This window comes from Kitasatospora sp. NPDC056076 (assembly GCF_042266305.1).
Lineage (GTDB): Bacteria > Actinomycetota > Actinomycetes > Streptomycetales > Streptomycetaceae > Kitasatospora.
This window is the reverse complement of the sequence record NZ_JBHJWG010000002.1, coordinates 166,616-223,177: the sequence shown is the minus strand read 5'-3', so window position 1 is coordinate 223,177 and position 56,562 is coordinate 166,616. Positions and strand designations below refer to the sequence as shown.

The 56,562-nt window shown below is 73.6% G+C and carries 48 protein-coding genes and 2 tRNA genes (1 of these 50 running past the window's edge); 27 read left to right on the top strand and 23 right to left on the bottom strand.

What is annotated here, in order from left to right; genetic code table 11:
* Positions 1-43 precede the first annotated feature (43 nt).
* The 4 genes from ACFC1T_RS03170 (at position 44) to ACFC1T_RS03155 (ending at position 5,296) form a co-directional block, all read left to right on the top strand.
* A complete protein-coding gene (locus ACFC1T_RS03170; RefSeq protein ID WP_375882847.1) occupies positions 44-829 on the top strand; it encodes a hypothetical protein in 786 nt (261 codons plus the stop codon).
* Positions 830-1,112: 283 nt separating this feature from the next.
* Positions 1,113-1,727: a bacterial proteasome activator family protein gene (locus tag ACFC1T_RS03165; protein WP_375882844.1), complete on the top strand. Its 615-nt coding sequence runs from the start codon at positions 1,113-1,115 to the stop codon at positions 1,725-1,727.
* 312 nt (positions 1,728-2,039) lie between these two features.
* Positions 2,040-3,470, top strand: coding sequence for a protein kinase (locus ACFC1T_RS03160; protein ID WP_375882841.1), 1,431 nt, complete (start codon positions 2,040-2,042; stop codon positions 3,468-3,470).
* Between the two features lie 266 nt (positions 3,471-3,736).
* Positions 3,737-5,296 (top strand): protein kinase, encoded by a 1,560-nt coding sequence (locus tag ACFC1T_RS03155; RefSeq protein WP_375882930.1) that lies wholly within the window; start codon positions 3,737-3,739, stop codon positions 5,294-5,296.
* Between the two features lie 4 nt (positions 5,297-5,300).
* Here the strand turns inward: ACFC1T_RS03155 and ACFC1T_RS03150 are convergent, their stop codons facing one another.
* Together ACFC1T_RS03150 and ACFC1T_RS03145 are read right to left on the bottom strand one after the other, a co-directional pair.
* Positions 5,301-6,404 (bottom strand): phosphotransferase enzyme family protein, encoded by a 1,104-nt coding sequence (locus ACFC1T_RS03150; RefSeq protein WP_375882838.1) that lies wholly within the window; start codon positions 6,402-6,404, stop codon positions 5,301-5,303.
* 64 nt (positions 6,405-6,468) lie between these two features.
* Positions 6,469-7,128, bottom strand: a complete 660-nt coding sequence (locus ACFC1T_RS03145; protein ID WP_350506572.1) for a response regulator transcription factor — start codon at positions 7,126-7,128, stop codon at positions 6,469-6,471.
* A gap of 426 nt (positions 7,129-7,554) precedes the next feature.
* On the opposite strand from ACFC1T_RS03145, the gene pdhA reads away from it, so the two are divergent.
* From pdhA to ACFC1T_RS03115, 6 genes are all read left to right on the top strand, one after another.
* Positions 7,555-8,709 (top strand): pyruvate dehydrogenase (acetyl-transferring) E1 component subunit alpha, encoded by a 1,155-nt coding sequence (gene pdhA / locus ACFC1T_RS03140; protein WP_375882834.1) that lies wholly within the window; start codon positions 7,555-7,557, stop codon positions 8,707-8,709.
* Positions 8,709-9,680, top strand: coding sequence for an alpha-ketoacid dehydrogenase subunit beta (locus ACFC1T_RS03135; protein ID WP_375882831.1), 972 nt, complete (start codon positions 8,709-8,711; stop codon positions 9,678-9,680). Before pdhA ends, ACFC1T_RS03135 begins: the two co-directional genes overlap by 1 nt.
* A 15-nt stretch (positions 9,681-9,695) precedes the next feature.
* Entirely contained in the window at positions 9,696-11,129 is a 1,434-nt protein-coding gene (locus ACFC1T_RS03130; protein ID WP_375882828.1) for a dihydrolipoamide acetyltransferase family protein, read from the top strand.
* A 363-nt stretch (positions 11,130-11,492) separates the two neighbouring features.
* Positions 11,493-12,722: a benzoate/H(+) symporter BenE family transporter gene (locus ACFC1T_RS03125; protein ID WP_375882825.1), complete on the top strand. Its 1,230-nt coding sequence runs from the start codon at positions 11,493-11,495 to the stop codon at positions 12,720-12,722.
* 246 nt (positions 12,723-12,968) lie between these two features.
* On the top strand, positions 12,969-14,147 hold the full coding sequence (locus ACFC1T_RS03120) for a M64 family metallopeptidase (RefSeq protein WP_375882822.1): 1,179 nt from the start codon (positions 12,969-12,971) through the stop codon (positions 14,145-14,147).
* Positions 14,148-14,234: 87 nt separating this feature from the next.
* Positions 14,235-15,596 (top strand): nitrate/nitrite transporter, encoded by a 1,362-nt coding sequence (locus tag ACFC1T_RS03115; protein WP_375882819.1) that lies wholly within the window; start codon positions 14,235-14,237, stop codon positions 15,594-15,596.
* 107 nt (positions 15,597-15,703) lie between these two features.
* On the opposite strand, the gene ACFC1T_RS03110 is transcribed toward ACFC1T_RS03115, so the two are convergent.
* Positions 15,704-16,402 carry a Bro-N domain-containing protein gene (locus tag ACFC1T_RS03110; RefSeq protein ID WP_375882817.1) on the bottom strand — a complete coding sequence of 233 codons (699 nt, stop codon included), beginning with the start codon at positions 16,400-16,402 and terminating at the stop codon, positions 15,704-15,706.
* A gap of 296 nt (positions 16,403-16,698) precedes the next feature.
* A complete protein-coding gene (locus ACFC1T_RS03105) occupies positions 16,699-17,520 on the bottom strand; it encodes a maleylpyruvate isomerase family mycothiol-dependent enzyme (RefSeq protein ID WP_375882815.1) in 822 nt (273 codons plus the stop codon).
* Positions 17,521-17,693: 173 nt separating this feature from the next.
* Between ACFC1T_RS03105 and ACFC1T_RS03100 the strand changes: the two genes are divergently transcribed.
* From ACFC1T_RS03100 to ACFC1T_RS03090, 3 genes are all read left to right on the top strand, one after another.
* Positions 17,694-18,491 (top strand): carbon-nitrogen family hydrolase, encoded by a 798-nt coding sequence (locus ACFC1T_RS03100; RefSeq protein ID WP_375882812.1) that lies wholly within the window; start codon positions 17,694-17,696, stop codon positions 18,489-18,491.
* A gap of 147 nt (positions 18,492-18,638) precedes the next feature.
* On the top strand, positions 18,639-19,700 hold the full coding sequence (locus tag ACFC1T_RS03095) for a GntR family transcriptional regulator (protein WP_375882809.1): 1,062 nt from the start codon (positions 18,639-18,641) through the stop codon (positions 19,698-19,700).
* Positions 19,701-19,813: 113 nt separating this feature from the next.
* Entirely contained in the window at positions 19,814-20,461 is a 648-nt protein-coding gene (locus ACFC1T_RS03090) for a hypothetical protein (protein WP_375882807.1), read from the top strand.
* Positions 20,462-20,535: 74 nt separating this feature from the next.
* Here ACFC1T_RS03090 and ACFC1T_RS03085 read toward each other — a convergent pair whose 3' ends face one another.
* Positions 20,536-21,321: an SLATT domain-containing protein gene (locus ACFC1T_RS03085; RefSeq protein ID WP_375882804.1), complete on the bottom strand. Its 786-nt coding sequence runs from the start codon at positions 21,319-21,321 to the stop codon at positions 20,536-20,538.
* Between the two features lie 366 nt (positions 21,322-21,687).
* Between ACFC1T_RS03085 and purD the strand changes: the two genes are divergently transcribed.
* From purD to ACFC1T_RS03065, 4 genes are all read left to right on the top strand, one after another.
* On the top strand, positions 21,688-22,935 hold the full coding sequence (purD, locus tag ACFC1T_RS03080) for a phosphoribosylamine--glycine ligase (protein ID WP_375882802.1): 1,248 nt from the start codon (positions 21,688-21,690) through the stop codon (positions 22,933-22,935).
* Positions 22,936-23,560: 625 nt separating this feature from the next.
* Entirely contained in the window at positions 23,561-25,141 is a 1,581-nt protein-coding gene (locus ACFC1T_RS03075) for a hypothetical protein (protein WP_375882799.1), read from the top strand.
* A gap of 357 nt (positions 25,142-25,498) precedes the next feature.
* Entirely contained in the window at positions 25,499-27,037 is a 1,539-nt protein-coding gene (locus tag ACFC1T_RS03070) for a N,N-dimethylformamidase beta subunit family domain-containing protein (protein WP_375882796.1), read from the top strand.
* A 133-nt stretch (positions 27,038-27,170) separates the two neighbouring features.
* Positions 27,171-28,070: a phosphoribosylaminoimidazolesuccinocarboxamide synthase gene (locus ACFC1T_RS03065; protein ID WP_375882793.1), complete on the top strand. Its 900-nt coding sequence runs from the start codon at positions 27,171-27,173 to the stop codon at positions 28,068-28,070.
* 31 nt (positions 28,071-28,101) lie between these two features.
* Here ACFC1T_RS03065 and ACFC1T_RS03060 read toward each other — a convergent pair whose 3' ends face one another.
* The 7 genes from ACFC1T_RS03060 to ACFC1T_RS03030 all read right to left on the bottom strand — a co-directional run bounded on the left by ACFC1T_RS03060 (position 28,102) and on the right by ACFC1T_RS03030 (position 32,819).
* Complete coding sequence (locus ACFC1T_RS03060; RefSeq protein ID WP_375882790.1) at positions 28,102-28,722, bottom strand: response regulator; 621 nt, start codon at positions 28,720-28,722, stop codon at positions 28,102-28,104.
* Between the two features lie 93 nt (positions 28,723-28,815).
* The gene (locus ACFC1T_RS03055) at positions 28,816-30,042 is read right to left on the bottom strand and encodes a sensor histidine kinase (protein ID WP_375882787.1); all 1,227 of its coding nucleotides are present in this window, start codon (positions 30,040-30,042) and stop codon (positions 28,816-28,818) included.
* A gap of 104 nt (positions 30,043-30,146) precedes the next feature.
* Positions 30,147-30,974: an ABC transporter permease gene (locus ACFC1T_RS03050; protein WP_375882784.1), complete on the bottom strand. Its 828-nt coding sequence runs from the start codon at positions 30,972-30,974 to the stop codon at positions 30,147-30,149.
* Positions 30,971-32,011 (bottom strand): ABC transporter ATP-binding protein, encoded by a 1,041-nt coding sequence (locus ACFC1T_RS03045; protein ID WP_375882781.1) that lies wholly within the window; start codon positions 32,009-32,011, stop codon positions 30,971-30,973. Before ACFC1T_RS03045 ends, ACFC1T_RS03050 begins: the two co-directional genes overlap by 4 nt.
* A gap of 161 nt (positions 32,012-32,172) precedes the next feature.
* Positions 32,173-32,248, bottom strand: a tRNA-Gly gene (locus ACFC1T_RS03040).
* A gap of 40 nt (positions 32,249-32,288) precedes the next feature.
* Positions 32,289-32,361, bottom strand: a tRNA-Gly gene (locus ACFC1T_RS03035).
* 140 nt (positions 32,362-32,501) lie between these two features.
* Complete coding sequence (locus tag ACFC1T_RS03030; protein ID WP_030056585.1) at positions 32,502-32,819, bottom strand: Lsr2 family protein; 318 nt, start codon at positions 32,817-32,819, stop codon at positions 32,502-32,504.
* A 468-nt stretch (positions 32,820-33,287) separates the two neighbouring features.
* On the opposite strand from ACFC1T_RS03030, the gene purS reads away from it, so the two are divergent.
* From purS to ACFC1T_RS03010, 4 genes are all read left to right on the top strand, one after another.
* On the top strand, positions 33,288-33,542 hold the full coding sequence (gene purS, locus ACFC1T_RS03025; protein WP_030278336.1) for a phosphoribosylformylglycinamidine synthase subunit PurS: 255 nt from the start codon (positions 33,288-33,290) through the stop codon (positions 33,540-33,542).
* On the top strand, positions 33,539-34,216 hold the full coding sequence (gene purQ, locus ACFC1T_RS03020; protein ID WP_375882778.1) for a phosphoribosylformylglycinamidine synthase subunit PurQ: 678 nt from the start codon (positions 33,539-33,541) through the stop codon (positions 34,214-34,216). The genes purS and purQ overlap by 4 nt, the downstream gene beginning before the upstream one ends.
* Positions 34,216-36,471 (top strand): phosphoribosylformylglycinamidine synthase subunit PurL, encoded by a 2,256-nt coding sequence (purL, locus tag ACFC1T_RS03015; protein WP_375882775.1) that lies wholly within the window; start codon positions 34,216-34,218, stop codon positions 36,469-36,471. The genes purQ and purL overlap by 1 nt, the downstream gene beginning before the upstream one ends.
* A 227-nt stretch (positions 36,472-36,698) precedes the next feature.
* Positions 36,699-37,511 carry a sterol carrier family protein gene (locus ACFC1T_RS03010; RefSeq protein WP_375882772.1) on the top strand — a complete coding sequence of 271 codons (813 nt, stop codon included), beginning with the start codon at positions 36,699-36,701 and terminating at the stop codon, positions 37,509-37,511.
* 20 nt (positions 37,512-37,531) lie between these two features.
* On the opposite strand, the gene ACFC1T_RS03005 is transcribed toward ACFC1T_RS03010, so the two are convergent.
* Entirely contained in the window at positions 37,532-38,236 is a 705-nt protein-coding gene (locus ACFC1T_RS03005; RefSeq protein WP_375882769.1) for a hypothetical protein, read from the bottom strand.
* Positions 38,237-38,318: 82 nt separating this feature from the next.
* Positions 38,319-39,101, bottom strand: coding sequence for a DUF3152 domain-containing protein (locus ACFC1T_RS03000; protein ID WP_375882766.1), 783 nt, complete (start codon positions 39,099-39,101; stop codon positions 38,319-38,321).
* Between the two features lie 251 nt (positions 39,102-39,352).
* Here ACFC1T_RS03000 and ACFC1T_RS02995 point away from each other — a divergent pair, with 251 nt between their 5' ends.
* A complete protein-coding gene (locus tag ACFC1T_RS02995; protein WP_375882763.1) occupies positions 39,353-39,784 on the top strand; it encodes a DUF3151 domain-containing protein in 432 nt (143 codons plus the stop codon).
* A gap of 85 nt (positions 39,785-39,869) precedes the next feature.
* On the opposite strand, the gene fbaA is transcribed toward ACFC1T_RS02995, so the two are convergent.
* Positions 39,870-40,892 carry a class II fructose-bisphosphate aldolase gene (fbaA, locus tag ACFC1T_RS02990; protein ID WP_375882760.1) on the bottom strand — a complete coding sequence of 341 codons (1,023 nt, stop codon included), beginning with the start codon at positions 40,890-40,892 and terminating at the stop codon, positions 39,870-39,872.
* Between the two features lie 387 nt (positions 40,893-41,279).
* On the opposite strand from fbaA, the gene ACFC1T_RS02985 reads away from it, so the two are divergent.
* Positions 41,280-41,999, top strand: coding sequence for a DedA family protein (locus ACFC1T_RS02985; protein ID WP_375882757.1), 720 nt, complete (start codon positions 41,280-41,282; stop codon positions 41,997-41,999).
* 138 nt (positions 42,000-42,137) lie between these two features.
* Here ACFC1T_RS02985 and pyrE read toward each other — a convergent pair whose 3' ends face one another.
* From pyrE to ACFC1T_RS02955, 6 genes are all read right to left on the bottom strand, one after another.
* Positions 42,138-42,674 carry an orotate phosphoribosyltransferase gene (gene pyrE, locus ACFC1T_RS02980; protein ID WP_375882755.1) on the bottom strand — a complete coding sequence of 179 codons (537 nt, stop codon included), beginning with the start codon at positions 42,672-42,674 and terminating at the stop codon, positions 42,138-42,140.
* 43 nt (positions 42,675-42,717) lie between these two features.
* Positions 42,718-43,803 carry a hypothetical protein gene (locus ACFC1T_RS02975; protein ID WP_375882752.1) on the bottom strand — a complete coding sequence of 362 codons (1,086 nt, stop codon included), beginning with the start codon at positions 43,801-43,803 and terminating at the stop codon, positions 42,718-42,720.
* A 222-nt stretch (positions 43,804-44,025) separates the two neighbouring features.
* Positions 44,026-45,669, bottom strand: coding sequence for a polyamine aminopropyltransferase (locus ACFC1T_RS02970; RefSeq protein ID WP_375882749.1), 1,644 nt, complete (start codon positions 45,667-45,669; stop codon positions 44,026-44,028).
* 169 nt (positions 45,670-45,838) lie between these two features.
* Complete coding sequence (locus tag ACFC1T_RS02965; protein WP_375882747.1) at positions 45,839-46,366, bottom strand: DUF2617 family protein; 528 nt, start codon at positions 46,364-46,366, stop codon at positions 45,839-45,841.
* Positions 46,367-47,207: 841 nt separating this feature from the next.
* Positions 47,208-48,368, bottom strand: a complete 1,161-nt coding sequence (locus ACFC1T_RS02960; protein WP_375882744.1) for a pyridoxal phosphate-dependent aminotransferase — start codon at positions 48,366-48,368, stop codon at positions 47,208-47,210.
* 160 nt (positions 48,369-48,528) lie between these two features.
* Complete coding sequence (locus tag ACFC1T_RS02955; protein ID WP_375882741.1) at positions 48,529-49,083, bottom strand: YbjN domain-containing protein; 555 nt, start codon at positions 49,081-49,083, stop codon at positions 48,529-48,531.
* 336 nt (positions 49,084-49,419) lie between these two features.
* Here ACFC1T_RS02955 and ACFC1T_RS02950 point away from each other — a divergent pair, with 336 nt between their 5' ends.
* Positions 49,420-49,719: a helix-turn-helix domain-containing protein gene (locus tag ACFC1T_RS02950; RefSeq protein WP_375882738.1), complete on the top strand. Its 300-nt coding sequence runs from the start codon at positions 49,420-49,422 to the stop codon at positions 49,717-49,719.
* Positions 49,720-49,842: 123 nt separating this feature from the next.
* Here ACFC1T_RS02950 and clpB read toward each other — a convergent pair whose 3' ends face one another.
* Together clpB and ACFC1T_RS02940 are read right to left on the bottom strand one after the other, a co-directional pair.
* A complete protein-coding gene (gene clpB, locus ACFC1T_RS02945; RefSeq protein WP_375882735.1) occupies positions 49,843-52,449 on the bottom strand; it encodes an ATP-dependent chaperone ClpB in 2,607 nt (868 codons plus the stop codon).
* Positions 52,450-52,589: 140 nt separating this feature from the next.
* Positions 52,590-53,522, bottom strand: a complete 933-nt coding sequence (locus ACFC1T_RS02940) for a LysR family transcriptional regulator (protein WP_375882733.1) — start codon at positions 53,520-53,522, stop codon at positions 52,590-52,592.
* A 70-nt stretch (positions 53,523-53,592) separates the two neighbouring features.
* On the opposite strand from ACFC1T_RS02940, the gene ACFC1T_RS02935 reads away from it, so the two are divergent.
* From ACFC1T_RS02935 to ACFC1T_RS02925, 3 genes are all read left to right on the top strand, one after another.
* On the top strand, positions 53,593-54,801 hold the full coding sequence (locus tag ACFC1T_RS02935) for a TDT family transporter (RefSeq protein WP_375882732.1): 1,209 nt from the start codon (positions 53,593-53,595) through the stop codon (positions 54,799-54,801).
* Positions 54,802-55,522: 721 nt separating this feature from the next.
* Positions 55,523-56,518: a LuxR family transcriptional regulator gene (locus ACFC1T_RS02930; RefSeq protein ID WP_375882730.1), complete on the top strand. Its 996-nt coding sequence runs from the start codon at positions 55,523-55,525 to the stop codon at positions 56,516-56,518.
* Positions 56,508-56,562, top strand: partial view of a LuxR family transcriptional regulator gene (locus ACFC1T_RS02925; RefSeq protein WP_375882727.1) — the 5' end (the start) only. It continues 950 nt past the right edge of the window; 55 of the gene's 1,005 nt are visible here — the first part of the coding sequence; its start codon is at positions 56,508-56,510; its stop codon lies beyond the right edge, outside the window. Before ACFC1T_RS02930 ends, ACFC1T_RS02925 begins: the two co-directional genes overlap by 11 nt.

The window sequence follows — 56,562 nt, the reverse complement described above, 5'->3', positions numbered from 1 at the left end:
AACCCGCCTCCGGGCGCGGTCGGCCGTCGGAAGGACTCCGACCGTGGCCGCACCCCCGCACACCGCCCTCGGGCCGTTGCCCGCCGCGCTCCACCACCGCCCCGACCGCCGTGCCCGCCGGCTCCGCCGGGCCCGTCCGACCGGTCGTGCCCGGCGGCTGGTCGCGGCGGCCGTGCTGGGGCTGACGCTCCCGCTGGCCGCCGCGACCGCCGCGGTGGCGCTCCCCGCGCCGGGTGCCTCGGCGCCGGGGCACGCGCGGGCGGACGCTCCGGTGCCGGCCGGCGGGGAGCAGCGGGCGGACCGGTCCGATCCGGCAGCGCAGCCCGACCGGGCGGACGGGACGGATACGGCGGACGGGACGGACGGGGCGGACCAGGCCTGGTCCGCGCCGAAGGCCGCACCGCCGCAGTACGGGGTGCCCGACCGGTCGCGCCCGGACCTCGCCGAGCTCAGGGCGCACCGCCACCACCCGGCCGCCGCCCTGGAACGGCCCGACCAGGCCGTCGAGCAGGCGCCGGACCAGGCCCCCGAGCAGGCTCCCGACCAGGCTCCCGACCTGGCCGTCGAGCAGTCGCCCGAGCAGGCCCCGGACCAGGGCGCCCAGGCCGACCGGCCGGACCCGGCCGCGGACACCCCGGATGCCCAGGACCCCGCCGCCGACCAGGACACCGTCACGACGGCCGCCCAGCCGGTGGCGGCCACGGCGGTCACCGGGGTCCTCCCCGCCCGCTGGCAGGACCCCTCCACCCTCCAGCTGCCGCTGGGCGTGGGCCTGGGGCTGATCGGCTGCGGCCTGGGGCTGGTGGGCCTGCGGCTGCGGAAGGGCTGAGCGGGCGGGCCGGTGGCGTGGAGGTTCGGTGCGGGTTCCCGGGGGACACGGCCGCGGCGAGGGGTGGGTTTCGCGGGGTGGTCGGGGAGGTGCTGTGTGCGACCGGAGTGGCGCGGGGGACGGCGCACGCGCGGGCGCGGACGGTCGGGTCGGGGCGGGAACTGAGTATCCGTACGGATTCCCGGGCGGGCCGCGGGGGCGTACCGTCGTCACGGTTGGCGCCGGACGGCGGGACGCACGGGGGCTTCCGCCCGACCAACCCCAGTGAGAGAGAATGTTGTTCATGACGAATCCGATGAACGAGCGCTCGTCGCAGGAGCCCTTCCGGGCCGCCGGCGGGCAGTCGCAGGACGGCCAGAAGGTGCTGATCGTCGGACCGGACGGGCTGCCCGTGGGCCAGGGGTTCGCCGCGGTACCGATCGGGGGGGACGAGGACGCGGACATGCCGCGCGAGCTCCCGGTGACCGAGATGGTCGAGCAGCCCGCCAAGGTCATGCGCATCGGCAGCATGATCAAGCAGCTGCTGGAGGAGGTCCGGGCGGCGCCCCTCGACGAGGCCAGCCGGGTCCGGTTGAAGGACATCCACGCCAGCTCGATCAAGGAGCTGGAGCTCGGGCTGGCCCCGGAGCTGGTCGCCGAGCTGGAGCGGCTCTCGCTGCCGTTCACCGACGACACCATCCCGACCGAGGCCGAGCTGCGGATCGCCCAGGCCCAGCTGGTGGGCTGGCTGGAGGGCCTGTTCCACGGCATCCAGACCGCCCTGTTCGCGCAGCAGATGGCCGCGCGGGCGCAGCTGGAGCAGATGCGGCGCGCGCTGCCGCCCGGTCTGCACGGCGGCGAGCCGGACGAGGAGGACCCGGGCCAGGGCCGCGGGATCCGCTCCGGTCCGTACCTGTAGGCCCGTACCTCCAGGCCCGTACCCGTGGGCCCGCCGGGCCCGGACCCGCCCGCCGGGCCCGCCCCGGGGCCGGACGTACCGCGACGATCCGCCCCGGACCGGCGTGCGGGGAGCGGGCGCCGACGGTCCGGGGGCGGGACCGGCCCTGGGCCGATCACCGTCGGCGGGAGCCGATACCCTGACCCCTGTCGCAGGCCGGTGGAGCCGCCGCGACAGGGGTTCGCCGGGCCAGTGGGCCGGGCCACCACGCACGGACGAGACCGAACGTCACGGTTGCGGCAGGACCACCGCGCCGAGGGGGAGCAGGGGACCATGAGCGAGCACGGCAACGCGGCGGCCGGGGGCTTCTCCCTGGGCAACGGCCGCTATGTGCTGCAGCGGCTGCTGGGCGAGGGCGGCATGGCCTCCGTGCACCTCGCGTACGACAGCGTGCTGGACCGGCAGGTCGCGTTGAAGAGCATGCACAGCGAGCTGGGCCGGGACGACTCGTTCAAGGAGCGGTTCCGCCGTGAGGCCCAGGCGGTGGCCCGGCTGGAGCACCCGAACATCGTCACGGTCTACGACAGCGGCGAGGACGTCGCCCCGGACGGCTCCAGCACGCCGTACATCGTCATGCAGCTGATCGACGGCAAGGGCCTGCGCGAGGCGATCAACGAGGCGGTCGCCCAGTACGGCGCGATGCCGGCCGACGAGGCCCTGAAGGTCATCGTCGGCGTGCTGAACGCGCTGGAGGCCTCGCACGACATGGGCCTGGTGCACCGCGACATCAAGCCCGGCAACGTCATGTTCGACCGCAAGGGCAACGTCAAGGTCATGGACTTCGGCATCGCCCGGGCGCTGGAGTCCGGCGTCACGTCGATGACCCAGACCGGCATGGTGGTCGGCACCCCGCAGTACCTGTCGCCCGAGCAGGCCCTCGGCAAGCCGGTGGACGCCCGCTCCGACCTGTACTCGGTCGGCGTGATGCTCTTCGAGATGCTCACCGGCCAGCTGGTCTTCGACGGCGACTCGGCCTTCTCGATCGCCTACAAGCACGTCCAGGAGGAGCCGCCGGCGGCCTCCAGCCTCAACCGGTCGATCGTCCCGGTGGTGGACGCCTTCGTGGCGCAGGCGCTGCGCAAGGACCCGGCCCACCGGTTCCAGAGCGCGGCCGCGATGCGGGACGAGGCGGAGCGGCTGATCGCCGAGTTGAAGGGCGGCGGCGCCGGGCACGCGCTGCAGGCCAGCTCCCCGCTGGTGATCAAGGAGGGGCCGCGCTCGGTGCACGCCACTCCGCAGGCGCCGCAGACCCCGCACCCGCAGTACCTCCAGCAGGGCGGGCCGCAGGCCCAGCCGCAGCAGCCGCCGCAGTACCGGACGCCGCCGCCGGCCTACCAGACGCCGCACCCGCAGTACCTCCAGCAGGGCGGGCCGCAGGCCCAGCCGCAGTACCGGACCCCGCCGCCCGCGTACCAGACCCCGGGCCCGCAGGCCCCGCACACGCCGCAGCCCTTCCAGCGGCCGATGCACACCCCGGGCCCGCAGCCGATGCCGCCGTACCAGCAGCCGAAGCCCAGCGGCGGCGGCTGCTCCACGGCCTTCGTGGTGATCGCGATCATCGTCGGCGTGCTGGTGCTGGCCGGCATCATCATCGCGATCGTGGTCAACAAGGCGCAGAACACCACCAACGGCAAGTTCCACTCCGAGCGCCCGGCCGCGGTCGTGGTGGTGGACCCGCAGGCCGACCGGGGCGGTCTGCTCTGACGGATTTCCGCCCCTCCGCGCGTGTCACGGGTGCGCGCCGGAAGCGGTAGCGTTCGGGGATACGTAAGCGACAGGGCACCGCGAATCCGAGCGAACGCCCGGGGCGAGGAGCGATGGCACAGACGCAGCAGCCGGACGACGAGACGGGTGCCCGAGCGAACGGCCGGACCGGCGGCACGCCGGGGATCCCCGGGCCGGGCAGCGAATCCGCGACCTCCGCGCTGCCGCCGTTCGGCGGTTCGCAGACACCGGGCCGCGGGGTGCCGATGGGCACGGTCGGCGACGGCCGCTACCGGCTGACCCACCGGCTCGGCCGCGGCGGCATGGCCGAGGTCTTCGCCGCCGAGGACGTGCGGCTGGGCCGCACCGTCGCGGTCAAGCTGCTGCGCGGCGAACTGGCGCAGGACGACATCGCCCGGGTGCGCTTCACCCGCGAGGCGCACGCCGTCGCGGCGCTCAACCACCACTCGATCGTCGCGGTCTACGACACCGGCGAGGAGTACGTCGGGGACGAGTCCACGCCGTACATCGTGATGGAGCTGGTCGAGGGCCGGACCGTCCGCGAGCTGCTGGCGGACGAGGAGGCGCCGCCGGTCGACCAGGCGCTGATCATCATCGCCGGGGTGCTGGAGGCGCTGGCCTACAGCCACCGCAACGGCATCGTGCACCGCGACATCAAGCCCGCCAACGTGATCATCACCAACGCCGGCGCGGTCAAGGTGATGGACTTCGGCATCGCCCGCGCGCTGACCGGCGGGGCCACCACGATGACCCAGACCGGCATGGTCATGGGCACCCCGCAGTACCTGTCGCCCGAGCAGGCGCTCGGCAAGCCGGTCGACCACCGCTCCGACCTGTACGCGGCCGGCTGCATGCTCTTCGAACTGCTCACGCTGCGCCCGCCGTTCACCGGCGACACCCCGCTCTCGGTGGTCTACCAGCACGTCCAGGACCCGCCGATGCCGCCCTCGCAGGCCAACGGCCGGGTGCCGGTCGGCCTGGACCCGCTGGTGCTGCGCTCGCTCGCCAAGAACCCGGACGACCGCTTCCAGGACGCCGACGAGTTCCGCGCCCACCTGCAGCACGCGCTGCGCGAGATGCACGGCGCGGGCGGGGCCGGCTGGGTCGGCGCGGGCACCGGGCTGCCCGGGGACACCGGGGCCACCCAGGTGCTCCGGCCGGACCAGGCGGCCGCCACCCAGGCCTTCGGCGCGGTCGGCGCCGGCGACCAGACCTCGGTGATGCCGTACTCCACGGGCGGCCCGCACACCCCCTCCCCGTACCAGGGCGGCGGCTCGTACGGCGGCGGTGGCGGCGAGGACGACCACGGCGACCACGGCGGCCGGCGGCGCGGGCCCTGGGGCTGGCTGGCCGGCGGGATCGCCGTGCTGGTCGCGGCCGGGGCCGGGATCGCCTTCGCGCTCAGCGGCACCGACGTGAAGACGCCCGTCGTGCCCAGCACGCCCGAGCCGGCGGTCAGCACCGTCGAGTCGACCACGCCGACCCAGAGCGGCCAGCTCACCCCGCCGCCGTCGACCTCCGGCAGCCGGCGGCCGCAGCAGCCGAGCGACCCCGGGACGTACGGCGGCAGCGGTGGCGGGGGCGGCACCAACATGTCGCCGTCGCCGACGGGGAAGCACACCCCGACCCCGACGCCGACGGCCACCCACACGCCGAGCGCCTCCGCGACGGCGACGGGCGGGGCGAGCGCCTCGGCGTCGGTGCCGCCCGGCGGCGACGGGGGCAGCACTGGCAGCTCGAAGCCGCTGCCGTCGCAGACCCCGGTCAAGCCGCCGGTGACACCGCCGGTCGGCGGCGGAAACTGACGGATCAGTTGGCGAAGGCGTCCAGGACCTGCTCGTACTCCTGGCACCACCACGCCAACTGGCCCGCCGAGGCGGGGTAGAGCGGGTCGGCCCGGTGGTCGGCCCGCTGGTAGCGCCACTGCAGCATCCAGAAGTCGTTCAGCCGCTCCCACCAGACCCGGTGGACGGCGGCGGCCAGGTGCTCGGCGGTGGCGGCGCCGGAGGCCCGGTAGGCCTGGGAGTAGCGGCGGACCCGGACCAGGTCGAGGGCGCCGCTGGTGCGGTCGTTGAAGAGCAGGGTGGCGGCCCGGACGGCCTCCTCGGCGCGCGGCTGCGGGCCGAGCTTGTCCCAGTCGAGCACCGCGGTGACCCGCTCGCCGCCGTCCGGGCCCGCGGTGTGGATCAGGTTGAGGCCGTGGAAGTCGCCGTGGGTCCAGCCGGTGGGCGGGGCGGCGAGCGGGTCGGGCCGTCGCTGGGCGTGCTCGGCGAGCAGTTCCAGCCGTTCGTCGAGCCGTCGGACGACGAGGGCGTCCAGGTCGCCGTTCGGGCGGTGCGCGCGGGCGCGGCGCCGCAGGTCGCGGGCCAGTTCGGCGCTGTCGAGGGGGTCGGCGCTGCGGTAGCCGTCGGGCTGGTCGAGGGGGGCGCAGACGTCGTCGAGCGCGCCGTGCAGTCGGCCGAGCAGCGCGCCGAGGGCGTCGCACTGCGGCGGTTCGAGCTCCGTACCGTGCCGGTGTCGGCCATCGGTCCAGGGGAACAGGGCGAACAGGCGGCCGTTCAGGCCGGCCACCGTCGCGCCGCGGTCGGAGCAGTTCAGCGGGGGTGCCACCGGCAGGCCGAGGGCGTGCAGGTCGGTCATGGCGCGGTGGTGGGCGAGGATCTTCGGGCGGTTGGCCGTGGCGGCGTCGACGTAGCACTTCAGGAAGTACGCGCCGGCCTCGGTGGTGACCCGGTAACCGCGGTTGAGCAGGCCTTCCGCGACCGGTTCGGCGGTGAGCAGCCGCCCCACCCGGAACCGGGCCAGGACCTCGGCGAGTGCGCTGCGCGGTACCGGTGGGCTGAGGGTCCCTATCGGCGGTGCGGAGAGGTCGGGGCGGGCCGGGGCGCAGGCGAGGGTCTGGCTGAAAGTCACGTGCAGAGGTTATGGCCCCCTGGTGGGGGCCCTTGACAAACCGTCACATGTGTGAAGGACCGTATCAGTACTGATGATCGGCCTGGTGCCGCGCCACGTACGCCGCCGCCTGGGTGCGTCGCTCCATGCCCATCTTGGCGAGCAGACTGGAGACGTAGTTCTTCACCGTCTTCTCGGCGAGGTGCAACTCGTTGCCGATCTGACGATTGGTCATCCCCTCGCCGATCAGATCGAGGATCCGCCGCTCCTGCTTGGTGAGTTGGGCCAGCCGCTCGTCCTCCTTCTCGCCGCCGTCGCGCAGTCGGGCGAGCACCCGGCTGGTGGCGACCGGGTCGAGCAGGGAGCGGCCGGCCGCGACGTCCCGGACGGCGGTGATCAGGTCGGTGCCGCGGATCGCCTTCAGGACGTAGCCTGAGGCGCCGGCCATGATCGAGTCGAACAGCGCCTCGTCGTCGGAGAACGAGGTCAGCATCAGGCACTTGATCTCGGGCAGCCGGGAGCGGATCTCGCGGCAGACCTCGACCCCGTTGCCGTCCGGCAGTCGGACGTCGAGCACCGCGACGTCGGGGTGGACCGCGGGGATCCGGGTGAGCGCCTCGGCGGCGGTGCCGGCCTCGCCGACGATCTCGATGTCGTCCTCGACCGACAGCAGGTCGTGCACGCCCCGTCGGACGACCTCGTGGTCGTCGAGCAGGAACACCCTGATTTGTCCGTTATCAGTCACGCCCAAAGCCTCCCATACCACCGTACAAAAGGCCTATCGTCCCCAGTGCCGTAAAGGCGGGATCCAGCCACACCCGACCGAAACCGATACCGAGAACCCCCTTACGTACGGGCTTCCGCCCGGATAACGTGCGCTGGTGTCCTGAAGGCGCTCGAATTGAGAGCTGCGTCACGCCGACCGTCACCCCCACCCTTCCGACGGCGAGCCGGGCGCGGCACCCTCGGGGTCGTAGGCCCTGAACAAGTAGGACGTCCTAGCGCAAGCGCGCCAAGGGCGGACGCTGGGTAACGTTCTCGTGAGGGACGCCGTCGGAACAGGATCACCACCTGCCACGCAGTAGGTGCGCACACCCACGCGCGCCCCGCGAGGCGGTGACCGGACCGGTCACCGGCGACCCCGGGCGGCCGGACAGACCGAGGAGTGAACGTGACCGTCAAAAGCACGGCGAGGACCCGCAAGAAGGCGGCCCCCGCTGTTCCTGACACCCTCCGCGCCACGGGAACGGACGTCCAGCCGGAGCTCGTCCAACTGCTCACGCCGGAAGGCGAGCGGGTCGAGCACCCGGACTACCCCCTCACCACCACTCCCGAGGAGCTGCGCTCCCTCTACCGCGACCTGGTGCTGGTGCGCCGGTTCGACGGCGAGGCGACCTCGCTCCAGCGCCAGGGCGAGCTGGGCCTGTGGGCCTCGCTGCTCGGCCAGGAGGCGGCCCAGGTCGGTTCCGGCCGGGCCATGCGCACCGGCGACTACGCCTTCCCGACCTACCGCGAGCACGGCGTCGCCTGGTGCCGCGACGTGGACCCGCTGAACCTGCTCGGCATGTTCCGCGGCGTGAACCACGGCGGCTGGGACCCGAACGAGAAGAACTTCCACCTCTACACCATCGTGATCGGCGCGCAGGCCCTGCACGCCACCGGCTACGCGATGGGCATCACCAAGGACGGCACCGACGACGCGGTGATCGCGTACTTCGGCGACGGCGCGTCCAGCCAGGGCGACGTCAACGAGGCCTTCACCTTCGCCTCGGTCTACAACTCGCCGGTGGTGTTCTTCTGCCAGAACAACCAGTGGGCGATCTCCGAGCCCACCACCACCCAGACCAGGATCCCGCTGTACCGCCGCGCCTCCGGCTTCGGCTTCCCCGGCGTCAGGGTCGACGGCAACGACGTGCTGGCCTGCCTCGCGGTCACCCGCTGGGCGCTCGACCACGCCCGCAGCGGCAACGGCCCGGTGCTGATCGAGGCCTTCACCTACCGGATGGGCGCGCACACCACCTCCGACGACCCCACCCGCTACCGGGCCACCGAGGAGACCGAGGCCTGGAAGGCCAAGGACCCGATCCTGCGGCTGCGCACCCTCCTGGAGAAGGAGGGCCTGGCGGACGAGGAGTTCTTCGCCTCCGTCGACGCCGAGAGCGAGCAGCTGGGGCTGCGGGTGCGTGAGGGCGTGCGCAGTATGCCGGACCCGGACCCGACGCTGATCTTCGACCACGTGTACAGCGAGCCGCACGCGCTGGTCGACCAGGAACGGGCCGAATTCGTCGAGTACGCGGCCTCCTTCGAGGCGGGGGAGAACCACTGATGGCCGGTCAGAGCATCGCCAAGGCGCTCAACGACGCGCTGCGCAAGTCGCTGGAGAACGACCCGAAGACCGTCCTGATGGGCGAGGACATCGGCAAGCTCGGCGGCGTCTTCCGGATCACCGACGGCCTGCAGAAGGACTTCGGCGAGGACCGGGTGATCGACACCCCGCTGGCCGAGTCCGGCATCATGGGCACCGCGATCGGCCTCGCGCTGCGCGGCTACCGCCCGGTCGTGGAGATCCAGTTCGACGGTTTCGTCTACCCGGCCTTCGACCAGATCGTCTCCCAGCTGGCGAAGATGCACGCCCGCGCGCTCGGGCACGTCAAGATGCCGGTCACCGTCCGCATCCCCTACGCGGGTGGTATCGGCGCGGTCGAGCACCACAGCGAGTCGCACGAGGCGTACTTCGCGCACACCGCCGGTCTGCGGGTGGTCACGCCGTCCAACGCGCACGACGCGCACTGGATGCTGCGGCAGGCCATCGAGTCCGACGACCCGGTCATCTTCCTGGAGCCCAAGCGGCGTTACTGGGACAAGGGCGAGGTCGGCGCCGCCGCCGACCTGGGGCTGCACGAGGCCCGGATCGTCCGCCCCGGCACCGACCTGACGCTGATCGCGTACGGCCCGATGGTCAAGGTCTGCCAGGAGGCCGCCGCGGCCGCCGAGGAGGACGGCCGCCGGCTGGAGGTCGTCGACCTGCGCTCGCTCTCCCCGGTGGACTTCGCCGCGCTGGAGGAGTCGGTCAAGCGCACCGGGCGGGCCGTCGTGGTGCACGAGGCCCCGGTATTCCTGGGCATGGGCGCCGAGTTGGCCGCCCGGCTCACCGAGCGGTGCTTCTACCACCTGGAGGCACCGGTCCTGCGGGTCGGCGGCTACTTCGCGCCGTACCCGCCGTCCCGCGTCGAGGAGGCCTTCCTCCCCGACCTGGACCGCGTGCTCGACGCCGTCGACCGCGCGCTCGCGTACTGATACCGGGGAGCGAAGATGACCACCGAAGTTCGCTCGCTCCGCGAGTTCAAGATGCCGGATGTGGGCGAGGGCCTCACCGAGGCCGAGATCCTCAGCTGGTACGTCAAGCCGGGTGACACCGTCACCGACGGGCAGGTCGTGTGCGAGGTGGAGACCGCCAAGGCGGCGGTGGAGCTGCCGATCCCGTTCAACGGGGTCGTCGAGCAGCTCTTCTTCCCCGAGGGCGCGACGGTCGACGTCGGCACCGCGATCATCTCGGTGGCGGTCGCCGGGGAGGCGGGGGCCGCTCCGGCCGCCGCACCCGCCCCGGCGCCCGCTGTCGCCGCGGCCGCGGCGCCGGCCGTCGAGGCCGAGCCGGAGCGGCGGGAGGTGCTGGTCGGGTACGGCCCGCGCACCGGCACCGCCCAGCGCCGGGCCCGGCGGACCACCACGGCCACGGCCACCGCTACGGCGAAGGCCGCGGCTCCGGCCGCTCCGGTCGCCGCCCCGGCTCCGGCCGCGCCCGTCTCGCCGGTCGAACTGCCCGCCGGTGAGCGGCCGTTGGCGAAGCCGCCGGTGCGCAAGCTGGCCAAGGACCTGGGCATCGACCTGCGGTCCGTCACCCCGACCGGTGCGGGCGGGGTGATCACCCGCGAGGACCTGCACGCCCACGCGGCGGCCCAGGCCGCTCCGGCCGCCGAGCCGGTCGTGGCCGAGGCCGTCGAGGCCGTCGGGACCGTGGCGGCCCCGGCGCCAGTGTCCGGTTCGGGCGACGTCCGGGTGCCGATCAAGGGTGTCCGCAAGGCGACCGCGCAGGCGATGGTGGCCTCGGCCTTCACCGCCCCGCACGTCACCGAGTTCGTCCAGGTCGACGTGACCCGCACGATGAAGTTCGTCCGCAAGCTCAAGGAGAGCGGCGAACTGGGCCGGGACGTCCGGGTCAGCCCGTTGCTGCTGGTCGCCAAGGCGCTGCTGGTGGCGATCAAGCGGCACCCGGAGATCAACGCCCAGTGGGACGAGGCGGCCCAGGAGATCGTGGTCAAGGGCCAGGTGAACCTCGGCATCGCCGCGGCCACCCCGCGCGGCCTGATCGTCCCGAACATCAAGGACGCCGGGTCCAAGACCCTTTCGGGCCTGGCCACTTCGCTCGGCGAGCTGGTCGAGACCGCCCGCCAGGGCAAGACCTCGCCGGCCGACATGCAGGGCGGCACGGTCACCATCACCAACGTCGGCGTCTTCGGCGTCGACACCGGCACCCCGATCCTCAACCCCGGCGAGGCGGCCATCCTCGCCTTCGGCGCGGTCCGGGAACTGCCGTGGGTGCACAAGGGCAAGGTGGTCCCGCGCCAGGTCACCACGCTCGCGCTCTCCTTCGACCACCGCCTGGTGGACGGGGAGTTGGGCTCCCGGGTGCTGGCCGACGTGGCCGGGCTGCTGGAGTTCCCGAAGCGCCTGATCACCTGGGGCTGACGCCCCCGGGGAGACGTGACGAAGGGGCCCTGATCCGCACCGCCGTGCGGATCAGGGCCCCTTCCGGCATCCGTCGGTCGACCGACGGACACGACTAGGCCCAGCCGGTGTCGGTGCCGGTGTCGGCGGCGAGGGCGGCGGTACCGGCATTCTTCGTACAACGGGTGATAACGGACATGCGCATGACGTGACTCCCCAGGGCCGGGTGACTGGTGGTGCGGCGGGCGAGGACGACCGCCCCCCGGCTCCGCCGGTCCCGCTCGCCGCGCCTTCCTTCGTACAGACGCGCATCCCCCGCGGGGGTTGCAGGGGAGTTGGCAGGTTTTCCGGGAGTCTCCGGCCGGGCTTCGGGATACTGCCGGAATGACGGATGAACTGACGATCAGCCCGGAAACGGTGACGAGTGGGGCCGGGGAACGTCGGTCGCTGCGGCGGGACGTGTCGGTGCCGGCCTTGTTGGCGGGGCTGGTCTGCGTCGCGGTGTCGTTCTCCGGGCCGCTGGTGGTCGTGCTCGCGGCGGCCGCCGCCGGGCGGCTGGACCCGGCGCACACCTCCTCCTGGATCTGGGCGGTGGCGATCGGCAGCGGGGTGAGCGGCTTCGCGCTCAGCTGGTGGACCAGGACGCCGGTGATCACCGCCTGGTCCACGCCGGGGGCGGCGCTGCTGGTGACCAGCCTGGGCCACTACCCGTACCGGGAGGCGATCGGGGCGTTCCTGGTGAGTGCGGCCGTGGTGGCGCTGTTCGGGGTGACCGGGTGGTTCGGCCGGCTGATCGCGGCCGTGCCGGTGGGGATCGTGAACGCGATGCTCGCGGGCATCCTGTTCTCCTTCGGCGCCGGGATCTTCGGTGCCGTGCACGGCGCGCCGGTGCTGGTGGTGGGCAGCTTCGCGGCCTTCCTGCTGGCCAAGCGGTTCTCGCCGCGGTACGCCGTGCTGATCGCGCTGGTGGTCGGCGGGGCGCTGGCGGCCCTCACCGTCGGGCTGCCGCTGCACCTGGGCTCGGGCGGGCCGACCGTACCGGTGCTGACCGTGCCGGCCTTCTCCTGGCCGGCCCTGGTGGGGCTGGCGCTGCCGCTCACCATCGTCGCCCTGGCCTCGCAGAACGCGCCCGGGCTCGGGGTGATGCGGGCCTTCGGCTACCGGGCCGACGACCGGCTGCTGATCGGTGCGACCGGGGCGGTGTCGGTGCTGGTGGCGCCGTTCGGCTCGCCCGGGGTGAACCTGGCGGCGATCACGGCGGCGATCTGCTCCGGCCCGGAGGCCCACCCGGACCCGCGCCGCCGCTACGTCGCGGGGATGTCCTCGGGCGTGCTGTACGTGCTGGTGGGCAGCTTCGGCGGGGTGCTGGTGAGCCTGTTCACCGGGCTGCCGAAGGAGCTGATCGCGGTGATCGCCGGGGTCGCGCTGCTGGCCTCGCTGCAGGGCAGCCTGGCGGCGGCGGTCGCGGCGGAGCGCGGGCGGGACGCGGCGGTGGTGACCTTCCTGGCGAGCGCCTCGGGGATGAGCCTGTTCGGCATCGGCTCGGCCTTCTGGGGACTGCTCTTCGGCCTCGGGACGCACCTGCTGCTGGACGTGGGCAAGCGCTCCCGGTGAGCCGCGGGGGAGCCCTCCCGGGATGGGCGGAGGCCCTCCCGAGATTGATTGGTATGACAGGTACAACGGGAATCGTTCGGCCAGGTCGGTGACATTTTCTGCGGCCGGTGGGGGCGACACGCCGGTACGGGTACGTCTCCGCTCCACCACCCGGGCGACACCGGGTGACCGGAGCCCCGAGGACGCACCCGTATGCCTGCTGGCAACCCTGGCCGTCTCGTCCGGAGTCTGGCCGCCCTCGTACTGGTGTCCACCGCCGTACTCCCGGCCGCCCTGGAACTCGTCGGCCCCTCGCCGTTCGGCGTGATCGGGGCGGGCGCCCCCGTGGACCGGGCGGTGCCCCCGCACACCGCCCTCCGCGCCGACCGGCGGATGCTCACGGCCGCCCCGACCTTCGACATACGCCGCACCGGGGACCCGACCAACCGGATCACCCTGGTCCTGCTCGGCGACGGCTACACCGCGGACGAGCAGGAGGCGTTCCGGCAGCAGGCCGACAAGGCCTGGCACGCGCTGATGGACATCGAGCCGTTCCGCACCTACCAGGGGTTCTTCAACATACGGCGGGTCGAGGTGGTCTCCCCGATCTCCGGGATAGCCGAGACCGAGAGCCGCGGCCGCCACCCCGCCACCCCGCTGGGCATGCACTTCTGGTGCGAGGGCACCGCCCGGCTGCTCTGCGCCGACGAGGGCGCCACCGCCCGCTACGCCGGGGACAGCACCGGCCCGCAGTACCTGATCGCGCTGGCCAACTCGGTCGAGTACGGCGGCGCCGGGGGCACCGGGGTGACCACCCTGGCCGGGGGCAGTCCGGACGCCGGACGGATCATCCAGCACGAGATCGGCCACACCGTGGGGGACCTCGGCGACGAGTACGACAGCGCCCCGGACGACGCCGACTACCCGAACCTCTCCACCCTCAATGCCGAGGACATGCTCAAGAAGCAGACCAAGTGGTGGCGCTGGCTGGGCGCCGTCTCGCCGGACGGCGCCGGCACCGTCGGGGCGTACCGCAGCGCCAACGGCCTCTACCGGCCCACCCCCGACTCCGTGATGCGCACCCTGGGCAGTGCCTACAACCTGCCCTCCCGCGAGGCGATCGTCCAGGAGCTGTACCGCAAGGTCCGGCCGACCGACGCCCCGTCGCCGCCGCCCGGCGAGGTCGCCGGGCTCCCCCGGCTGGACGTCCGGCCGCTGCCGCTGACCGGCGCCCGGCAGCTGACGGTGGACTGGAAGGTGGACGGCGCCCCGGCCGCCCCGCAGGCCGTCGACGGGGGCCGTCTGGACACCGCGCAGCTGGACCTCGCCCCGGGCCGGACGGCGACCGTGACGGCGACCGTCCGGGACACCACGGACTGGGTGCGGGACGAGGCCTTCCGGGACCGCTACATGACCCGGTCGGTGTCCTGGACGGTCACCGGCTGAGAGCCGGACGGTCGCCGGCGGGGGTTCGCGAGCTCACACCGCGGGGACCTGGGCGTCCAATCATGGGATGACTAGTCTGGACGGACTATGACCGTGGAGCCCGCTCGTCCAGCCGCGTCCCTGTCCGTCCCCGCTCCTCGGTCCGCCGTCGGGCCGCCGACGGCCGGGGCCCCCGTACCGCCCGGCGGCCGGGCAGCCTGGCTGGCCTGGTCCGTCGGCGTCAGCGTCTACGTCCTGGCCGTCATCCACCGCACCAGCCTCGGCGTGGCCGGACTGGACGCCGCCGAGCGCTTCGGCATCGGCGCCTCGGCGCTCTCCACCTTCTCGATCCTCCAGGTGCTGGTCTACGCGGCCATGCAGGTCCCGGTCGGCCTGCTGGTCGACCGGGTCGGGCCGCGCCGGGTGCTGCTGCTCGGCGTACTGCTGCTGAGCACCGGCCAGCTGGCCTTCGCGTTCAGCTCCTCCTTCGCCCCGGCGCTGGCCTCCCGGGCCGTGCTCGGCTGCGGCGACGCGATGACCTTCATCAGCGTGCTGCGGATCGCCGCCCGGTGGTTCCCGGCGGCGAAGAACCCCTTCGTCGCCCAGCTGACCGGTCTCGCCGGGATGGGCGGCAACCTGGTCACCACCGTGGTGCTCGCCCAGGCGCTGCACAGCGAGGGCTGGACGCCCACCTTCACCGCGATCGCGCTGCTCGGCGTGGCGGTGTTCGCCCTGGTCGCGCTCTTCCTCAAGGAGGCCCCGGCGGCCGTACGACCGGTCGACCCGCCGCTCGGCACGCCGGTCGGCACGCCGGTCGCCCGCCCGAAGGTCCGACGGCAGATCCAGGACTGCTGGCGGGAGCCGGGCACCCGGCTGGGCCTGTGGATCCACTTCACCACCCAGTTCCCCGGCAACGCCTTCGGCCTGCTCTGGGGCATGCCCTACCTGATCGAGGCCCAGGGGATGACCCGGGGCGAGGCCGGCGGGCTGCTGACCCTGCTGGTGCTCGCCAACATGGCCTGCGGGTTCCTCTTCGGCCGACTGCTCTCCCGCACCGCCCGGACCCGGATGCCCATCGTGCTCACCGTCATCGCCACCACCGCGCTCGGCTGGGCACTCGTGCTCGCCTGGCCCGGCGGGCACCCGCCGATGTGGCTGCTGGTCGGGATCATCCTGGTGATGGGCAGCAACGGCCCCGCCTCACTGGTCGGCCTGGACTACGCCCGCACCCGCAACCCGGCCGAACGGCTCGGCACCGCCTCCGGGATCGTCAACATGGGCGGCTTCATCGGCACGATGATCACCCTGTTCGGCATCGGCGTCCTGCTCGACGCCCTCTCCCCGTCCGGCGCCGGGTCCTACTCCGCCGACGCCTTCCGCTGGGCGTTCTGCTGGCAGTACGTGCCGCTCGCGGTGGGGACGGCGATGATCCTGCGGCTCCGGCGGAGGGTTGCGGCGGCGGATGCGTAGGGTTTCTGACCTGCGGGAATGTCGAATGGACCCATCTGATGGAGGGTTCGGCCCCGCTATGAGTGAGTTCAACTCACTCATAGCGGGGGCATAGGGGGTGAGGCGGGTCAGCCGCCGTACTCGCGCATCAGCTCGGCGATCTGTGGCGCGGTTCCGTAGATCCGGGCGCCGTGCATCTCCACGGTCAAGCTTCCTTGCCTGGGCACTCGGTCGGGCTGGGGTTTCGCCGCTTTCCGCAGGCGGATCAGGTCCACCAGCTTCAACTTCGGGCACCCGGGGACGATCCGGCTGCCCCGAATTCCGACCCGCTCTCCGCCCGGGCAGGCGAAGTACGCTCCGAACGGCGGCCCGCTGTCCTCCTGCCTGGTCGGCAGGTGAAGGACCATCTCGCCGTGTCGGCAGTGGACCGTCCCGTCCGAGTGAACGGTCAGGCCGGGCCAGTCCTCGTGGTCGATCTCCGCGACGATCCGCACCTGCTGGCCGATCGCCTCGGCCAGGGTCTCCGCCATGCGGCGCTGCTGGGTGGGGACGTCGGTGTCCCCTCGGCGGATGGAGGGGAGAAGGTCGCGGGTGACCCACTCCTGGAACGGGCGGGCATTGGGTTTCCGCGACCGCAGGATCAGCGTGTAGACGCCGGCCTCACTGATCACGTTGAGGTTTGGGTTACCGCGTTCGTAGGGTTTCTCACCTGCGGAAACGCCATTAACCTTCCTAGTAGGAAGGTTAATCGAGCGTGAGTTGACGACCCTCACCTGGCTGTCGCCGACTACTTGGCGGACACGGCTCGGGTTGATTCGGCCGAGCACGGTTCACACGTCCGCCGTGACGAACCACGGCTCCCCGTCGATCATTACGACGCGGATCGGCTCCCCGTGACGGGGAAGCTCGACCGCACCAGCACCATCTGTTCCTGTGGTTCCTGTTCGTCGTCCATGCGGACGCCCCTCCTTCTTCCGGGTGATGGCAGTGCTGCCCGGTGAAACGAGGCCAAACAGGTGAGTTTTCTGGTGCTGGATTGACGTATGGGTGCACGAGTGGTGCCGACCCGGCGCGCGGTCGTGCGTGTACGCCGGGTGGTGTGCGCGGGGCTCGCCGTAGCGGCTCAGATGGTGACGGAGAAGGTGGCCAGGACCCGTTCGGCCAGTTCCTTGTCGCCCTCGACGCTGACCGGGCCGGGTCGGCCGCGGCCGCAGGCGAGGCGGACGTAGGTCTCCCAGTCCATGGTGAGCTGGACGTCGGGGGCCAGGCTGATCGACTCGTCGACGCTGCCGCGCCCGGTGGCGTCCACCCGGACGGTGCGCAGGAACTCCACCGGGCCGGTCACGTCCAGGACGAGGGCCGTCCCGGCCGGGGCGCCGGCGGTGTGGGCGACGGCCTTGGGCAGCAGCTCCAGCAGGACGTCCCGGGCGATCAGGGCGCCGGGGGAGTCCAGGTTGCCGGGGGCGTCGAGGGCCCGGCGCAGGTCCTGCTCGTGCACCCAGACGTCGAAGGCCCGCATCCGCAGCAGCTGGTGGTACGGCACGTCCGTGGCCAGCGGACCGGCGGGCCAGCGGGCCGGCTCCCCGGGCGTCTGCTTGGCGTTCCGCAGCGCGCGGGAGCGGCGGATGATCGTGTACTCCAGCTCGCTGGTCATCTCCAGCGCGGTGTGGCAGCGGCGCTTGTCGACCGGCAGCTCGACGTAGCGGGCGAAATCGGTGGTCACGTGGCGAAGGTCACGCGGCAGCGAGTGGATCGGGCGGGGGTCGCCGAGCAGCTCGGACTCGACCGCGATCACGTGCGAGACGACGTCGCGGACCGACCAGCCGGGGCACTCGGTGGCCCGGTTCCAGGAGCCTTCGGGGAGGGGGGCCACCAGCTCCGATATGGACTCGATGCTCTGGGTCCACGCCTCCGTGTAAGCCTGCACGGTCTGGTTGTCCGTCACGGGAATCTCCGGCCCTCCGTCAGCTTTCCTACGCTCGGCGCCCGGCCGTCGCGGTCGGCCGGGATGGTCCGGCTTCCGGGCGCACACGCTAACCGCACGTTACGCTGCCGGGAGACAGCTGGGCAGCGCTTTCGGGTGACGATCGTAGGTCTCTTGCCGTGGACGGTGGTACTGTGCGCGCTTCATTGATCCAACTCGCGGTCTCCGACGCCGAGCCGGCCGCCGAACGGCGGGCCCGGGCCGCGTCGCTGGTACGGGCCCAGCAGGGTGCCGACCTGGTGGTCCTGCCGGAGCTGTGGCCGCTCGGCGGCTTCGCCCACGACCTCTGGTCGGACGGCGCGGAGACGCTCGACGGGCCCACCTCGGACGCGATGGCGGCCGCCGCGCGGGCCGCCGGGGTGTGGCTGCACGCCGGTTCGATCGTCGAACGCGATCCGGACGGTCCGATCTACAACACCTCGATGGTGTTCGCCCCGGACGGCGAACTGGTGCACACCTACCGCAAGATCCACCGCTTCGGCTTCGACAGCGGTGAGGCGGTGGTGATGGGCGCCGGGCAGGAGATCGTCACCGCGCCCACCGAGTTCGGCACCCTGGGCCTGGCCACCTGCTACGACCTGCGCTTCCCGGAGCTGTTCCGGGCGCTGCTGGACGCCGGGGCCCAGTTGCTGGTGGTCCCGGCGGCCTGGCCGGCCAAGCGGCGCGAGCACTGGACGCTGCTGGCCCGGGCCCGGGCGCTGGAGGAGCAGGCCTTCGTGCTGGCCTGCAACACCGCCGGGACGCACGCCGGGGTCGAGCAGGCCGGGCACAGCATCGTGGTGGATCCGTGGGGCCGGGTGCTGGCCGAGGCCGGGCCGGCCGAGGAGGTGCTGACCGTCGAGTTCGACCCGGCCGAGGTGGGTCGGGCGCGCGAGGAGTTCCCGGTGCTGCGGGACCGTCTGCTCGGCATTCCGGCGCCGGTCCAGCGGTAGGCACGGGCGGGGGCACGGGGTCCGGGAGGGTTGGTTCGTACCTGCTCCGGGTCCGTTTGAGAAGATGAGCACTCGTCGTGTTCCCCGCCGCCGGTCGGCCGGTCCGTCGCGGGTCGGTACGGTGGCCCGCCCCAGGAGGTCGCGCGCATGTCCGGCACCGGCGCCGGCGACACCCCCCGCCCCGTCGTCATCCAGCGCAACAGCCTGCGCGAGCAGATCGCCGGCGCGCTCCGCGAGGAGATGATGGCCGGCCGGCTGGAGGCCGGCCGCAACTTCACCGTCAAGGAGATCGCCGAGCTGTACGGCGTCTCCGCGACCCCGGCCCGCGAGGCGCTGGTCGACCTCGGTGCCCAGGGGCTGCTGCGGGCCGAGCACCACCGCGGCTTCACGGTGCCGGAGCTGGGCTGGGAGGACTTCCTGGAGATCTTCGAGGCCAGGGTGCTGCTCACCGACAGCTTCCACCGCCAGTTCGCCACCCGCCGGGCCCTGCCCGACCTCACCCGGCTGCCCTCGCTGAGCCGCCGGGCCGACGCGGCGGTGCGGGCCGCCCGGGCCGGGAACCTGGACGTGATGGTGGGCTGCGACCGCCGGTTCTGGCAGGAGGTCTCCGCCCTGCTCGGCAACCGCCGGATCGCGGAGTACCTGGACTGGCTGCGGGTGCAGTCCTGGATGTTCGCCGCGCGGTACCTGCGGGCGATGCCCACCCTGGGCGGGGTCTGCTGGGACCGCCACCCGGACCTGGTCGAGGCGATCGGGGCCCGCGACCTGCACGGCGCGCACCGGATCATCTGCGAGTACAACCTCTTCACCGTCCGGCTGCTGGCCGGGCTGGCCGGGCGGCCGCTGGAGTCCGTGACGGTGCTCGGGCTGCTCACCGAGGTCGCGGACGGCGAACCGCTGCCCGTCCCGGTGGAGCCGCCCGCGCCGCAGCCGGGGTGGCACCGGCCCCGTCAGCTCCCGGCGGACCGGCCGGCGCCGGACGCCGCGGAGGAGTACGGGGCCGCGCCGGAGCCCGGGACGGCCCGGGGCGGGCGGTCCCGGCGGGGTGACGAGGTCGGCCGCGAACTGGGCCGCGAGCTGGGACTCGGCCTCGGTCTGGTGCCGCAGCCGCGCTGGGTGCCGCACACCAGGTTCGGCCGACGGCTGCCCGAGCCGCCCCCCGAGGCTCCGCAGGGACGGCCCGATCCGCGTCCGGCCCCGGGCCGGTAGGGTGGGCGGGCGTCGGACCGGCCGCCCGCACGGGCCGTCCGGGTACCGACCCCGCCCCCCGTCGTCGCCCCGCCCCGCGGGCGATCCCGCCGTCCGGAGAGGAACTGCCGGCCATGGCCTGCGACCTCTGGCTCGTCCCGTTGGTGGACGTGCTGAGCCACAGCCCCGACAACCCCTTCCGGGACGACCTCGCGCTCTACAACGCGGTGCTCACCTCGCGCGGCCTGCCCGAGGTGCCGGTGTACCAGTTCGTCCCGGGTCTGAGCGGGGCGGTCGAGCCGATAGCCGCCTTCGACTACGACTCGCTGCACTTCCTGCGCCGCGCCTACCTGTTGGGCCTCACCGGCCTGGACATCACCCCGGTCGACGCGCTCGGCAGCGACTACGAGCAGCTGCTGGAGATGTTCGAGAGCAGTGCCGAACAGTCGCACCTGGTCTGGCACTTCGACCACGCCGGCGCCTACGTGCCGATCGAGTTCCCGGCCCCGCTGGTGGACGAGACGCTGCTCGCCGCCGGCGGCCCGCTCGGCTCCAGCCACGGGCTGCTGCGCGAACTGCAGGCCGTGGCACCGGCCCTGGGCATCGACCCGCTCAATCCGCCGAGCCCGACCCGACCGCTCGGCCCGACCGGCCTGGAGCAGCCGTTCGGACCGCCGATCGACGACCTGCACCCCTTCGCCCGGGAGCGGCACGCGTGGTCGGGCCTGTACGCGGCGGCGACCCGGAGCCTCGGCCAGGGCTCGATGATCGTCTTCGCCTGACGCCCCGGCATCGCCTCCGGCTCCGCTCCGCGCCGACCCCAGGCCCCCGATCCCCGGGTGCCAGGCCCGTCCGGCTAGCGCAGCGGGCCCTCCGGCGGCCGCTGACGCGGCATGGTGGGCCTCGTCCCCGGCGGCGGCAGCACCCGCACCTGGGCGCCCACCCCGGGTTCGGTGCGGCCGCCCCAGGTCCCCGCGGACTGGGTGGGCAGCTGGGTCATCGAGGCGCGGAACTCCAGCATCCACTCCGAGGTCTCGGTGCGGACCATGTCCGAGACGTCCTCGCAGAACCGGCGCAGCACGCCCAGGCAGCGCTCGGCGGCCTCGCCCGCGGTGCCCTCGGTCGGGCCGAGCACCTCGCGCACGCACTCCGACGCCCAGTCGAACTGGAAGGCCTCCAGACGGCGTTGGAGCGCCTGCGCGGTGGAGACGTCCCGCATCCAGCCGGAGGTGAGGCCGAAGACCCGGTCGGTGCCGTAGCAGGCGGCGGAGAGCGCGAAGCCCACGTAGCCCCAGGCGGTGCCGTGGGCGAGCGTGCCGGTGAGGCCGACCAGCGGGGCGGTCACCCCGCTCGCCGCGAAGCCGGCCGACCCGAAGCGCAGCAGGCGCGCCCAGCGGCGCTTCCAGATCCGGTCCCGGCGGTACCACTCGATCGCCTCGACCGCCCGCTCCTCGGACCAGCGGTAGAGCTCCTCCAGCCGCTCCGCGGGCTCGCCCCAGTCCCCGAGCGGGAACTGGCGGGCGCTCAGATCGGTCCGGTACCGGGTGGAGGCCCGCCGGGCCACGGCTGCGGCGGGCTGGTCCTCCTCGCCGATCTCCTTGCCCCAGGCACTCTCCTCGGGCTGCATTTCCGGCTGGCTCACCTGTGGGGCTCCCTGTGGCGGGCGGGCGGCATGGTCTGTCGGCGCATCGGCTGACGCGACGTCCGCCGGTGGTTGTCCAACAGCACTTCTTACCGCCAAATGGCTGACCGCGGGGAGCTTCCCCGGTGATCGTTACCGGTTTCGGCCACCGGAACACGAGGTGGGGCGGTTGCGGGGCCCGGCGAGATTTCACCCGTCCGAGCGAGGCGCCGGTGACCCGCCGTCCTGACCCGGACACCCGGCGCGCATCCGACCCGGCCCGGCTTGGAGGATCCTCCTAGTTCATCGGTGTACGGACCGCTTCTCCTGGAGGATCCGACGGGACCGGAGAGCGGCCGGAACAGGCCACCGACTACGCTGCCAGGCGTGAAGGTCCTCGTCATCGGCGGCGGCGCCCGCGAACACGCCCTGTGCCGCTCCCTGTCCCAAGATCCCTCCGTGACCGAGCTGCACTGTGCCCCGGGCAACGCCGGGATCGCCCAGGTGGCGACGGTCCACCCCATCGACCAGTCGGACGGCGCCTCGGTCGCCCGACTCGCCGCGGAACTCGGCGCCGACCTCGTGGTGGTCGGCCCCGAGGCCCCGCTGGTGGCCGGCGTCGCCGACGCCGTCCGCGCGGCCGGCATCCCGGTCTTCGGCCCCTCCGGCGCGGCCGCGCAGCTGGAGGGCTCCAAGGCCTTCGCCAAGGACGTGATGGCCGGCGCCGGCGTGCCCACCGCCCGTTCGTACGTCTGCACCACCGCCGAGGAGGCCGCCGAGGCGCTGGACGCCTTCGGCGCCCCCTACGTGGTCAAGGACGACGGCCTGGCGGCCGGCAAGGGCGTCGTGGTCACCTCCGACCGCGCGGCCGCGCTGGCGCACGCCGCCTCCTGCGAGCGCGTGGTCATCGAGGAGTACCTCGACGGCCCCGAGGTCTCGCTCTTCGCCGTCACCGACGGCACCACCGTGCTGCCGCTGCAGCCCGCGCAGGACTTCAAGCGCGCGCTGGACGGCGACGAGGGCCCCAACACCGGCGGCATGGGTGCCTACTCGCCGCTGCCCTGGGCGCCCGCCGGGCTGGTCCAGGAGGTCCTGGACACCGTCCTGCAGCCGACCGTGGACGAGCTGCGCCGCCGCGGCACCGAGTTCTCCGGCCTGCTGTACGCGGGCCTGGCGCTCACCTCGCGCGGCACCCGGGTGATCGAGTTCAACGCCCGCTTCGGCGACCCGGAGACCCAGGTCGTGCTGGCCCGGCTGCGCACCCCGCTGGCCGGCGTCCTGTTCGCCTCCGCCACCGGCACCCTGGACCAGCTGGAGCCGCTGCGCTGGGACGAGGGGGCGGCCGTCACCGTGGTCGTCGCCTCCGAGGGCTACCCGGCCGCGCCGCGCACCGGCGACCCGATCGAGGGCCTCGCCGAGGCCGAGGCGGACGGCACCGCGTACGTGCTGCACGCCGGGACGAGGGCGGACGGGGACGGCCGGGTGCTCAGCGCCGGCGGCCGCGTCCTGTCGGTCACCGCGACCGGCACCGACCTGGCCGAGGCGCGCGAGCGCGCGTACGCGGCGGTGGAGCGGATCTCCCTCAAGGGCGGCCAGCACCGCACCGACATCGCGCTCAAGGCGGCCAACGGCTGACGCCACCGCGACCCCGGCGGCCCCCGTGCGAACCCTTCGCACGGGGGCCGCGGCCGTGCCGGGCCCGCGGGCGGGCGGGCGCCGAAGCGGGGCCGAAGCGGGGCCGAACAACCCGCAGGGCGCAGCGCCCGGGGCGTTTCCGGGGTCGGAGCGGTTCCGGGGTCCGACGCACCGATCGGCGGGCGGATTCCAGCCCATCGGGTGACAGCACCCGCATCCGGCTGACGTAACCCGGCGCCCGGCCTTATGGTGCGCTGGATCGCCGTGCGACGGTGCCGTGCGCCGGGGTCGCCGCCGGGTAGCGGCGCGCCCGCGGGGGGATGCTGGACGGCGATCGGCCGGGTGGTCGCCCGGTGCTTCGCACCGGACCGGTAGCGGCCCCCGGGCGGCGTCGCCGGACCGACCGCGGCGTCACCGCGACGACCGGGCGGTGTCACCGGGACGAGTGGAAACCGGGGCGATCCGGAACGCCCGCCCGGACCGGGGCGTCGAAAATGTCAGTAGCGCCACACAGCATGCACTGCCGGGATCGGACGCCTCCGCTTCCCGGTCGGAACTGATCGTTTCGAGTCGCCTCAGGGCCCGTGGCGGGTGCCCGAGGGCTCCGAAGGGGGTGCCGCACCGTATGGCCGTCGACACCGCGCGCGCTCACGCCCAAGCGGTCCTGCGGATCCGGGGCCTCGCCCTGGCCGTGGCCGTCCTGCCCGCCGCCGTGGCGGTGGTCCTGCTCGCGGGCCGGTTCACCGGCCGGATCGGGGCCGCCGGCTCCTCCGACGCCGCCGGCTGGGACGCCGTCCGGTGGGTGGTCTGCGCGGTCGCCGCGCTGACCCTGCTGGTGGCCGGGCTGACCGCCCGGGCACTGCGCCGGGCCGTCCCGCCGCAGATCCCGGCGGTGCCGGTCGAGCGGGCCGGTGCCCCCGAGCTGTACCGGCTGATCGACGAACTGGCCGAGCGGCTGGACGTCCCGGCCCCGTCGGCGGTGGCGCTCACCCCGGACTGCGACAGCTGGCTGGAGGACGCCGCCCCGCCGCGCCGCCCCCACCCGCTGCGGCCGCACCCCTCGCCCGCCGCGCCGGTCCTGGTGATCGGCTCGCCGTTCCTGTGGTGGATGCGGTCCGGCGAGCTGCGCGCCCTGCTCGCCCCCGTGGTGGCCGGCACCGCCGCCTCCGCCGACCCCGAGATCGCCGCCGCCCGCCGCTTCCTGCGCGCCCTGGACGCCTGTCTGGACTCCGGTCCGGCCGCGGCCCCCGGTCTCGGCGGCGGCACCCTGACCGTCCCGCCGGCCCCGCCCCGCCGGGGCCCGGCCCGGCTCGCCGACCGGATCACCCGGCGGATCACCCGCCGGCTGCTGGGCGCCTGCCGCGGCCACTCCGCCGAGCTGGAGCGGTCCGTCGCGGGCTGGGCCTCCGAGCAGGCCAGGACGGTCGACTACGGCCTGCGGATCGCCGCCCAGGAGCAGGTCGGCCTGGCCTACGCCGGCTGGGACCGGCTGCTCACCCGGGTCGCGCTGCCCGCCTGGCGGCTCGGCCGCCACCCCGCGCACCTGAACGCCGGCGTGGTCGCCGCGCTCACCGAGCTGTCCCGCCGCGATCGGCTGGCCGACGGTTACGGCACCCGGCTCGGCGACCGCCCGGCCTGCGACCTGCTGGAGGAGCCCGGCGCGGTGGACCGCGCGGTCTCCCGGCTGGCCGCCGAGCTGTTCTTCGGCCGCCCGGCGGCCGGGACCTGGCACGAGCTGGAGTGGGTCGACTACCCGGCCGAGGTGGTGGACGCCGGCTGGCGGGCCAGGGCCGCCGCCCTGCAGTCCGCCCTGGACCGGCTCGCCCCGCAGTCCCGCCCGGGCGCCCCGACCCTCACCCGGCTGCTGGCCCGGCTGGCCGAGGGCGACGGCGAGCGGCTGGCCGCCGCCCTGGCCGCCCAGCTCGCCCGCACCACCACCCCGGCCCCGCTGCTGGAGCCCGACCGCACCGGCCGCGACCTGCTGGTCGACCACGTCACCGCGATGGTCTGCTGCGCCGCCGTGGACACCGCGGGCGGCGCCCCCGGCCTGGACTGGCTGGACGGCCCGGTGCTGCTGCTCGGCGGGGTCCGCCGCACCGACCTGGCCGGCCCGGTCGCCCAGGCGGTGGAGCAGGGCCAGGACGGGCCGCTGCGCGCCTGGCTGGACGCCGCCGAGGTGCGCCTGGAGAAGCCCGTCCGCCTCTGAGGCCCCGGGAGGCCCCGACCGCCCCGGGGCGGCGCTCGGCCCCCGGCACGCGCCCCCGGGGCCCCCGGCCGCCGGCCGTCTCCGCAGGCCGGAGGCCCTGTCCCGGCGGAGCGGAAGATTCCCGACACCAATTGCTACCGTGGGGTGACGGAGCGCCAGCACTGTGTGGTGTATTAGACCGCACGCACATCCGGGGGGCACGTGCCAACCGGGCCTCGGGAGCCGAAGGCGCGCCGGTGTCGAAAGCGACGAGCGACGAGCGAGGGCAGCGAGCGCCGGAGCGAGGAACGTCGACACCGGATCGGGAGCGGCCGGAGGCGAGCGAGGGATTCGCGGAAGTGCACCTGGGAGGGGCGCGTGGGGACCGAACTCAACGGTCGCTGGGAGTCGGGCACGCACGCTTACAGCGTCTCCGACCCCTTCGGCCAGGGCCCGCTGCCCTGGCTGCGCAGCCCCGACCAGTACCTCGCCGGGGCCGAGGGCGCGGTGCCCTGGTACGTCTCGGTGGACGCGCCCGGCCAGCAGCCGCTGTCGGCGGGGGTGCGGCCCAAGCCGCCGGTCGGCACCCCGCAGAGCTCCAACGACGTGGACCAGCAGATCAAGGGCTTCGCCTCGGCGGGGGTGATCCGCCCCGGCGGCTCGGTGGACTTCCGGGTCACCGTCAACCCGCCGCGCGAGTTCACCGTGGACGTCTACCGGATCGGCCACTACGGCGGCGACGGCGCCCGCCACATGACGTCCAGTCCGCTGATCTCCGGTCTGGCCCAGCCCGCGCCGCTGGTGGTCGAGCGGACGGTCTCCTGCCACCACTGGTGGCACTCCTGGCGGTTGCAGGTCCCGCTGCACTGGCAGCCCGGCGCGTACGTGGCCGTGCTGACCACCGCGGACATGCTGCACCGCAGTCACATCCCGTTCACCGTGCGGGACGTCGCCGAGCAGGGGCGGAGGGCCGAACTGCTGCTGGTGGTCCCGGACGTGACCTGGCAGGCGTACAACCTGTTCCCCGAGGACGGCCGGACCGGTGCCAGCCTGTACCACGCCTGGGACGGCCGGGGCGGCCTGGTCGGCGAGCCCGAGGCGGCCGTCACCGTCTCCTTCGACCGCCCGCACGCCACCGCCGGGCTGCCGCTGCACGTCGGCCACGCGTACGACTTCATCCGCTGGGCCGAGCGCTACGGCTACGACCTCTCCTACGCCACCGCGACCGACCTGCACGCCGGGCTGGTCGACCCGGGCGAGCACCGCGCGCTGGTCTTCCCCGGCCACGACGAGTACTGGTCCGAGCCGATGCGCCGGGCCGCCGAGCGGGCCCGGGACGGCGGCACCTCGCTGGTCTTCCTGTCCGCCAACACCATGTACTGGCGGGTGGAGCTGACCGCCGCCGCCTCCGGCGAACCGAACCGGCTGCTCAACTGCCGCAAGCGGCAGAAGGTCGGGCCGGGCAGCCCGGCCGCCGGGGTGCCCGGCGCGGCCAGCGCGCTCTGGCGGGACGCCGGGGAGCCCGAGCAGCACCTGCTGGGCGTGCAGTACTCGGGCCGGGTCGCCGCGCCCGTGCCGCTGGTCGCCCGGCACACCGCGCACTGGCTCTGGGACGGCACCGGGCTGCAGGAGGGCGACGAGCTGCCCGGACTGGTCGCGGGGGAGGCCGACCGGTACTACCCGAAGGTCGCGCTGCCCGAGCACACCGAGCGGGTGCTGCTGGCCCACTCGCCGTACCGGGACCTGGCCGGCCGCACCCGCTACCAGGAGACCTCGCTGTACCGGGCACCCAGCGGCGCCTACGTCTTCGCGGCCGGGACCTTCGCCTGGTCGCCCGCCCTCGGCCGCCCCGGGCTCACCGACGAACGGGTCCAGCGGGCCACCGCCAACCTGCTGGACCGCCTCTGCAAGAACTGAGTCCGGGCCGCGCGGGGACCGAGCCCCGGGCTCCCCGGGAGCCCGGTCGGGCGGGCGTGAAAGACTGCGGGGGCAGTGACCTCCCCTTTCGCGGTGCCCCACGCCCGTGAACGACCCCTGAGGACTGAACACCTTGAGCGGATTTGTCACCAAGCCCGAGCCGGTCCAGGTACCCGGCCTGGTCCACCTGCACACCGGCAAGGTGCGCGACCTGTACCGCACCGGGTCGGGCGAGCTGGTGATGGTGGCCAGCGACCGGATGTCCGCCCACGACTGGGTGCTGCCGAACGAGATCCCGGACAAGGGCCGGGTGCTCACCCAGCTCTCGCTCTGGTGGTTCGAGCGGATCGCCGACATCGTCCCCAACCACGTGATCTCCACCGAGGTCCCGGCCGGCGCCCCCGCCGACTGGAAGGGCCGCACGCTGATCTGCAAGAGCCTGGACATGATCCCGGTGGAGGCGGTCGCCCGCGGCTACCTGGCCGGCTCCGGCCTGACCGAGTACGAGGAGAGCCGCACGGTCTGCGGCATCGCCCTGCCGGAGGGCCTGGAGAACAGCTCCGAGCTGCCCGCCCCGATCTACACCCCGGCCCTCAAGGCCGAGGTCGGCGAGCACGACGAGAACGTCCCGTACGAGGAGACCGCCCGCCGGATCGGCGCCGAGCTGGCCAACCAGGTCCGCCGCACCACCCTGGACGTCTACGCCCGCGCCCGCGACATCGCCCGCGCCCGCGGCATCATCCTGGCCGACACCAAGTTCGAGTTCGGCCTGCTGGACGGCGAGCTGATCATCGGCGACGAGGTGCTCACCCCGGACTCCTCCCGCTACTGGCCGGCCGACGAGTACCGGCCGGGCCGCTCGCAGGCGTCCTTCGACAAGCAGCTGATCCGCGACTGGCTGGTCTCCCCGGCCTCCGGCTGGGACCGCTACAGCGAGCAGCCGCCGCCGGAGCTGCCCGCCGAGCTGGTCGAGCGGACCCGGGCCAAGTACATCGAGGTGTACGAGCGGCTGACCGGCACCAGCTGGGTCTGAGCCTCGCCTCCGCCCGCGAGCACCGGATCCGTCAGATCCAGCCGTGCTCGCGGGCGATCCGCACCGCCGCGTGCCGGTTCTCGGCGCCCAGTTTGGTGGCCGCCGAGGACAGGTAGTTGCGCACGGTGCCCTGGGACAGTCCGGCCCGCCCGGCGATCTCCGCGATCGGGGTGCCGTCCGCGGCCAGTTCCAGGACGTCCGTCTCGCGCGGGGTCAGCGGGGTCTCCCCGGCGCTGATCGCGTCCGCCGCCAGCTCCGGGTCCACGTACCGGCCGCCGGAGAGCACGGTGCGGATGATGCCGGCCAGGTCGGCCGCCGAGACGGTCTTCGGCAGGAAGCCGCGCACCCCGACCTCCAGCGCCCGCTTGAGGTAGCCGGGGCGGCCGTGGCCGGTGACGATCATGCAGCGGCAGTCCGGCAGCACCTGGCGCAGCTCGGTGGCCACCTCGATGCCGTCCTTGCCGGGCATCTGGAGGTCCAGCACCGCGACGTCCGGCCGGTGCGCCCGGGCCATCGCCAGCGCCTCCGGGCCGGAGCCGGCCTGGGCGACCACCTCGATGTCCTCCTCCAGCGAGAGCAGCGCGGCCATGGCGCCGCGGATCAGGTGCTCGTCGTCGGCGAGCAGGACGCGCACGGGCGGGGTGTCGGTCATCGGACGGCCTTCCTCGGCAGCGGGGCCCGCGGTGGCGGGGGATCCGCGTGGCAGCGGGACCCGCAATGGGAGCGGGACCCGCGGTGGCAGGGGTCAGAGCGGTACGGCGGCGAGCATCCGGAAGGTGCCCGGCACGGCCGTCGGGACGGTCAGTTCGCCGTCGTGGGCGGCCAGCCGCTCGCGCAGGCCGCGCAGCCCGGTTCCGGCGCCCTGGGAGGGCAGCGGGACCTCCGGCACCCCGTCGTTCTCCAGTTCCAGCACCGCCCGGCCGTCCTCCCGCCGCAGCCGGATCCGGCAGTGGGCGGCCTCGCTGTGCCGCAGCACGTTGGTGGTGGCCTCGCGGATCACCCAGCCGAGCACCGACTGCACCGGCAGCGGCAGCCCGTCGGCGTTCTCGCCGAGGTCGATCTCGCAGGCGATGTCGGCGGAGCGCAGTACGGCCCGGGCGCCGATCGCCTCGGCGCGCAGGTCGGCGGTGCGGTAGCCGCGGACGACGTCCCGGACCTCGCGCTGCGACTCCTGGGCGATCCGCTGCACCTCGGACATCTGCTCGGCGGCCTCCGGGCGCCCGCGCTTGGCGAGTTGGACGGCGAGCTCGCTCTTCAAGGCGATGGTGGTGAGGTTGCGGCCCATCACGTCGTGCAGGTCGCGGGAGAAGCGCAGCCGCTCCTCGGCGACGGCCAGCCGGGACTGCGCCTCGCGGGCGGTGTCCAGCTCCCAGACGACGGCGGTCACCCACGCGGCGCTGCGGCAGCTGCCGATCAGGACGAAGGTGCCGATGACCGCGCCGACCACCCACCCCGCGGTGGTGAGGAGGTTGATGCCGGCCAGCAGCATCGCGGGAGCGACCGCGAGCGGCGCGGCGACCGCGCCGACGAAGGCCCAGCGCACCGGCAGGCCCACCCCGGCCGGTCCGGTGGCCCCGCCCACCAGGGCGGCGGCGATCACGGTGGTGAACGGCGCGCCGGGATTCGGTGACAGGCTGTCGGAGGACGGCCCGAGCAGCAGCAGGGCCCAGGAGCCCCCGACCGCGAGCGCGGCGTTGACGGCCAGCCAGCGGCGGTGGGGGCTGGGCCGTCCCAGGTAGTGGTCGAGGGAGGTGCGGTAGGCCCGGATGGTGACCAGGACCGAGGCGAGGGAGAGCACCAGGGCGACCCGGGCGAGGGAGGCCGAGCCCGTGATCCGTACCGAGGAGGCGCTGGCCAGCAGGTTCACCGGCAGCCCGATCCACGCGACCAGGTAGAGCGACCAGCGGAAGTACAGCTCGGCGCGTTGCGGCTTGCCGTAGCCCTTCCAGCGGCGGATCGGCCCCCGGACCATCGCAGTGCCCCCGTCCGAGTCACGATCGTGTCGCTGTCTTCATATCAGAGGCGGGCCGGGGGCGGGTCCTTCGGTTTCCCGTTCGTCCTGGTCGTTCGCCCTGGTCAGCGGCGCGGTTCCCAGCGGAAGTAGCGGACCGCGCCCCAGATCGCGAGGCCCAGCCAGACCGTGCCGGTGACCAGGTGCGGGGCGGCGGCGTCCCAGCTGCCCAGGAAGCCGGTCGGGGCGGCCGAGCCGTCGGTGCCGAACCAGCCGACCCGGATCAGCTGGAAGGCCGGGGTGGTCGGCAGCAGCCGGCAGACGTCGGCCAGCTGGGAGGGCATCACCTCCAGCGGGACGAACAGGCCGGAGCCGAACTGCATGACCAGCATGACCGGCAGGGTGGTGATGCCCGCGCTCTCCACGGTCTTGGTGAAGGCGCTGGACAGCGCGGCCAGGGCGATCATGGTGGCCAGCGTGAGCACCAGGCCGACCAGCATCAGCAGCGGGTTGACCGGCACCGCCAGGTGCAGGCCGAGGCTCCCGCCGACCCCGATCAGGGCGGCCATCAGCAGGCCGAGGGTGAGCGAGGGGACGGCGGTGCCGAGCAGGATCTCCAGGTCCCGGGCCTCGCCGGTGCGCAGCCGCTTGAGCACCAGCTCGCCGCGCCGCCCGACGTACGCGGCGGTCAGGTTGTAGTACACGACGAAGGCCAGGACCATCCCGACCGAGCCGTAGACCAGCATCGAGTCGATGTCCAGGCCGGGAGTGTTCTCGGCCTGCTGCTTGAGGATGCTGCGCAGCGAGCCGATCAGCACCACCGGCAGCACCACGGCGGTGAACAGGGCGGTGCGGTTGCGCAGCAGCAGGGTGGCCTCGGCGCGGCCGAGGGCGAGCAGGCGGCCGGCGGTGGTGCTCGGGGCACCCGTGGCGGAGGTGGCTGCGGTGGTCATCGGGCGGATCCGATCAGGCGGCGGCGGGCGGGACGGGTGGGGGCGGCGGGCCCTGCGGGCGGTGTGGCGCCGGGCGGGGCCTGGTGGGCGGCCTCGGAGGCGATGGCGAGGAAGGCCTCTTCCAGCGAGGCGCTGCGGGCGTCCAGGGCGCCGAGCGCGATCCCGTGGTGGCGGGCCCAGCCGAGCAGGTCGGTGAGGGTGTCCTGGAGGCAGGTGCTCTGCACGGTGACCTTGCGGCCGTCGACGGTGACCTCGGCGCCGGCCAGGACGGGCAGCGCGGCCCCGGCCCGCCCGTGGTCGAGCAGCTCGGGGAGCTCGAAGGTGATCCGGGAGGGCCGGCCGGCGATCACCTCGGCGACGGTGCCGGTGGTGACGACCCGGCCGCCGTGCATGATGGCCAGTCGGTCGGCGAGTTCCTCGGCCTCCTCCAGGTAGTGGGTGGTGAGCAGCACCGTGGTGCCCTGGGCGCGCAGTTCGCGGACCAGCCGCCACACGGCGGCGCGCGCCTCCGGGTCGAGGCCGGTGCTGGGCTCGTCCAGGAACAGCACCTCGGGGCGGCCGAGCAGGGCCATCGCGAGGTCGAGCCGGCGCCGTTCGCCGCCGGACAGCTGCTTGACCCGGACGTCGGCGCGGTGGCCGAGGCCGACCAGCTCCAGCGCCTCCGCCACCGGGCGGGCGCCGCTGGTCATCCCGGCCCAGGTGCGGCCGGTCTCGGCGGCGGTGAGCTCGCCGGGGAAGCCGCCCTCCTGGAGCATGATGCCGATCCGCGGTCGGACGGCGGCGCGCTCCGCGAAGGGGTCGTGGCCGAGCACCCGGACGCTGCCGGCGCCGGGAGCGGCCAGGCCCTCGATGACCTCCATGGTGGAGGTCTTGCCGGCGCCGTTGGTGCCGAGCAGGGCGAACAGCTCACCGCGGCCGACGGTCAGGTCGACGCCACGGACGGCGTGGTACGCGGCGGCGCCGGTGCCGTAGTGGCGGTGCAGGTCGGTGACCTCGATCACGCTGTCGCCGGGGCGGGCGGGCTGGCTCTTTTCCATGCCCCAAGCCTTCCGCCGCCGGGGCCTTCCGGGCAGTGCGGGCCGTCATCGGTCCGTGCTGCGGATCCACGGGTCGGCGATGACAAATGTCATGGGGAGGAGCACGGGAGAACGTGCGGGAATACGCCGAAGGCCCCCTCGATCCGAGGGGGCCTTCGCTCTGGAGCGGACGACGAGATTCGAACTCGCGACCCTCACCTTGGCAAGGTGATGCTCTACCAACTGAGCTACGTCCGCATGGTCAGACTATTGAGTTGTGCTGTGCTCGCACACTGCGAGCGGACGACGAGATTCGAACTCGCGACCCTCACCTTGGCAAGGTGATGCTCTACCAACTGAGCTACGTCCGCATGGTGCCTGGTGGGCACCTGCCGCCTCTTTGGATCTCTCCGTTGCGGCGACGAGGAATACTCTACAGCATCGTTCGAGGTGGTCGCCCCACCCTTTCGGTCCAGGCGGGCGGGGCGACCTGGGGCGTGCCCCGACGGGGTCAGTTCGCTTCGGCGAACGCCTCGTAGACGTGCTTGGGGATGCGACCGCGGGCCGGGAGTTCCATGCCGCGCGACAGGGCCCAGGCGCGCACGGCGGCCGGGTCCGGGGTGAGCGCGGTGCGGCGGAAGGACTTTCCGGTGCGGCTCTGCCGACGGCCGGCCGCGACGAACGGAGCGAGGGCCTCCCGCAGCTTTTCCGCGTTGTCCACGGACAGGTCGATCTCGTACGACTTCCCGTCGACACCGAAGTGGACGGTTTCCGCTGCGGCACCGCCGTCCAGGTCGTCGGAGAGCGTGACAACTACACGCTGAGCCATGGGTGTCAATCCTCTCGGGCAATTCGGCCGCCGGTTCGCGGAGTGCGCCCGCCGGCCTGATGTGCACCCACTCGCGCAAGCGCATACGGGCAGGCCTGGTGGCCCGCCGGATACGCAGCACTTGCCGCGACAGGTGGCCCTATTCTGCACCCGAAGGGGGTCGAAATCGAAGAGTTCGGCATTCTTTTCCGGATATTCACGAGTCTTCGCGGCACTGCCGGATACCGGAGTGCGGGACGGGAGGATCTGTCCCCAAGTGCCGTATTCGGGTGTTCTTCGGGCAGCGCGGTTCGGGGCCCCGAATCCCGGGAAACGGGGCCGCCCGGGCGGGGGGTGGGGGCGTCGGATCCCTTGTGGCGTAAGGGGCCTGGGTCTACGCGCGTCACCCGCCCCGGCCAGCAATCCTGCCCCGAACGGCCGGTAGTCTGGAGTTCCCCCGCCTCACCGAAGACACCACCGGGAGTGCCAGTGGCACGCGTCGTAGTCGACGTCATGCTCAAGCCGGAGATCCTCGACCCCCAGGGCCAGGCGGTGCAGCGTGCACTGCCCCGTCTCGGATTCACCGGGATCGCCGACGTCCGCCAGGGCAAGCGTTTCGAGCTGGAGCTGGAGGGTCCGGTCGACGACGCCGCGCTCGCCCGTATCCGCGAAGCCGCCGAGACCTTTCTCGCCAACACCGTGATCGAGGACTTCACCGTCCGGGTCGAGGAGGCGGCGAAGTGACCACCCGCGTAGGCGTCGTCACTTTCCCCGGTTCCCTCGACGACCGCGACGCCCAGCGCGCGGTCCGCCTGGCCGGCGCGGAGCCGGTCGCCCTCTGGCACCGTGACAAGGATCTCCACCAGGTCGACGCCGTCGTCCTGCCGGGCGGATTCAGTTACGGCGACTATCTGCGCTGCGGCGCGATCTCCCGCTTCTCGCCGGTGATGGAGACCGTCATCGAGCAGGCCCGGCTCGGAATGCCGGTGCTCGGTATCTGCAACGGCTTCCAGGTGCTGTGCGAATCGCACCTGCTGCCCGGCGCGCTCACCCGGAACGACTCGCTGCACTTCATCTGCCGCGACCAGAAGCTCCGGATCGAGAACGCGGGCACCGCCTGGACCGGGGATTACTCGGTGGGCCAGGAAATCGTCGTCCCGCTCAAGAACGGCGAGGGCCGCTTCGTCGCCGAGGCCCACGTCCTGGACGAGCTGGAGGCCGAGGGCCGGGTCGTGGCCCGATACCTCGACGTCAACCCGAACGGTTCGTACCGCGACATCGCCGGCATCACCAACGCCGCCGGCAATGTCGTCGGCCTGATGCCGCACCCGGAGCACGCCGTGGAGCCGCTCACCGGTCCGACCACCGAGGGACTGGGCTTCTTCACTTCCGTCCTCAAGCAGCTGGTGAACGCCTGATGAGCCTCGACACCGTCAAGAACGCCGAGCAGACCCCGGACGCCGCCCAGCCGTGGGCCGAACTCGGCCTCAAGCAGGACGAGTACGCGCGCATCCGGGAGATTCTCGGCCGCCGCCCGACCGGCGCCGAACTCGCGATGTACTCGGTCATGTGGTCCGAGCACTGTTCGTACAAGAGCAGCAAGGTCCACCTCAAGCAGTTCGGCGAGAAGAAGCCGGATTCGGACGCGATGCTCGTCGGTATCGGCGAGAACGCCGGTGTGGTCGACGTCGGCCAGGGCTACGCGGTGACCTTCAAGGTCGAGTCGCACAACCACCCGTCGTACATCGAGCCCTACCAGGGCGCGGCCACCGGCATCGGCGGCATCGTGCGCGACATCCTGGCGATGGGCGCCCGCCCGGTCGCCGTGATGGACCCGCTGCGCTTCGGTGCGGCCGACCACCCGGACACCCGGCGCGTGCTGCCCGGCATCGTCGCGGGCATCGGCGGCTACGGCAACTGCCTGGGCCTGCCGAACATCGGCGGCGAGGTCGTCTTCGACTCCTGCTACCAGGGCAACCCGCTGGTCAACGCGCTGTGCGTGGGCGTCATGAAGCACGAGGACATCCACCTCGCGCAGGCCTCCGGCGCCGGCAACAAGGTCATCCTGTACGGCGCCCGCACCGGCGGCGACGGCATCGGCGGCGTCTCGGTGCTGGCCTCCGAGACCTTCGACGACACCAAGCCGACCAAGCGCCCCGCCGTCCAGGTCGGTGACCCGTTCCAGGAGAAGCTCCTGATCGAGTGCACCCTGGAGATCTTCCGGGAGAAGCTCGTCAAGGGCATCCAGGACCTCGGCGGCGCCGGCCTGTCCTGCGCCACCAGCGAGCTGGCCTCGGCCGGCTCCGGCGGCATGCGGATCGACCTCGACACCGTGCACCTGCGCGACCACACGCTCTCGCCGGAGGAGATCCTCATGAGCGAGTCGCAGGAGCGCATGTGCGCGATCGTCGAGCCCGACAAGGTCGCCCGCTTCCTGGAGATCTGCGAGAAGTGGGACGTCATCGCCAACGTCATCGGCGAGGTGACCGACGGCGAGCGCCTGGAGATCTTCTGGCACGGTGAGCTCGTGGTGGACGTGCCCCCGCGCACCGTCGCCCACGACGGCCCGGTCTACCAGCGCCCCTACACCCGCCCGAGCTGGCAGGACGCGCTCCAGGCCGACGCCCCCACCGCCGAGCGGCTGGCCCGCCCGACCACCGGCGAGGGCCTCAAGGCCGACCTGCTCAAGGTCGCGAGCCACCCGAACCAGGCCTCCAAGTCCTGGATCACCGACCAGTACGACCGCTACGTGCTCGGCAACACCGTGCTCTCGCACGGCGAGGACTCGGGCATGATCCGGATCGACGACGAGACCAACCTCGGCGTCTCGGTCGCCACCGACGGCAACGGCCGCTACGCCAAGCTGGACCCGTACACCGGCGCCCAGCTGGCCCTGGTCGAGGCCTACCGCAACGTCGCGGCCGGCGGTGCCAAGCCGCTCGCGGTCTCCGACTGCCTCAACTTCGGCTCCCCCGAGGACCCGGACGTGATGTGGCAGTTCGCCGAGGCCACCCGCGGCCTGGCCGACGCCTGCCTGGTGCTCGGCACCCCGGTCACCGGCGGCAACGTCTCGCTGTACAACCAGACCGGCGAGGTCGCCATCCACCCGACCCCCGTGGTCGCGGTGCTCGGCGTCATCGACGACGTCACCCGGCGCACCCCGGTCGCCTTCGCCGAGGAGGGGCAGCTGCTCTACCTGCTCGGCGACACGGCGGACGAACTCGGCGGCTCGGCCTGGTCGCAGGTCGTCCACGACCACCTCGGCGGCCTGCCGCCCGCGGTGGACCTGGAGCGCGAGCGGCTGCTCGGCGACATCCTGATCGCCGCCTCGCGCGACGGCATGATCGACGCCGCGCACGACCTCTCCGACGGCGGCCTCGGCCAGGCGCTCGTGGAGAGCTGCCTCAAGGGCGGTCACGGCGCCCGGATCGTCGTGCCCGAGGGCACCGACCCGTTCGTCCTGCTGTTCTCGGAGTCGGCCGGCCGCGCCGTCGTGGCGGTGCCGCGCAGCGAGGAGCTCCGCTTCAACGACATGTGCACCGCGCGTGGCCTGCCGGCCACCCGGATCGGTGTCGTGGACGGCGACAGCCTCGACGTCCAGGGGCAGTTCAGCGTCACGCTGGCCGAGTTGAAGGACGCCCACACCGGCGTCATCGAGGCCCTGCTGGCCTGACCGGCGATTGTCGAGGGGCGGACGGTTCAGTCGAACCGTCCGCCCCTTAGGGCCTGTCTCCCGGGTCCTTGCCGGGGCCGCGACGCCGGGGCACGCACCTCGCCGCGTTGTCGTCGGTCGCCGATGCTCCGCATGGACTCCCTCCTCCGCCTTGCGATGCACGCACCCCGACGCCGCGGCCTATCCGACAAAACCCGGGAGACAGGCCCTGGGCGTATGTTGGCCCCATGCCCGCCAAGTCCCGTACGTACCAACCGCAGAAGGTCAGCGCCGCGCTGGCCGCCCAGACCGGGGCGCTGCGCGCCGCCGTGGCGGGCCTCGGCGACGAACAGCTGGACCTGCCGACCAGGTTGGGGGACTGGCGGGTGCGGGAGCTGCTCGCCCACCTGGCCGTCCAACTCGACTTCGTCCCCGCGCACCTGGACGATCCGCTCCAGGGGCGCCCGCCGCTCGACCTGCCGGGCTGGGTGGCGGCGGTCGGCACGGTGGCGCCGCTGCTGGACGAGCAGGCCCGGGACCGGGCCGCGGCGGACTTCGGCGGGGACGCGGCCGCCGTCGCGGCGGCCTTCGGGCGGGCCGCCGACGCGCTGACCGGTCTGCTGGCGAAGCCCGAAGCCGCCGACCCGGTACGGCGGTTCGAGATCCGGCTCGGCTCGATGACGCTCGCCGACATGCTGGTCACCAGGCTGGTGGAGACCGTCGTGCACGCCGACGACCTGGCCGACGCCCTCGGCGCCGCCGCGTTCCCGCACGAGCGCCAGGCCCTCGCCGCCGTCACCCGGCTGCTCGCCGACGCGCTGGCGGTCCGGGCCCCCGGCGGCGCGGTCGAGCTGCGGATCCCGCCGTACGCCGTCGTCCAGGCCGTCGAGGGCCCCCGGCACACCCGGGGCACCCCGCCGAACGTGGTCGAGACCGACCCGCTGACCTGGATCCGGCTGGCCACCGGCCGGCTGCCCTGGGCGGCGGCGGTGGCCGACCACCGGGTGTCCGCCTCGGGGGAGCGCAGCGACCTGGGGGCGTACCTGCCGGTGCTGGGGTAGCGGCCCGAACCGGACGCGTCCTAGTGCAGCTGGTCGACCAGGGCTGCGGCGGCCTTGCGCAGGGGTTCGCCGGTGAGGGCCTGGTCCGGCTCGCCGGTGCCGGGGTTCTGGGACAGCATCAGCACGATGTCGCCCTCGCCCTGGTGCGCGATCCGGGCGAGGGCCGCGGTTCCCTTGCTGCCGAGGATCCGGGTCTGGCCGGGGCCCGGCTGCTCGGTGGCGACCTGCTGGAGCTCGGCGACGGACAGCTCCGCGGCGCGCCGGATGCCCGGCAGGAGCATGTTGACGGCCACCCCGGACTGCGGGACGGCGAACAGTTCGAGGTCCAGCCGCGCCGTGCCGACCTGGTAGGCGCAGCTGACGTCGGCGTTCGGCGGAGTGGCCGGGATCGACGGCATGGTCGGCGGGTGGCTCGCGCCGGACGGCCACGGCTGCGGCGGCAGGCCGTCGCCGACGCTGCCCTGCACGGCGTGCCCGTCGTACTCGTGGTCCGGGGTGACGGTGCCGGGGATCCCGGCCGCCTGCAGCGCCTTGCCGAGGTCGAGGCCGAACGGGCAGGTGTCCTGCTTGTCCTGCTGGAGCTTCTCGGCGGTCGAGCGGACGGAGCCGTAGGACAGTGCGCCGGGCCCGGGGACGCCCCCGGTCGAGGACGAGCAGGCGGCGGCGCCGAGGGCGATCCCGGCGGCGAACACGGCGGTGAGCTTTCGGCGGTGGGCAGCGGTCATGGTCGCAGGGTAGGCGCCGGGGGTCCCGGCCGACTGCCGATCAGGTCTCAACTCCGTTCCGAAGCACGGCGCCGGAGGCCCCTCAGGGCACGGCCGGGCCGCTCAGGTAGGTGCCCTCGGCGGAGTACGGCCAGGCGTTCGGCGTGCAGCCCTTGAGGCCGTAGATCTGCTGCATCATCGCGGGTGCGGGCTTGCCCGGGCCGGGGCAGGTCTCGTGGCCGTGGCCGATCCGGTGGCCGACCTCGTGATTGATGATCAGGGCCCGGTACTCGTCCAGCGGTCCGTCGAACTGGGGTGAACCGGTGTTCCAGCGCTTGGAGTTGACGAGCACCTGGTTGCCGACGTTGCAGTTCACCTCGCCGTGGGTGTCCAGGCCGGAGGCGCCGCAGATCTTGTCGACGGTGGCCGGGGAGGCGATCTTCACGGTGAAGTCGTAGGAGCCGCCGGCGACCAGCTGGAAGGCGTTCTTGCGGTCGTTGGTCCAGCCGCGGCGGTCGCCGAGGAAGCCGTGGATCTGCGCGGCGGCGGAGGCGGCGTCGATGCCGATGCCGTCCTCGACCTCCACCCGGTAGCGGCGCACGGTGCCGCGCCCGACCGCCTTGGCGTTGGCGGGGGCGGTGCTGAACGTGCCCGAGCCCTTGGTGGGGCCGGGGTCCGGGGCGGTGGGCGTCGGCGTGGGCGTGGGCGTCGGGGTGTTCACCGGGGTCGGGGTGGGGGTCGCCGACGGGGTGCCGGGTGCCTGTTCGGCGGGCGGGGCGAGCCGGGCCTGGGCGGAGGCGGCGGGGGCCGGGGCGTCCGGGGAGCGCTCCAGGGCGAAGGCCGCGGCGCCCAACAGCAGCACGGAGGCCACCAGTGCCGTGAGCATGCCAGGTCCGATCCGGCGGGATGCCCGGCGACGGCGTCTGCTGCGAGCGTTCTTGGACTGAGCGGCTCGCCGGCGGGCGGATCTGGCTGCGGGCACGCGCCACACCCTGACATGGCGAACGGGTGAATGTCCATATACCCGGTATGCAACCTTCGGGGCCCGTCGTGCGTTGGGCGGCGCTCGTCGGGCCGGCGGGCGGCCGATCACCGGGGGGCGGTTGACCCCAGGGCCCCGAATGGCAGACTGCACCCATGGCGATCCACAGGAATCTTCTCGACGGCCCCGAACCGACCCTGCTGCCCGAGGACGAGCAGCCCTACCGGATGCTGGCGGAGGAGTCCGCCTCACCGACCCAGGTGGCCGCGGAGTTCCCGACCTTCTGCCTCGCCTGGGCCATGCTCGCCGACGACGCCTACGCCGCCGGCCGGCACGTCGAGTCGTACGCCTACGCCCGCACCGGCTACCACCGGGGCCTCGACGCGCTGCGCCGCAACGGCTGGAAGGGCCACGGCCCGGTGCCGTGGGAGCACCGCGGCAACCGCGGCTTCCTGCGCTGCCTGGCGGCGCTCGCCCGGGCGGCCGGCGCGATCAAGGAGACCGAGGAGGAGGCCCGCTGCTGGCAGTTCCTCAAGGACAGCAGCGCGGAGGCGTACGCGGAGCTCAAGCAGTCGACCGAGCTGTAGGCACCCCGACGGTGTGACCGTGCCCCCGGTGGATGATCCACCGGGGGCACTCAGCACTCCGGGCGCCGGTCGTGCCGGCCGCCGGTTACTTCAGGCGCTTGCCGGCCGAGCGCAGCTGCTCGGCGGCCTCGCGCACGCGGGCGGCCATGCCGGCCTCGGCCAGCTTGCCCCAGGTGCGGGGGTCGTAGGTGTTCTTCTTGCCGACCTCGCCGTCGACCTTCAGCACGCCGTCGTAGTTGGCGAACATGTGGCCGGCCACCGGGCGGGTGAAGGCGTACTGGGTGTCGGTGTCCAGGTTCATCTTCACGACGCCGTTCTCCAGCGCGGTGGCGATCTCCTCGGTGGTCGAGCCCGAGCCGCCGTGGAAGACGAAGTCGAACGGGTCGGTCCGGCCGTACTGCTTGCCGATCGCGTCCTGCAGCTCGCGCAGCAGCTCCGGCTTGAGCACGACGTTGCCCGGCTTGTACACGCCGTGCACGTTGCCGAAGGAGGCGGCCAGCAGGTAGCGGCCCTTCTCGCCCAGGCCCAGCGCCTCGGCGGTGCGCACCGCGTCGTTGACGGTGGTGTACAGCTCGTCGTTGATCTCGTGGGTGACGCCGTCCTCCTCGCCGCCGGTCGGGGTGATCTCGACCTCAAGGATGATCTTGGCAGCGGCGGCCTGGGCCAGCAGCTCCTGGGCGATCTCCAGGTTGTCGGCGAGGGTCTCGGCCGAGCCGTCCCACATGTGCGACTGGAACAGCGGGTTCTGGCCCTTGGCCACGCGCTCGGCGGAGACCGCCAGCAGCGGGCGGACGTAGCCGTCCAGCTTGTCCTTCGGGCAGTGGTCGGTGTGCAGCGCGACGGTGATGTCGTACTTGGCGGCGACGATGTGGGCGAACTCGGCGAGCGCGACCGCGCCGGTGACCATGTCCTTGCTGTGCTGGCCGCCCAGGAACTCCGCGCCACCGGTCGAGATCTGGATGATGCCGTCGCTCTCGGCCTCGGCGAAACCGCGCAGCGCGGCGTGCAGGGTCTGCGACGAAGTGACGTTGATGGCCGGGTAGGCGAACTTGCCCGCCTTGGCCCGGTCCAGCATCTCGTTGTAGACCTCGGGAGTTGCGATGGGCATGCGATCCGCTCCTGTCGGGTTGCGGCGTACGGACGGTGCTGTCCGACGCTGTGTACGCCTTCGTGACGACTCCGTGCCGGCCCGCCGACGCGCGGCGCTGCGGTGTGGCTCTCCGGCACCAAGGTTCGAGGCGACCTCCGCGGTACGGCCATGAGGGTGGTGGGCCGCTGCGGACCGGACGCCGGTGTCATCTTCCCAGACTCGTGCCCGCAGGTCAGCAGGAGCCCGTCTGTCGGGACGGCGTACCGGACGGCGCGGCCGGAACTCGTCGGCGGTTCCGCGCCCACCGGCCCGGTCCGCGCTCCCGGTCGGCGCTCCCGGTGCACGCTCCCGGTCCGGGGCCTCGGCCGGACGTCACCGGAAAGGTACGCCCGCTATCCTGCGCCCGTGGACTACAACCAGCTGGCCGTCAACGTGCTCGACGCCAAATCCCTGATCTCGTCCCTCGGCGCCATCGGGCTGATCGCGATCATCTTCGCGGAGACCGGCCTGCTGGTCGGCTTCTTCTTCCCGGGTGACTCGCTGCTGATCCTGGCGGGCGTGGCCGCCTCGAACGCGGCCTCCTCGGTGCTCGGCGACGGTGCGAAGCTGCCGATCGCCGTGCTGCTCGTTGGCTGTCCGATCGCGGCGATCGCCGGTGCCCAGCTGGGGCACCTGATCGGTGTCAAGGTCGGACCGAGGATGTTCGACAAGCCCGATTCGAAGATCTTCCGCCGCGAGTACGTGGTGAAGGCGGAGGAGTACTTCAACAAGTTCGGCTCGGGCAAGGCCGTGGTGCTGGCCCGCTTCATGCCGATCATCCGGACCTTCCTGAACCCGGTGGCCGGCACCCTGGAGATGCCCGCGAAGACCTTCTTCGTGTGGAACGTCGTCGGCGGCGTGCTCTGGACCGAGTCCATGCTGCTGATCGGCTACTTCTTCGGCGACGCGCTCGCCCCGGTGATCGACAAGTACCTGATCCCGGCCGTGCTGCTGATCGTGCTGCTGTCGGTCTCGCCGATCCTGGTCGAGGTCGTGCGGGAGCGCCGCAAGAAGAAGGCCGGCATCGTCGAGGCCCCGGCCGGCGACGCGGTGCAGAGCGGCAGCGGGCGGCACCGCCGCGGCTGAGGCTGCACGGCGTACGGCTGCACGGCGCGTACGGCTGCACGGCTTCACGGTGCAGTGACGGAGGGCCGGGCCCCGTTCCGCGTGGTTTCACGTGAAACAGGGCCCGGCCCTCGGTGTTGCCCGGGGTGCCCGTACGGGTCAGAGACCCAGGTCGTCCAGGTCGTACGCGGTCACGTACTCCAGGCCCTGCTCCGCGATCGCGGCCGCGCCACCGCGCTCGACGATCACCGCGACGCCGACCACCTCGGCGCCCGCCTCGCGCAGCGCCTCGACGGCGGTCAGCACCGAGCCACCGGTGGTGGAGGTGTCCTCGACCGCCAGCACCCGGCGGCCCTTCACCTCGGGGCCCTCGATCCGGCGCTGCAGGCCGTGCGCCTTGCCCGCCTTGCGGACCACGAAGGCGTCCAGCTTCTGCCCGCGCGCGGCGGCGGCGTGCAGCATCGAGGCCGCCACCGGGTCGGCGCCCAGGGTCAGGCCGCCGACGGCGTCGTACTCCAGGTGGGAGGTCGCGTCCAGCATCACCCGGCCGACCAGCGGGGCGGCCTCGCCGTCCAGCGTGATCCGGCGCAGGTCGACGTAGTAGTCGGCCTCCTTGCCGGAGGAAAGGGTGACCTTGCCGTGCACGACGGCCTTGTCCTTGATCTGTGCCAGCAGGGCGTCGCGGTCGTTGCTCATGAGCGTTCAGTCTAGGCCCTGACGGCCTGCGGGGCGCTCGCGGCTAGCGCCGGCGCAGCGCCCTGACCAGCACCACGGCGCCGCCCAGCAGGGCCACCGAGCCGCCGATCACCCACGGCACCACACTGCGGCCGCCCGTGCCCGGCACCACGATGCCACCGGCCTCGCCGCCCCAGCGGGACGCCGCCCGGGCCCGCGCGCTGCGGGCCGGCAGCGCCGGGGCGTACCGGCCGCGCGGCGGGGCGTGGTCCACCTCCTCGGCCGAACGGCCGACGATGCTGCGGCGGACCGGGCCGGAGAGCTCCGGCTCGTCCTCGTAGGCGAAGAGCGGCTCGACCGGGAGCTCCTCGGCGACCCCGTCCTGCGGACCGCCGGTGCCGGCCTCGGCGGCGTCGCCGTCGCCGCGCTCGTCGATGTCGTCCTCGCCGTCGTTGTCGTCGTCGGCGGCGGAGCCGGTGGGGAGGCCGAAACGCTCGGCATCGGCGTCGGAGAAGGCGATCAGGTCGGAGAGGTCGTCGTCCAGGTCGTCGCCGGGCTGGTCCTGGCGGTCCTCGATGAACACCACCTCGGCGTCCGTCCCGGTGTCCGTCCCGTCGTCCGTCCCGGCGTCGGCCTCGTCCGAGGGCTCCGACCCGGCCTCGTCCGCGGCCTCGTCGGCGAGCTCCTCGTCGCCGACGGCCGGGGCGTCCGGGGAGGTGAGCGCGAGGGCGAAGCGCTCCAGCAGACGGCGGCCGACGGCGTCGAGGGTCTCGGCGTCGAACTCGGTCAGCCGGCCGGTGGCGCTCAGGTCGCCGGTGAAGCGGACCGTCGCGGTGCCGTCCTCGGCACCCTCCGCGACGCTCACCCGTACGGTGGCGGTCGCCTCGCCGCTGCCCCGGGCCTCCTCGCCCTCGGCCAGCACGGTCAGCACACCGCCCCGGCCCTCGATCAGCGACAGCACGCCCTTGTAGGTGATCGTGGAGCCGCCGATCCGCAGTTTCAGCCGCCCGCCGATCTCCTCGGCCGGCCCGGTCCCGACCGCCGCCGGCTCGGTGCTCAGACCCGGCACGCTCCGCGCCAGCAGCGCCGGATCCTGCAAGGCCTGCCGCACCAGCTCTGCGGACATCGGGACGACAACCTCATGCTCCATGCCACGGAGCCTACCGACTGGGCCCCGCCCGGTCCCCACCCACCACCGCCCGACTTTCCCCGGCCCGCCCCCGCCCGCCCGGGCTCCGGGGCGTGTCCCGCGCCCGTTCGCCCGGTCGGCCCGTCCGCTCCCGGCCCGGGGCCCCGGAGCCGCTTCGTGCGCGGCTCGGTGCACCGCTCGGACGTGGGCCCGACCGGTGCACCGCCGAGGTCGGCCGCCGGGTCAGCGCGGTGCCAGCAGGGTGAGGGGGGCCGGGGGGCGGGGCGGGCGGAGGGCGGTGAGGCGGGTGGTCGAGGTGCGGAGGGTGTCGGGGGTGAGGGCCCGGGGTGGTGGGGCGTCGGGGGCGAGGGTGAGCGGGGGCGGGGTGGCGGCGGCGAGCAGGAAGTCCTGGGCGGCGTCCGGCGGGCCCGGGCGGCAGCCGGCGGTGGCGCTGCCGTCGACCGCGTACGGGGCGGTCCGCAGCCCGACCGCGCGGAGGCCGGACTCGATCTGCCAGAGGCCGTCCCCGCCGCCCCCGCCTTCCCCGCCGGCGCGGACGGCGATCCGGCCGCCGGGGGCCAGCAGCCGGGCGGCGAGGCCGTAGAACTCCTGGGAGTGGAACTTGACCGGGCCGCCGTCCGAGGGGGCGGGCAGGTCGGCGAGCACCACGTCGTACTCCTCGTCGGGTGCGCCGCGCAGCCAGGCCAGCGGGTCGGCGGCGGTGGTGCGGACCCTGGGGTCGTCCAGGGCGTGGCCGTCGAGGGCGGCGAGGCCGGGGTCGGTGCGGGCGAGCCGGGGGAGCGCCGGGTCGGCGTCGACGAGGCGGACGGAGCGGACGCCGCGGTGCCGCAGCACCTCCCGCAGGGCGAGGCCGTCGCCGCCGCCGAGCAGCAGGACCCGGGCGTCGGGGCCGGCGGCCATGGCCGGGTGGACGAGGCCTTCGCTGCCCCGGTACTCGTCGGGCCCGCAGACCGCGAGCCGTCCGTCGAGGTAGAGCCGGAGCGGGCCCTCGGCGGGGCCGGTGAGCACGATCTCCTGGTACCGGCTGCGGGTGGCGTAGCGGACCTGGTCGCCGTAGAGGGCGTGCCGGGCGGCGCGTTCGATCGGGTCGGAGCCGACGGCGGCCGCGGCGAGCAGGGCGAGGACGAGGGCGCAGCCGGCCCAGAGCAGCCGTCGTATCCGGGGGGCGGGTTCCTCGCGGAAGAGCCAGAGCACCACGGCGGCCCCGGCGACGGCGTTGACCGCCCCGGTGAGCAGGGCGCCGTCGCCGGGGCCGAGCAGGGGGAGGATCAGGAACGGGAAGGCGAGGCCGCCGATCAGCGCGCCCACGTAGTCGGCGGCGAAGAGGTCGGCGACGGCGCGTCCGGCGTCCTCGCGCCGGATGCGTTGGATGAGGGTCATCAGCAGCGGGATCTCGGCGCCGATGAGGATGCCGATGAGGCAGGTGAGGATGACCATCGCGGCCTGGTAGCGGCCGATCCAGGCCCAGCAGGAGTACAGGGCGAGGACGGAGAGCCCGCCGGTGAGGGCGAGGGCGCACTCGACGAGGGCGAAGGCGGTCGCGGGCCGGCTGGTGAGCCGTTTGGCGAGCAGGGAGCCGAGGCCCATCGCGAAGACCATGACGGAGAGCACCACGGAGGTCTGGGTGACGGTGTCCCCGAGCAGGTAGTCGCCGAGCGCCACGAGTTCGAGTTCGTAGACGAGTCCGCAGGCCGCGCAGACGAACGCGGCCAGCAGGACGGTCAGCCGGGCGAGCCGGGGGCGGGAGCGCAGCCGGGAGCGACGGCGGGCGGGCAGGGGGGTGAGGCTTCGCCCGGGCCGGGGTGGGGTGCCGTCGTCGAGGTCCACTCGCGGGCGTGCGGGCGGACCGGCCGGATGGTTGATCACGAACAAACGCTAGGGGACGTGCGGGACGGATCGCTGCGCCCATCCGACGGACAGCGGGAGCCCTCGGATTGACGAATCGTTCCTGCGTACGATTCGTAGGCCTGTGCCGGGTGGCATATGACCGGTTCGGTGCTGCCGGACGGGCTGCTGGTGCCCGGCGGGTGGGCTGTCACGGCCCCGGCACCACCAGCGAGGAACGGGTGCAGACCAGCTGCCCCTCCTGCGGGTAGGCGTGCCAGGTCCGCCAGAGCAGCCGGTCGGTGCCGCCCTGGGTGACCAGGGCGGTGAAGGCGCTCGGGTCGCCCGGGAAGACCCCGGCGAGACCGCGCGGGTGCCCCTCGACCAGGGCCAGCAGCTCCTGGGCGCGGGCCGCGAAGTCGTGCGGGGGCAGGGCCTCGATGCGGGCGGCGAACTCGTACTCCCAGCCGCCGACCTGCTTGGCCACCCGGGCCGGCAGCGGGGTGCGGCGGCCGGGCATGCAGGCGACGGTCTCCAGGCAGTCTCCGGGGCCGGCCGAGATCACCACCTGGTGCGAGGCGCCCAGCAGCCGCAGCTGGAGGGTGCCGGGGGTTCCGGGGCGGCCGCCGTCGAGTCTCAGGTCGCGGACGGCGAGAGCGGGCAGCGGGTCGCCGCCGAGGCACCAGGCCAGGTCACCGGCGCGGGTGTCCGTGTAGGAGGTCTGCAGTGTGGTGAGCATGCTCGGCTCCGCGTTTCAGCTCCGTGCGCGCCCGCCGAGCAGCAGCGAGTAGGCCTAGGCGATGGCGAGGCTGTTCGTGGCTGTGCGGCCCTGGGCGCGGCCGACCGTGGAAGGAAGGATTCCGGCTGGAGATTCAGCAGCAGAGAAGCATGAATACGCCGGGTCCGTCGGTGATTTACCCATCTTTGTCAAGCATTCACCGTTTCGAGCACACCTGCTTCCCGGCTCTGATCGACCCGGTGTGCGACTCTGCACAGCGCGCGCCCCTGTCACCGGCCCGTGCGCCGTGTGCGCCGGTCGTGCGCTCTTCGCGCGCATCATGCGCCGCCGCCCGCCCCACGGGGGGTGCGGGCGGGTCTCCGGGTGTGCCCGACAGGCCGTGAGGCCTGCCTGACGGGCAGCAAAGGAGCATGCCACCCAGGGGAGTTGGGGGTCGAATCAGCATGTTCGGCGGGCCAGAATTGGTCCCTGTCCAAGGGGGCGCGCAAAACGAAACGCGCGCCCCATGTGCGCAACGGGCCCCCGGAACCCTCCGCTCCCTTTGCAGAAACCGCTCTCCGGCGGGCTAGGCGGCGCCGCGCGGACCGGACGGGGCCGCCGAGCGGAGCCGTCGGCGGATCAACTCACGTGCGAGCAGGGCATGTTCATCGCACGGGCGGCTGCTGGGGCACGCACGGGGGAGCGGGAGGGCATTCCGCCGCCCGGCATTCCGCACTTCGTGCCCGGCTTCGTGACTGGCTTTGTGACCGGCTTCGTGACCGGTGGGACGTCGGCGGCTTCTTCCGGTTCTTCCGGATTCCGCACGGCACCGAGTGCGCCGCCGACGTAGACCGGCGGTCGCTCAGAGCCGCCGCAGGCGGTCCACGGCCTCCTGGAGGACCTCGTCCTTCTTGCAGAAGGTGAACCGGACCAGGCTGCGCCCGGCGTCCGGGTCGTCGTAGAAGACGGCGTTGGGGATGGCGACGACGCCGCAGCGCTCCGGGAGGGCGCGGCAGAAGTCGATGCCGTCCTTCTCCCCGAGCGGGGTGATGTCGGTGGTGACGAAGTACGTGCCCTCGGGGGTGAAGGCCCGGAAGCCGGCCGCGGTGAGGCCGTCGAGCAGGAGGTCGCGCTTGCGGCGCAGGTCGGTGCGCAGGGTGTCGAAGTAGCCGTCGGGCAGGCGCAGGGCCTCGGCGACGGCGTACTGGAAGGGGCCGGCGCTGACGTAGGTGAGGTACTGCTTGGCGGTGCGCACGGCGGCGACCAGGGCGGGGCTCGCGGTGACCCAGCCGACCTTCCAGCCGGTGAAGGAGAAGGTCTTGCCGGCCGAGGAGATGGTGACGGTGCGCTCGCGCATGCCGGGGAGGGCGGCGAGGGGGCGGTGGGTGGCGCCGAAGACCAGGTGCTCGTACACCTCGTCGGTGATCACCAGGAGGTCGTGCTCGATCGCGAGGGCGGCGATGCCGGCCAGCTCCTCGGCGGTGAGGACGGTGCCGGTCGGGTTGTGCGGGGTGTTGATCAGCAGCAGCCGGGTGCGCGGGTTGATCAGGGCGCGCAGTTCGTCCAGGTCGGGGCGGAAGTGCGGGGCCCGGAGGGTGAGCGGGCGGCGGACGGCTCCGGCCATGGCGATGCAGGCGGCGTAGGAGTCGTAGAAGGGTTCGAGGGCGATCACCTCGTCGCCGGGCTCCAGCAGGGCGAGCAGGGCGGCGGCGATGGCCTCGGTGGCTCCGGCGGTGACCAGGACCTCGGTGTCGGGGTCGTACGCGAGGCCGTGGAAGCGCTGCTGGTGCTCGGCGATGGCCTGCCGAAGCTCGGGGATGCCGGGGCCGGGCGGGTACTGGTTGCCGCGGCCCTCGCGCAGGGCCCGGACGGCCGCCTCGCGGACCTCCTCGGGCCCGTCGGTGTCGGGGAAGCCCTGGCCGAGGTTGATCGAGCCGGTGGCCGTGGCCAGGGCGGACATCTCGGCGAAGATCGTCGTCCCCATCCCGGCAAGTCGGCGGTTCAGCAGCGGCCTGGTACCCATCGGTGGCTCCTCACGGCTCGTCGTCAGGGCCATCCTGGGGCAGTCGGGGGCCGGGGACAAGGACGGCCCGGCGGCCGGGAGGCGCGGGGAGGGTACGGGAACGGCCCGGCCCCGGCGTCTGCCGGGGGCCGGGCCGCAGGGGTGCGTGCCGGGGCCTCGGTCAGGCCTCCTCGCCGCCCTCGCTGTCGCCGTCCTCGCCCTCGATCTCGTTCTGCAGGCCGAGGCGCTCGACGATCCACTGCTCGAAGCCGACCGCGGCCTGGGTCCAGTTCGCGGTGGTGGTGACGAAGTAGTCCAGGTTGACGCCGTTGCCGACGATCATCTGGACCTCGCCGATCAGGCGGACCACGCCGTCCTCGTGGGTGTGGGTGTACACCTTGGGCCAGAGGGTCTCGCGGTTCCACTCGTCGATCAGGTCGAGGATCTCGCCCTTCTTCTCCAGCGGGTACGCGCGGTCGTAGAAGGCACGGACCGCGAAGAGCTCCTTCTGCTCGCCGCGGAACATGTAGTAGACGCGGAAACCCTCCCAGGGGGCGGTGAGGTCGCCCTCCTCGTCCACGACGTGCTTGAGCTGCATCTGGTCGAGCAGCTGGGCGACCAGGGCCTGGTCCGGGACGACGATCGGCGGAGGGCCGGCCGGTCGGCCACCCTGGCCACCGGGCTGGCCGCCCTGGGGCACGCCGAACGACGGGATGGACGACGGGTCGATGCTCATGGGGGGTCCCTCTTCCTCAGTGCACGTGGTGGCCGGCAATGAGAGGCCGCCCTTTCCACCTCCCATCCTGCCTCATCCGGGGCTCCGCTCACAGGGGCGGCGGGGGCGCGTCGATCTTCGTCCCGGGGGGTCCGGGGGCCTCCGTCACGCACGGTGCCCGGGGTGCGGCGGCCTCGTCGCACGCCCGGCGCGCGCGTGAGCCAAGTCACGCGCCCGGCGCCCGGGTTCGCCTGCCGTACGCGCCGGATGCGGTTAGCGTGCGACGGAACTGGCCCGGGGCAAAGGCCTTTCCTCCCGGGCGAGTTGAGATGTTTTGGACCGAAGGGGGGAACGGGGATGGAGCGTACGGTGACGGGGGAGGGCGCCTCGCTCGGGGCGTTGCTGCGGAACATCCGGCTGGACCGGGGGATGACGCAGGAGCAGTTGGGGGAGGCCTCGGGGCTGAGCGTGCGGTCGATCCGCGACCTGGAGCGGGGGGTGTCCTGCCCGCGGGTGTCCACCCTGCGGCTGCTCACCCAGACCTGGAGCCTCCCGGAGTCCCAGGGCGCCGAGCTGCACCGGATGGCCCGCGCCTGGCGGGACCGCACGCGGCGGGAGCAGCGGGCCCCGGGGGCCGAGCGGGTGCCGGGGTACTGAGCGGGTGCCGGGGTGCCGGGGTACTGGGCGGGTGCCCGGCGGCCGTCCCCTCGCGCGGGCGGGGGGACGGCCGTGGGCCGGCGGTGACGGCCGTGGGCCGGCGGTGACGGGCGGGGCTGGCGGTTACTTCTCCAGCGGGCCCCGGCCGCGGACGGTGAGCCGGTCGCCCTCCTCGTCCCGCTCGACCAGGACGGTGTCCCCGTCGTGCACCTGGCCGGAGAGGATCGCCCGGGCGAGCTGGTCACCGATCGCGGACTGCACCAGCCGGCGCAGCGGGCGGGCGCCGTACGCCGGGTCGTACCCGGTGAGCGCCAGCCAGTCGCGGGCCGCCGCGGAGACCTCCAGGGTGAGCCGCCGCTCGCGCAGCCGCTCGGCGAGGCGGGCGACCTGGAGGTCGACGATCCGGCTGAGCTCGGCGGTGCCCAGCGGGTCGAAGACCACGATGTCGTCCAGCCGGTTGAGGAACTCCGGCTTGAACGCGGCCCGGACGGCGTCCAGCACCAGGGCCTTCTTCCGGTCCTCCGGGGTTGCCGGGTCGACGAGGTGGTGCGAGCCCAGGTTGGAGGTGAGGATCAGGATCGCGTTGCGGAAGTCCACCGTGCGGCCCTGGCCGTCGGTGAGCCGGCCGTCGTCCAGCACCTGGAGCAGCACGTCGAAGACCTCGGGGTGGGCCTTCTCCACCTCGTCCAGCAGCACCACGCTGTACGGGCGGCGGCGGACCGCCTCGGTGAGCTGGCCGCCCTCCTCGTAGCCGACGTACCCGGGCGGGGCGCCGACCAGGCGGGAGACCGAGTGCTTCTCGCCGTACTCGCTCATGTCGATCCGGACCATCGCCCGCTCGTCGTCGAAGAGGAAGTCGGCCAGGGCCTTGGCGAGTTCGGTCTTGCCGACGCCCGTCGGGCCGAGGAACAGGAAGGAGCCGGTCGGGCGGTCCGGGTCGGCGATGCCCGAGCGGGTGCGCCGCACCGCGTCCGAGACGGCCTGCACCGCCTCCGCCTGGCCGATCAGGCGGCGGCCCAACTCCTCCTCCATGCGCAGGAGTTTGGCGCTCTCGCCCTCCAGCAGCCGGCCGGCCGGGATGCCCGTCCAGGAGGCGACCACGTCGGCCACGTCGTCCGGGCCGACCTCCTCCTTGACCATCGAGGCTGAGGCGTCCTGGTCCGCGGCGCGTTCCTGGGCCTCGGTGAGCTCGGTCTCGGCGGCCGGGATCTCGGCGTACATCAGCTTGGACGCCCGCTCGAAGTCCCCGTCGCGCTGGGCCCGTTCGAGCGCGCCGTGCAGGCCCTCCAGCCGCTCCTTGAGCTCGCCGACCCGGTTGAGGCTCTTCTTCTCCTGCTCCCAGCGCGCCGTCAGCACGCTCAACTGCTCGTTCTTGTCGGCGAGATCGCGCCGCAGCCGGGCGAGGCGGTCGACCGAGGCCGGGTCCGACTCCTTCTCCAGGGCCAGCTCCTCCATCCGCAACCGGTCTACGGAGCGCTGGAGTTCGTCGATCTCGACCGGGGAGGAGTCGATCTCCATCCGGAGCCGGGAGGCCGCCTCGTCGACCAGGTCGATCGCCTTGTCGGGCAGGAAGCGGGAGGTGATGTAGCGGTTGGACAGGGTGGCCGCAGCGACCAGGGCGGCGTCCGAGATCTGCACCTTGTGGTGCGCCTCGTACCGGCCCTTGAGGCCGCGCAGGATGGCGATCGAGTCCTCGACGCTGGGCTCGCCGACCAGCACCTGCTGGAAGCGGCGCTCCAGGGCCGGGTCCTTCTCGATCCGCTCGCGGTACTCGTCCAGTGTGGTGGCGCCGACCATCCGCAGCTCGCCGCGGGCCAGCATCGGCTTGAGCATGTTGCCCGCGTCCATCGCGGAGTCGCCGCCGGCGCCCGCGCCGACCATGGTGTGCAGCTCGTCGATGAACGTGACGACCTGGCCGTCGGAGGACTTGATGTCGTTCAGGACGGCCTTCAAGCGCTCCTCGAACTCGCCGCGGAACTTGGCGCCGGCCACCATCGCGCTGAGGTCCAGCGAGACCAGCCGCTTGCCGCGCAGCGACTCCGGTACGTCACCGGCCACGATCCGCTGGGCCAGGCCCTCGACCACGGCCGTCTTGCCGACGCCGGGCTCGCCGATCAGCACCGGGTTGTTCTTCGTCCGGCGGGAGAGCACCTGGACCACCCGGCGGATCTCGTGGTCCCGGCCGATCACTGGGTCGAGCTTGCCGTCCCGGGCGGCCTGGGTGAGGTCGGTGCCGTACTTCTCCAGGGCCTTGTAGGTGCCCTCCGGATCCGGCGACGTCACCCGGCCGCTGCCGCGGACGTCCTTGAAGGCGGCGAGCAGCGCCTTGGGCGTCGCGCCCTGCTGCGCCAGCAGCTCGGCGACCGCCCCGCCCTCGGCGGCCAGGCCGACCAGCAGGTGCTCGGTGGAGACGTACTGGTCGTCCAGGTCGTCCGCGCGGCGGCCGGCCTCGGTGAGCACGGCCAGGGTGTCCCGGGCCAGTTGCGGGGCGGAGACCGTCGAGCCCGTCGCGCTGGGCAGCGCCGTCAGCTGGCGGCGCGCCTCGGCGTCGACCCGGCCGGGGGCCGCCCCGACCGCCTCCAGCAGGGGCCGGGCGATGCCCTCGGGCTGCTCCAGCAGGGCGATCAGGATGTGCACCGGCCTGACGTCCGGATTGCCTGCGCCGCCCGCCTGCCGGATCGCGGCGGACAGGGCGTCCTGGGTCTTGGTGGTGAACTTGCTGGCGTCCACTGCTGGGGGATCCTCCCTCGTCGTCCTTCACTGCTGCTGGGTACAGCATGCACTAAGTTGAGTGTACTCCGCTCAACTTTCGGGCGAAGGCTTCTCGCGGAGCCGGAGCCTGGGGTCTGGGGTCTGGGGCCCTGCGGGGCTCAGCCCTTCCGCCGCAGGTGCTGGCGGACGCTGCGCCGGGTCAGGCCCAGCAGCTCCCGGGCCGGCCCGCCCGGCCGCTGCCCGGCCGGCCACACCGCGCGCAGCGGCCGCCGCAGGTCCAGCTCCTCCGCCAGCGGCACCTCGACCAGCCGCCGGGTGGCCAGCTCCTCCACCACCGCCAGCTCGCTCAGGCAGACCGGCCCCGCCCCGGTCATCGCCGCCCCCTTCAACGCCGTGGACGAGGCCAGCTCCATCCGGGGCTGCACGGCGCCCCCGTACGGCGCCAGCGCCGCCTCCAGCACCTCCCGGGTGCCCGAGCCGGGCTCGCGCAGCACCAGCGGGGTGGCCGCGAGCTCCGCCCCGGTCAGCGGGGTGCGGCGACGCGCCCAGCGGTGGCCGGGCGCCACCACGACCACCAGCCGGTCCGCCGCCACCACCGCGCCGGCCAGCCCGGGCGGGGTGGTCGGACCCTCGACGAAGCCGAGGTCGGCGTCCCCGGCCAGCACGTGCCCGGCGACCTCCGCCGAGTTCGCCGTCCGCAGCGTCACCGCCGTCCCCGGACTGGCCTCGGACAGTGCCAGCAGCCAGCCCGGCATCAGGTACTCGGCGACGGTCAGACTGGCCACCACCCGCAGCTTGGCGTCCCGCCGTTCGCGCAGCGCGTCGATCCCGGCGTCCAGCGCCTGCGCCGCCTCCACCACCTGGCGGGCCCACTCGACCACCAGCCGCCCCGCCTGGGTCGGCCGGCTGCCCCGGGGCGAGCGCTCCAGCAGCGGGACGCCGATCTGCCGCTCCATGCCCTTGATCCGGGCGCTCGCGGTCGGCTGGCTCACGCCCAGCTCGGCCGCGGCCCGGCCGACGCTGCCCAGCCGGGCCACCGCGAGCAGCAGTTCCAGGGCGCCCAGTTCGGGGACGTGCGGAGAGAGGGGCATAGGTTCAGGCTATGCCCTCATAGAACCCGCGGCGCTACCGGCGGCCGGGCCGCTCGGCGACGGTGGAACCATGTCCACCTCGGCCGATGTCCGCCCGCTCACCAGCCCCGCCGCTCCTGCCCGCTCCTCCGAGCAGCCCCGGCCGTCCCGTCCCCTCCGCCCTTCCGGGCCCACCCGCGACTCCCACGGCTCCCGGTTCTCCCCGCTCTCCCGGCTTTCCCGCCTCGACCTGGCCCAGCTCGGCCCCAACTGGTACGCCGCCGTGATGGGCACCGCGATCGTGGCCAACGGCGCCGCCGCCCTGCCGGTCCAGCTGCCCGGGCTGATCGGCTTCGGCGAGGTGATGTGGGCGCTCGGCGTGACGGCCCTGGTGCTGCTGGCCGGCGCCCGCCTGGTGCACCTCACCCGGCACCGCGAAGCGGCCCGCGCCCAGCTGCTGGACAACCCGGCCACCGCCGTGTTCTACGGCTGCCCGCCGATGGCCCTGCTGGCGGTCGGCCTCGGCACCCTGCTGCTCGGCTCCCGGGTGATCGGCACCGGGCCCGCCGTCGCCCTGGACGCCGTGCTGTGGGGCGTCGGCACGCTCTACGCGCTGACCGTCGCGGCCGGCATCCCGTACCTGATGATCACCCGGCACCGGGTGTCCGCCCTGGAGGCCAACCCGACCTGGCTGCTGCCCGTGGTCGCCCCGCTGGTCGCCTCCGCCTGCGGCCCGGCCCTCGTCCCCCACCTGCCCGCCGGAACGCCGCAGGAGGCCATGCTGTACGGCTGCTGGGCGCTGTTCGGGATCGGCCTGCTGGCCACCCTGGTGCTGCTGCCCGTGGTCTTCACCGGCCTGTTCCACAGCAAGCTGCCCACCCTGGTGCTCACCCCCGCGCTGTTCCTGGTGCTCGGCCCGCTCGGCCAGTCCGTCACCGCGATCCACCAGCTCGCCGACGCGGCCCGCCCGGTGCTGCCCGCGCTGGCGCCCGTCCTGCTGCCGCTGGCCGAGCTGTACGGGGTCGCCGTGATCGGCGTCGCGATGCTCTGGCTGGCCGTCGCGCTGACCGCCAACCTGCGCGCCCGGCGGGCCGGGATGCCGTTCGCGATGACCTGGTGGGCGTTCACCTTCCCGGTCGGCACCTGCGTCACCGGCGCCGCCGCGCTCGCCCGGCACACCGGCTTCGGCGGCTTCACCGGGCTCTCCGTCGGGCTCTACCTGCTGCTCGGCACCGCCTGGGTGCTCGCTGCGACCGGCACGGCCACCGGGCTGCTGCGCGGACGGCTGCTGGCGCGCTGAGCCGGGGCGGCGGGGCGGGGTGCCGGTAGGCCGGTCTGCCGGTCTGCCGGTAGGTCGGTGGGTCGGTCTGCCGCTAGCCCGGTCGGCCGCGGTGCGGGCTGAGCTGCGACGACCCGCACGGCGGCCGCCGCACTCAGGAGCACGCCGCCGTTGCAGGAACGCGCAGCTGCACGATGGCGGTGCGCGGCCGACCGCCGCGCGCCGCCCGTACCCCCCGCTGGCCTCGGCCTTTACCGGAATCCCCGCTCCCGCCCGCGGCCCCGCGCCCGCTGCGGGATGCAGATAACTGCAATTGCGCGAACCTGCACTCGGGCGGCACTTGTTCACCGGCCGTCACACTGTGAAGGTGGAGGTACGCCAGGTCGTCCGGGCACCGCAGTCCGATGGTGGCGACCAGCTCTTCAGAACTGACCACGCGGGCAACGTCCCGCACGCGTGGAACGGGGGGGAAGAGCCCCGGCCGGGATCCATGTGTGGTGATGGAGCCCGAACCGGTACCGGCGAGGCGTTGCTGCTCCGCCTCGACGGAATCGCCCTGACCTGGCGTACCGATGGCGGCCCCCGGGACCCCGTGTGCGACGGCACCCGGACCCGGGGGCCCGCCGTCCGACCGGTAGCGTGAGACGCCCGGCCACCGGTGCCCGCGGACCGCGCAACCCGCGGCCCCGCGCGTACGGACCGGGACAGCAAGGGGAGAGGCGTCCGGCAGGGAGAGTACGACGTGACGGCGGAACCGGCGGTCGCGCCGCACCAGGCGGTACCCGAGGGCGAGGAGCCCGACGAGGCCGCCCGACAGCTCTACCTCGCGGTCATCGCCGAAGGCGGCCGCATCCCGTTCGCCGACGTCACCGACGCCGACCGGGCCGCGCTGCGGCAGCTCCTCGACATCGGCCTGGTCATGGTCAACCGGATGGACCGCTGCTACACCGCCGTCAGCCCGCGCTCCGTCAGCGACCGGGTCGGCGCCGAACTCCGCAGCGAGGCAACCCGGTTGCTGGTCCGCGCCGAGAACCTCCCCGGCGCCCTCGACGGCCTCACCCGCGCCTACGACGCGATGCCCCGCCCGTCCGGCACCTCCGGCGGCGCGGTCTACGTCGAGGGCCACGTCCACATCCGCCAGCGGATCTCCCAACTGGTCTCCGACTGCCGCTCCGAGGTCCTCACCGCCCAACCCGGCCACCGCCCCGCCGACACCCTCCAGGTCGCCCTCGCCCAGGACGTCCAACTCCTCCAGCGCGGCTGCTCCCTGCGCACCGTCTACCAGCCCGTCGCCCTCGTCGAACCGGCCGCCCTCGCCTACGCCGAGAAGGTCACCCGGCACGGCTCGCAGATCCGCGTCCTCGACGAACCCTTCCAGCGCCTGATCGTCTTCGACCGCAGCGTCGCCGTCATCTCCGCCAACGACGACAACAGCACCGCCGCGTTCATCAGCGACCCGGCCACCCTCGCCTTCCTGATCGGCGGCTTCGAACGCGACTGGGCCCGCGCCGACACCGCCGAGGCCGCCGCCGCCCTCGGCCAGGGCCCCGCCCGCACCATCCCCGAGCGGGTCGGCCGCCTGCTCGCCCGCGGCCTCACTCAGCGCGCCGTCGCCACCCGCCTCGGCCTCAGCGAACGCACCGTCGCCGGCCACATCTCCCGCCTGCGCGACCGGTACGGCGCCCAGACCCTCTTCCAGCTCGGCTGGCTGATGAGAGGCGCCCGCGATGACCGATGAGCCCGGCCCGGCCGAACGCGCCCTCTACCTCGACGTCGTCCGCG

Excerpts from the sequence above, each read along its gene's own strand:
- ACFC1T_RS03050 (WP_375882784.1), bottom strand. The coding sequence starts at position 30,974 with ATGACCACCGCAGCCACCTCCGCCACGGGTGCCCCGAGCACCACCGCC.
- ACFC1T_RS03125 (WP_375882825.1), top strand. The coding sequence starts at position 11,493 with ATGACGGATGAACTGACGATCAGCCCGGAAACGGTGACGAGTGGGGCC.
- ACFC1T_RS03160 (WP_375882841.1), top strand. The coding sequence starts at position 2,040 with ATGAGCGAGCACGGCAACGCGGCGGCCGGGGGCTTCTCCCTGGGCAAC.
- ACFC1T_RS02965 (WP_375882747.1), bottom strand. The coding sequence starts at position 46,366 with ATGCTCACCACACTGCAGACCTCCTACACGGACACCCGCGCCGGTGAC.
- ACFC1T_RS02950 (WP_375882738.1), top strand. The coding sequence starts at position 49,420 with ATGGAGCGTACGGTGACGGGGGAGGGCGCCTCGCTCGGGGCGTTGCTG.
- ACFC1T_RS03075 (WP_375882799.1), top strand. The coding sequence starts at position 23,561 with ATGGCCGTCGACACCGCGCGCGCTCACGCCCAAGCGGTCCTGCGGATC.
- ACFC1T_RS02975 (WP_375882752.1), bottom strand. The coding sequence starts at position 43,803 with ATGGAGCATGAGGTTGTCGTCCCGATGTCCGCAGAGCTGGTGCGGCAG.
- ACFC1T_RS03155 (WP_375882930.1), top strand. The coding sequence starts at position 3,737 with ATGGGCACGGTCGGCGACGGCCGCTACCGGCTGACCCACCGGCTCGGC.
- ACFC1T_RS02960 (WP_375882744.1), bottom strand. The coding sequence starts at position 48,368 with ATGGGTACCAGGCCGCTGCTGAACCGCCGACTTGCCGGGATGGGGACG.
- ACFC1T_RS03165 (WP_375882844.1), top strand. The coding sequence starts at position 1,113 with ATGACGAATCCGATGAACGAGCGCTCGTCGCAGGAGCCCTTCCGGGCC.
- ACFC1T_RS03055 (WP_375882787.1), bottom strand. The coding sequence starts at position 30,042 with ATGGTCCGGGGGCCGATCCGCCGCTGGAAGGGCTACGGCAAGCCGCAA.
- pyrE (WP_375882755.1), bottom strand. The coding sequence starts at position 42,674 with ATGAGCAACGACCGCGACGCCCTGCTGGCACAGATCAAGGACAAGGCC.
- ACFC1T_RS02995 (WP_375882763.1), top strand. The coding sequence starts at position 39,353 with ATGGCGATCCACAGGAATCTTCTCGACGGCCCCGAACCGACCCTGCTG.
- ACFC1T_RS03060 (WP_375882790.1), bottom strand. The coding sequence starts at position 28,722 with ATGACCGACACCCCGCCCGTGCGCGTCCTGCTCGCCGACGACGAGCAC.
- ACFC1T_RS03030 (WP_030056585.1), bottom strand. The coding sequence starts at position 32,819 with ATGGCTCAGCGTGTAGTTGTCACGCTCTCCGACGACCTGGACGGCGGT.
- ACFC1T_RS03005 (WP_375882769.1), bottom strand. The coding sequence starts at position 38,236 with ATGACCGCTGCCCACCGCCGAAAGCTCACCGCCGTGTTCGCCGCCGGG.
- ACFC1T_RS03135 (WP_375882831.1), top strand. The coding sequence starts at position 8,709 with ATGGCCGGTCAGAGCATCGCCAAGGCGCTCAACGACGCGCTGCGCAAG.
- ACFC1T_RS02940 (WP_375882733.1), bottom strand. The coding sequence starts at position 53,522 with ATGCCCCTCTCTCCGCACGTCCCCGAACTGGGCGCCCTGGAACTGCTG.
- ACFC1T_RS03090 (WP_375882807.1), top strand. The coding sequence starts at position 19,814 with ATGGCCTGCGACCTCTGGCTCGTCCCGTTGGTGGACGTGCTGAGCCAC.
- ACFC1T_RS03000 (WP_375882766.1), bottom strand. The coding sequence starts at position 39,101 with ATGCTCACGGCACTGGTGGCCTCCGTGCTGCTGTTGGGCGCCGCGGCC.
- ACFC1T_RS02955 (WP_375882741.1), bottom strand. The coding sequence starts at position 49,083 with ATGAGCATCGACCCGTCGTCCATCCCGTCGTTCGGCGTGCCCCAGGGC.
- purL (WP_375882775.1), top strand. The coding sequence starts at position 34,216 with ATGAGCCTCGACACCGTCAAGAACGCCGAGCAGACCCCGGACGCCGCC.
- ACFC1T_RS02935 (WP_375882732.1), top strand. The coding sequence starts at position 53,593 with ATGTCCACCTCGGCCGATGTCCGCCCGCTCACCAGCCCCGCCGCTCCT.
- ACFC1T_RS03115 (WP_375882819.1), top strand. The coding sequence starts at position 14,235 with ATGACCGTGGAGCCCGCTCGTCCAGCCGCGTCCCTGTCCGTCCCCGCT.
- ACFC1T_RS03045 (WP_375882781.1), bottom strand. The coding sequence starts at position 32,011 with ATGGAAAAGAGCCAGCCCGCCCGCCCCGGCGACAGCGTGATCGAGGTC.
- ACFC1T_RS03010 (WP_375882772.1), top strand. The coding sequence starts at position 36,699 with ATGCCCGCCAAGTCCCGTACGTACCAACCGCAGAAGGTCAGCGCCGCG.
- fbaA (WP_375882760.1), bottom strand. The coding sequence starts at position 40,892 with ATGCCCATCGCAACTCCCGAGGTCTACAACGAGATGCTGGACCGGGCC.
- ACFC1T_RS03095 (WP_375882809.1), top strand. The coding sequence starts at position 18,639 with ATGTCCGGCACCGGCGCCGGCGACACCCCCCGCCCCGTCGTCATCCAG.
- ACFC1T_RS03130 (WP_375882828.1), top strand. The coding sequence starts at position 9,696 with ATGACCACCGAAGTTCGCTCGCTCCGCGAGTTCAAGATGCCGGATGTG.